Origin of the sequence: Cryobacterium cryoconiti (assembly GCF_004403065.1) — a bacterium.
Classification (GTDB): domain Bacteria; phylum Actinomycetota; class Actinomycetes; order Actinomycetales; family Microbacteriaceae; genus Cryobacterium; species Cryobacterium cryoconiti.
Window position 1 is genome coordinate 113366 of record NZ_SOHA01000001.1, and the last position, 57333, is coordinate 170698.

49 protein-coding genes (2 of these 49 only partly in view) are annotated in these 57333 nt (G+C 68.1%); 28 read left to right on the plus strand and 21 right to left on the minus strand.

The features are described from left to right. Positions 1 to 48, minus strand: partial view of an FAD-binding monooxygenase gene (locus E3T49_RS00530; RefSeq protein ID WP_134422435.1) — the beginning only. Its footprint begins 1839 nt before the window's first position; the window shows 48 of its 1887 coding nt (coding positions 1-48); its start codon is at positions 46 to 48; its stop codon lies beyond the left edge, outside the window. 127 nt (positions 49 to 175) lie between these two features. Beyond that, positions 176 to 1027, minus strand: a complete 852-nt coding sequence (locus E3T49_RS00535) for a Cof-type HAD-IIB family hydrolase (protein ID WP_277613071.1) — start codon at positions 1025 to 1027, stop codon at positions 176 to 178. A gap of 210 nt (positions 1028 to 1237) precedes the next feature. Between E3T49_RS00535 and E3T49_RS00540 the strand changes: the two genes are divergently transcribed. After that, positions 1238 to 4240 carry an aminotransferase gene (locus E3T49_RS00540; protein WP_241972564.1) on the plus strand — a complete coding sequence of 1001 codons (3003 nt, stop codon included), beginning with the start codon at positions 1238 to 1240 and terminating at the stop codon, positions 4238 to 4240. A gap of 31 nt (positions 4241 to 4271) precedes the next feature. Here E3T49_RS00540 and E3T49_RS00545 read toward each other — a convergent pair whose 3' ends face one another. Next, a complete protein-coding gene (locus tag E3T49_RS00545; protein ID WP_134422441.1) occupies positions 4272 to 6659 on the minus strand; it encodes an ATP-binding cassette domain-containing protein in 2388 nt (795 codons plus the stop codon). Between the two features lie 220 nt (positions 6660 to 6879). Between E3T49_RS00545 and E3T49_RS00550 the strand changes: the two genes are divergently transcribed. The 5 genes from E3T49_RS00550 to E3T49_RS00570 all read left to right on the plus strand — a co-directional run bounded on the left by E3T49_RS00550 (position 6880) and on the right by E3T49_RS00570 (position 10704). After that, positions 6880 to 8253 carry an NAD-dependent succinate-semialdehyde dehydrogenase gene (locus tag E3T49_RS00550; RefSeq protein ID WP_134422443.1) on the plus strand — a complete coding sequence of 458 codons (1374 nt, stop codon included), beginning with the start codon at positions 6880 to 6882 and terminating at the stop codon, positions 8251 to 8253. Positions 8254 to 8374: 121 nt separating this feature from the next. Further along, positions 8375 to 9400, plus strand: coding sequence for an aldo/keto reductase (locus tag E3T49_RS00555; protein WP_134422445.1), 1026 nt, complete (start codon positions 8375 to 8377; stop codon positions 9398 to 9400). Positions 9401 to 9523: 123 nt separating this feature from the next. Beyond that, on the plus strand, positions 9524 to 9928 hold the full coding sequence (locus tag E3T49_RS00560; protein WP_134422447.1) for an ArsR/SmtB family transcription factor: 405 nt from the start codon (positions 9524 to 9526) through the stop codon (positions 9926 to 9928). Continuing rightward, positions 9925 to 10422 (plus strand): SRPBCC family protein, encoded by a 498-nt coding sequence (locus E3T49_RS00565; protein WP_134422449.1) that lies wholly within the window; start codon positions 9925 to 9927, stop codon positions 10420 to 10422. The genes E3T49_RS00560 and E3T49_RS00565 overlap by 4 nt, the downstream gene beginning before the upstream one ends. 108 nt (positions 10423 to 10530) lie before the next feature. Then, positions 10531 to 10704 (plus strand): CsbD family protein, encoded by a 174-nt coding sequence (locus E3T49_RS00570; protein ID WP_134422451.1) that lies wholly within the window; start codon positions 10531 to 10533, stop codon positions 10702 to 10704. Between the two features lie 93 nt (positions 10705 to 10797). Here E3T49_RS00570 and E3T49_RS00575 read toward each other — a convergent pair whose 3' ends face one another. After that, positions 10798 to 11175 carry a winged helix-turn-helix transcriptional regulator gene (locus tag E3T49_RS00575; protein ID WP_134422453.1) on the minus strand — a complete coding sequence of 126 codons (378 nt, stop codon included), beginning with the start codon at positions 11173 to 11175 and terminating at the stop codon, positions 10798 to 10800. 96 nt (positions 11176 to 11271) lie between these two features. Here E3T49_RS00575 and E3T49_RS00580 point away from each other — a divergent pair, with 96 nt between their 5' ends. After that, on the plus strand, positions 11272 to 12126 hold the full coding sequence (locus E3T49_RS00580) for an NAD(P)H-binding protein (RefSeq protein ID WP_134422455.1): 855 nt from the start codon (positions 11272 to 11274) through the stop codon (positions 12124 to 12126). Between the two features lie 28 nt (positions 12127 to 12154). Here E3T49_RS00580 and E3T49_RS00585 read toward each other — a convergent pair whose 3' ends face one another. After that, a complete protein-coding gene (locus tag E3T49_RS00585; protein ID WP_134422457.1) occupies positions 12155 to 13675 on the minus strand; it encodes a SulP family inorganic anion transporter in 1521 nt (506 codons plus the stop codon). Between the two features lie 219 nt (positions 13676 to 13894). Between E3T49_RS00585 and E3T49_RS00590 the strand changes: the two genes are divergently transcribed. Then, positions 13895 to 14257, plus strand: coding sequence for a MerR family transcriptional regulator (locus tag E3T49_RS00590; RefSeq protein ID WP_134422569.1), 363 nt, complete (start codon positions 13895 to 13897; stop codon positions 14255 to 14257). A 33-nt stretch (positions 14258 to 14290) separates the two neighbouring features. Here the strand turns inward: E3T49_RS00590 and E3T49_RS00595 are convergent, their stop codons facing one another. Continuing rightward, positions 14291 to 15808: a SulP family inorganic anion transporter gene (locus E3T49_RS00595; protein WP_134422459.1), complete on the minus strand. Its 1518-nt coding sequence runs from the start codon at positions 15806 to 15808 to the stop codon at positions 14291 to 14293. Between the two features lie 246 nt (positions 15809 to 16054). Here E3T49_RS00595 and E3T49_RS00600 point away from each other — a divergent pair, with 246 nt between their 5' ends. The 3 genes from E3T49_RS00600 (at position 16055) to E3T49_RS00610 (ending at position 18008) form a co-directional block, all read left to right on the plus strand. Next, complete coding sequence (locus E3T49_RS00600) at positions 16055 to 17068, plus strand: hypothetical protein (RefSeq protein ID WP_134422461.1); 1014 nt, start codon at positions 16055 to 16057, stop codon at positions 17066 to 17068. Between the two features lie 33 nt (positions 17069 to 17101). Next, entirely contained in the window at positions 17102 to 17593 is a 492-nt protein-coding gene (locus tag E3T49_RS00605; protein WP_134422463.1) for an LpqN/LpqT family lipoprotein, read from the plus strand. Positions 17594 to 17660: 67 nt separating this feature from the next. Continuing rightward, positions 17661 to 18008, plus strand: coding sequence for a hypothetical protein (locus E3T49_RS00610; RefSeq protein ID WP_134422465.1), 348 nt, complete (start codon positions 17661 to 17663; stop codon positions 18006 to 18008). 234 nt (positions 18009 to 18242) lie between these two features. On the opposite strand, the gene E3T49_RS00615 is transcribed toward E3T49_RS00610, so the two are convergent. Further along, on the minus strand, positions 18243 to 19859 hold the full coding sequence (locus E3T49_RS00615; protein ID WP_134422467.1) for an isocitrate lyase: 1617 nt from the start codon (positions 19857 to 19859) through the stop codon (positions 18243 to 18245). 325 nt (positions 19860 to 20184) lie between these two features. Here E3T49_RS00615 and E3T49_RS00620 point away from each other — a divergent pair, with 325 nt between their 5' ends. Both E3T49_RS00620 and E3T49_RS00625 read left to right on the plus strand, forming a co-directional pair. After that, a complete protein-coding gene (locus E3T49_RS00620) occupies positions 20185 to 20901 on the plus strand; it encodes a TVP38/TMEM64 family protein (protein WP_134422469.1) in 717 nt (238 codons plus the stop codon). A gap of 118 nt (positions 20902 to 21019) precedes the next feature. Continuing rightward, positions 21020 to 21397, plus strand: coding sequence for a rhodanese-like domain-containing protein (locus tag E3T49_RS00625; protein WP_134422471.1), 378 nt, complete (start codon positions 21020 to 21022; stop codon positions 21395 to 21397). Between the two features lie 80 nt (positions 21398 to 21477). Here E3T49_RS00625 and E3T49_RS00630 read toward each other — a convergent pair whose 3' ends face one another. Next, positions 21478 to 22233 (minus strand): DUF2202 domain-containing protein, encoded by a 756-nt coding sequence (locus E3T49_RS00630; RefSeq protein WP_198414194.1) that lies wholly within the window; start codon positions 22231 to 22233, stop codon positions 21478 to 21480. Positions 22234 to 22384: 151 nt separating this feature from the next. On the opposite strand from E3T49_RS00630, the gene E3T49_RS00635 reads away from it, so the two are divergent. Further along, a complete protein-coding gene (locus tag E3T49_RS00635; RefSeq protein WP_134422473.1) occupies positions 22385 to 23074 on the plus strand; it encodes a response regulator transcription factor in 690 nt (229 codons plus the stop codon). After that, a complete protein-coding gene (locus E3T49_RS00640; protein ID WP_134422475.1) occupies positions 23071 to 24504 on the plus strand; it encodes a sensor histidine kinase in 1434 nt (477 codons plus the stop codon). The genes E3T49_RS00635 and E3T49_RS00640 overlap by 4 nt, the downstream gene beginning before the upstream one ends. A 20-nt stretch (positions 24505 to 24524) precedes the next feature. On the opposite strand, the gene trxA is transcribed toward E3T49_RS00640, so the two are convergent. Then, positions 24525 to 24893 carry a thioredoxin gene (gene trxA / locus E3T49_RS00645; protein WP_134422477.1) on the minus strand — a complete coding sequence of 123 codons (369 nt, stop codon included), beginning with the start codon at positions 24891 to 24893 and terminating at the stop codon, positions 24525 to 24527. Between the two features lie 146 nt (positions 24894 to 25039). Here trxA and E3T49_RS00650 point away from each other — a divergent pair, with 146 nt between their 5' ends. Genes E3T49_RS00650 through E3T49_RS00665 form a run of 4 tightly spaced genes read left to right on the plus strand, consistent with a single transcriptional unit; the run spans position 25040 to position 28548 of the window. Further along, positions 25040 to 26401, plus strand: coding sequence for an MBL fold metallo-hydrolase (locus tag E3T49_RS00650; RefSeq protein WP_134422479.1), 1362 nt, complete (start codon positions 25040 to 25042; stop codon positions 26399 to 26401). Positions 26402 to 26405: 4 nt separating this feature from the next. Then, positions 26406 to 27470: a HoxN/HupN/NixA family nickel/cobalt transporter gene (locus E3T49_RS00655; protein WP_134422481.1), complete on the plus strand. Its 1065-nt coding sequence runs from the start codon at positions 26406 to 26408 to the stop codon at positions 27468 to 27470. After that, complete coding sequence (locus E3T49_RS00660; RefSeq protein WP_134422483.1) at positions 27470 to 27778, plus strand: rhodanese-like domain-containing protein; 309 nt, start codon at positions 27470 to 27472, stop codon at positions 27776 to 27778. The genes E3T49_RS00655 and E3T49_RS00660 overlap by 1 nt, the downstream gene beginning before the upstream one ends. Next, positions 27775 to 28548: a sulfite exporter TauE/SafE family protein gene (locus E3T49_RS00665; protein ID WP_134422485.1), complete on the plus strand. Its 774-nt coding sequence runs from the start codon at positions 27775 to 27777 to the stop codon at positions 28546 to 28548. The genes E3T49_RS00660 and E3T49_RS00665 overlap by 4 nt, the downstream gene beginning before the upstream one ends. Positions 28549 to 28557: 9 nt before the next feature. On the opposite strand, the gene E3T49_RS00670 is transcribed toward E3T49_RS00665, so the two are convergent. Then, a complete protein-coding gene (locus E3T49_RS00670) occupies positions 28558 to 28854 on the minus strand; it encodes a metal-sensitive transcriptional regulator (RefSeq protein WP_134422487.1) in 297 nt (98 codons plus the stop codon). A gap of 60 nt (positions 28855 to 28914) precedes the next feature. On the opposite strand from E3T49_RS00670, the gene E3T49_RS00675 reads away from it, so the two are divergent. Then, the gene (locus E3T49_RS00675) at positions 28915 to 29469 is read left to right on the plus strand and encodes a hypothetical protein (protein ID WP_134422489.1); all 555 of its coding nucleotides are present in this window, start codon (positions 28915 to 28917) and stop codon (positions 29467 to 29469) included. Here E3T49_RS00675 and E3T49_RS00680 read toward each other — a convergent pair. The 3 genes from E3T49_RS00680 to E3T49_RS00690 all read right to left on the minus strand — a co-directional run bounded on the left by E3T49_RS00680 (position 29412) and on the right by E3T49_RS00690 (position 33769). Then, the gene (locus E3T49_RS00680) at positions 29412 to 31412 is read right to left on the minus strand and encodes a hypothetical protein (RefSeq protein WP_134422491.1); all 2001 of its coding nucleotides are present in this window, start codon (positions 31410 to 31412) and stop codon (positions 29412 to 29414) included. The two genes, E3T49_RS00675 and E3T49_RS00680, sit on opposite strands and share 58 nt — an antisense overlap. A 25-nt stretch (positions 31413 to 31437) precedes the next feature. Then, entirely contained in the window at positions 31438 to 31839 is a 402-nt protein-coding gene (locus E3T49_RS00685) for a VOC family protein (protein ID WP_134422493.1), read from the minus strand. A 121-nt stretch (positions 31840 to 31960) separates the two neighbouring features. Continuing rightward, entirely contained in the window at positions 31961 to 33769 is a 1809-nt protein-coding gene (locus E3T49_RS00690) for a DEAD/DEAH box helicase (protein ID WP_134422495.1), read from the minus strand. A gap of 55 nt (positions 33770 to 33824) precedes the next feature. Between E3T49_RS00690 and E3T49_RS00695 the strand changes: the two genes are divergently transcribed. Both E3T49_RS00695 and E3T49_RS00700 read left to right on the plus strand, forming a co-directional pair. Further along, positions 33825 to 35513, plus strand: a complete 1689-nt coding sequence (locus E3T49_RS00695) for a long-chain-fatty-acid--CoA ligase (protein ID WP_134422497.1) — start codon at positions 33825 to 33827, stop codon at positions 35511 to 35513. A 195-nt stretch (positions 35514 to 35708) separates the two neighbouring features. Then, positions 35709 to 36485: a hypothetical protein gene (locus E3T49_RS00700; protein WP_134422499.1), complete on the plus strand. Its 777-nt coding sequence runs from the start codon at positions 35709 to 35711 to the stop codon at positions 36483 to 36485. A 71-nt stretch (positions 36486 to 36556) separates the two neighbouring features. Here the strand turns inward: E3T49_RS00700 and E3T49_RS00705 are convergent, their stop codons facing one another. Next, positions 36557 to 37054, minus strand: coding sequence for a DNA alkylation repair protein (locus tag E3T49_RS00705; RefSeq protein WP_134422501.1), 498 nt, complete (start codon positions 37052 to 37054; stop codon positions 36557 to 36559). Between the two features lie 72 nt (positions 37055 to 37126). Between E3T49_RS00705 and heR the strand changes: the two genes are divergently transcribed. Continuing rightward, positions 37127 to 37912 carry a heliorhodopsin HeR gene (gene heR, locus E3T49_RS00710; RefSeq protein WP_134422503.1) on the plus strand — a complete coding sequence of 262 codons (786 nt, stop codon included), beginning with the start codon at positions 37127 to 37129 and terminating at the stop codon, positions 37910 to 37912. Positions 37913 to 38000: 88 nt separating this feature from the next. On the opposite strand, the gene E3T49_RS00715 is transcribed toward heR, so the two are convergent. Then, entirely contained in the window at positions 38001 to 39302 is a 1302-nt protein-coding gene (locus E3T49_RS00715; protein WP_166785424.1) for an HNH endonuclease signature motif containing protein, read from the minus strand. Positions 39303 to 39957: 655 nt separating this feature from the next. Here E3T49_RS00715 and E3T49_RS00725 point away from each other — a divergent pair. After that, the gene (locus E3T49_RS00725) at positions 39958 to 40803 is read left to right on the plus strand and encodes an NAD-dependent epimerase/dehydratase family protein (protein WP_134422509.1); all 846 of its coding nucleotides are present in this window, start codon (positions 39958 to 39960) and stop codon (positions 40801 to 40803) included. 346 nt (positions 40804 to 41149) lie between these two features. Next, the gene (locus tag E3T49_RS16030) at positions 41150 to 42688 is read left to right on the plus strand and encodes a variant leucine-rich repeat-containing protein (RefSeq protein WP_166785425.1); all 1539 of its coding nucleotides are present in this window, start codon (positions 41150 to 41152) and stop codon (positions 42686 to 42688) included. A 145-nt stretch (positions 42689 to 42833) separates the two neighbouring features. Here E3T49_RS16030 and E3T49_RS00730 read toward each other — a convergent pair whose 3' ends face one another. Then, on the minus strand, positions 42834 to 44408 hold the full coding sequence (locus tag E3T49_RS00730; protein WP_166785426.1) for a cellulose binding domain-containing protein: 1575 nt from the start codon (positions 44406 to 44408) through the stop codon (positions 42834 to 42836). 155 nt (positions 44409 to 44563) lie between these two features. On the opposite strand from E3T49_RS00730, the gene E3T49_RS00735 reads away from it, so the two are divergent. After that, a complete protein-coding gene (locus E3T49_RS00735; protein ID WP_134422512.1) occupies positions 44564 to 44914 on the plus strand; it encodes an MmcQ/YjbR family DNA-binding protein in 351 nt (116 codons plus the stop codon). On the opposite strand, the gene E3T49_RS00740 is transcribed toward E3T49_RS00735, so the two are convergent. After that, entirely contained in the window at positions 44911 to 45543 is a 633-nt protein-coding gene (locus tag E3T49_RS00740) for a histidine phosphatase family protein (RefSeq protein ID WP_134422514.1), read from the minus strand. The genes E3T49_RS00735 and E3T49_RS00740 overlap by 4 nt on opposite strands. A gap of 38 nt (positions 45544 to 45581) precedes the next feature. Then, complete coding sequence (locus E3T49_RS00745; protein ID WP_134422516.1) at positions 45582 to 48149, minus strand: cation-translocating P-type ATPase; 2568 nt, start codon at positions 48147 to 48149, stop codon at positions 45582 to 45584. A gap of 111 nt (positions 48150 to 48260) precedes the next feature. Between E3T49_RS00745 and E3T49_RS00750 the strand changes: the two genes are divergently transcribed. Further along, complete coding sequence (locus tag E3T49_RS00750) at positions 48261 to 48587, plus strand: antibiotic biosynthesis monooxygenase family protein (RefSeq protein ID WP_134422518.1); 327 nt, start codon at positions 48261 to 48263, stop codon at positions 48585 to 48587. Between the two features lie 78 nt (positions 48588 to 48665). Here the strand turns inward: E3T49_RS00750 and pflB are convergent, their stop codons facing one another. Further along, positions 48666 to 50930: a formate C-acetyltransferase gene (pflB, locus tag E3T49_RS00755; RefSeq protein WP_134422520.1), complete on the minus strand. Its 2265-nt coding sequence runs from the start codon at positions 50928 to 50930 to the stop codon at positions 48666 to 48668. Between the two features lie 162 nt (positions 50931 to 51092). Between pflB and metH the strand changes: the two genes are divergently transcribed. Continuing rightward, on the plus strand, positions 51093 to 54731 hold the full coding sequence (metH, locus tag E3T49_RS00760) for a methionine synthase (RefSeq protein ID WP_134422522.1): 3639 nt from the start codon (positions 51093 to 51095) through the stop codon (positions 54729 to 54731). On the opposite strand, the gene E3T49_RS00765 is transcribed toward metH, so the two are convergent. Then, entirely contained in the window at positions 54619 to 55509 is an 891-nt protein-coding gene (locus E3T49_RS00765) for an ECF transporter S component (protein WP_134422524.1), read from the minus strand. The genes metH and E3T49_RS00765 overlap by 113 nt on opposite strands. Then, positions 55506 to 57333, minus strand: the 3' portion of a protein-coding gene (locus tag E3T49_RS00770; protein ID WP_134422526.1) for an ATP-binding cassette domain-containing protein. It continues 188 nt past the right edge of the window; the window shows 1828 of its 2016 coding nt (coding positions 189-2016); the start codon falls outside the window, past its right edge — the gene reads right to left on this strand; the stop codon is at positions 55506 to 55508. The genes E3T49_RS00765 and E3T49_RS00770 overlap by 4 nt, the downstream gene beginning before the upstream one ends.

Genomic DNA, 57333 nt, shown 5'->3' on the forward strand with positions numbered 1-57333 from the left:
ATGGATGCGGGGATCGGTGGACACGTATCCGTGGTGGTGGAACTGCACGGCTTCCTCACTTCTTTGTGGGCTGCGTTGGCGCGAGCGTGTTCGATAATCGAACACGAAGTTCTATTATCGCTTGTTGGATCATATATCATCCTGGCGTCCAGGACCAGATCCTCCGGAGGGGGACTTACCGGGCGTGCACCGGCTCACCCTGCAGGTGCGGGAGGGCGGCAAGGATGCTGCTGACCACGCCAGCCTCCGAGGAGGGCGGTGCGATGTTCACGGCACGCGCCAGGATGCTCGGGTGGCCGTTGGCCATGGCGTAGGAATGCCCCGAGGCGTCGAGCATCTCGGCGTCGTTGAGGTAGTCGCCGAACGCCATCGTCTGGGCCCGGCTGATTCCAAGCTGGTGCTGGAGCCGCTCCAGCGCGCGGCCCTTGTTGGCTCCGTGCCGCATGACATCGACCCAGTTCTCGCCCGAGACCACGATCTCCGAGGGAAGGTCGAGTTCGCGCAGCGCCGGCCCGCTTCGGGTCTCAGCGAAGGAGGGGTCATAGATCGCCAGTTTCAAGATCACGTCGTCGAGCGCGGCGGCCTGAACATCCGCGACGACCTCGACCGCCGCGTAGTACTGGCGCACCTGGCTCACGAAGTGCGCATCGCTGCGCTCGATGTAGGCGCTCCGTGCGCCGCAGACGACGAGCCCCAGGTCGGCACCCGTGGCGGCGGTGGCGCGCACCCAATCCACGATCGGGGCGATGATCGCGGACTCGACGGGTTCGACGTCGATGCTGATGCCGTTCTGCACCACGTTGGTGCCGTTCTCCGCGATGTAGATCAGCCCCTCGTGCTCGCCGAAGATGTTGTGCAGGGTCTGGTACTGGCGTCCGCTGGCCGGCACGAACAGGATCCCGGCCCGATGGAGGTCTTCCAGGAGAGGCCAGAACGCGTCGGGCACGAGGCCGTCATCGCCGAGAAGGGTGCCATCCATATCCGACACGATGAGACGGATGTCGGAGGGCTCTACGGGGTGGTTCACTGCGCCGGCTTTCGGTCGTTGTTGGTTCCCGGGAATAACGAGTGTTCGCTCGCGCACTCGGGCTGTGACGACGACGCTGTCTCTCTTGATGATGTCATCCCTGCCCGCCGGTCTCTGAGTTGCGCACGAAGTGAGCGTTGGGCACACAGAACGGGCGGCCCTGATGGCAAACTGGCAGGATTCACTGCATCATCTGCGAGGAGCGTCGACGTGCCTGGTTTTGATTTCTTCAGCGGAGAAGGACTCGTGCGCCCGGATATCACCGCGGCAGACGCCGAATCGATGGCGGACTCCCTCTTCGGCGTCACGGGCACGGCCCGCGAACTTGGCAGCCAACAGGACCGCAACTTCCTGATCAGCACCGCCGGCAGCGACCAGCGCTACGTGCTCAAGGTCGACAACCCTGCCTTCTCCGCCACCGAGCTGGCCGCGCAGGACGCCGTGATGGTGTTCCTGTCCGGGCGCGGCATGCGGGTGCCGCAGCCGGTGCCGGGGCGAAACGGCAGCAGCCGCCAGCACTGGTCGGCAACGGATGCCGCGATCCTCCCCGTGCGCCTGCTCACCTTCCTCGAGGGTCCGTCGCTCGAGGCGCAGGGCTACCTGGCCCCGTCGGTGGTCAGTGCTCTCGGTCGGCTCTCAGGCACCACGGCGCTGCACCTGCATGACTTCGCGGCGGAGGGCCTCGACCGCACCCTGCAGTGGGACCTGCGCAACGCCAAGGCGGTGATCGACCTGCTGCTGCCCTGGGTGCCGGCGGAAGAGACCCGGGCACAGCTCCGCTTCATTGCCGCCAGCGCCGCCGCGCGCCTCGCGACCGTGGTCCCCACACTGCGGCTGCAGACGATCCACGGGGACGTGACCGACGACAACGTGATCTGCCGGGTGCTGCCGAACGGGCACCACATGCCCGAGGGTGTGATCGACTTCGGCGACCTCGGCACCGGATGGCTGGTGGCGGAGCTGGCGGTCACCGCGGCATCCGTTCTGCACCACGTTCACGGCAATCCGCTGGCGGCACTCGAGGCGATCGTCGCCTTCGATGCGGTCGTTCCCCTGACCGATGACGAGATTGTGGCGCTCTGGCCGCTGATCGTGCTGCGCGGAGCGGTGCTGGTGGCCAGCGGCGAGCAGCAGGTGCAGATCGACGCGGACAACGACTACGCCCGGCACCGGATGGACGCCGAGTGGCGGGTCTTCGCCGCGGCGAGTGCGATCGGCTGGGAGGAAGCGGAAGCGGCCATCCGGCAGGCGCTGGGCCGGCCGGCGGTGGCCGGAGCCGACCCGCGCCCAGCCGACCCGCGCACAGCCGACCCGGGCCCAGCTGACCCGCGCACAGCTGCGCCCGCACCCTTCGTCCCGATGATCCCGGCGCTCGCCGGCGGCGACGTCGAGCTGCTCGACTTCTCCGTGACCAGCACGGCACTCGCCGACGGTCTGTGGCAGCACCCGGACGTCGAGCGGCGACTGACGCGCGCCGCCCTCGCCCGTCACAGCGTCGTCGTCGCTCCCTACGGCCAGTTCCGCCTGACCCGCACCGCGCCGCTCTCCCGAAGAGAACCGGACACCTTCGCCCTGTTCACCGAGGTCTTCCTGGCTGCCGGATCGGCGATCGTCGCGCCCACCCACGCCGTGGTCGCCGAGGTCGACGAGCTCAGCCTGGTGCTGACCCTGGCCGCCGGAGAACTGCGCATCGGCGGGATAACGTCGAACCTCTCGCCGGGGATGTCGGTCGCCGCAGGGGATCATCTGGGGTCCGCGAGGCAGGACGACGACATCCACGCCGCACGGGTGACCGTGCAGGAGGTGGCCCGGCCGGGGCTGCTGCCCCCGCAGTTCACCCGGGGTTCCCGCGCCGCCGCGTGGGCGAGCGTGGCACCGGACCCGGCGCGGTTGCTCGGGCTGGTGCCGCAGGCATCCGTCGCCGATCCGGCCAACGAACTGGCGCGTCGCGGCGCCGTGATGGCCGCGGCGCAGGAGAAGTACTACGACCGGCCGCCGCAGATCGAACGCGGTTGGCAGGAGCTGCTGATCGACACCCGGGGACGCTCCTACGTGGACATGGTCAACAACGTCGCCGTGATCGGGCACAGCCACCCTCGGTTCACCCGGGCCGTGAGCGAGCAGTTGGCGCTGCTCAACACGAACTCCCGCTTTCTCTACTCGGCGTTGGCCGACCTCTGCGAACGCATCGTGGCGAAATCGCCGGACCCGTCCCTCGACACCGTTCTGCTGGTCAACAGCGGCAGCGAGGCGGTCGACCTGGCCCTGCGCCTGGCCCGGATCCACACCGGGAGGCGCAACGTCGTCGCCCTCCGCGAGGGATACCACGGCTGGACGATGGCCTCCGACGCGGTGTCGACCTCCGCCTTCGACAACCCCCACGCGGCCGCCTCCCGGCCCGACTGGGTGCACATCACGGATGTCCCCAACGCCTATCGCGGCACGCACCGGGGCGCCGGGGCCGCGGCGGAATACGCGGCCGACCTGGCCCGGCTGCTGGCCGACCCGACCGGCCCGGGGGAGAGCCTGGCCGCGTTCATCTCGGAGCCCGTGCTCGGCAACGCCGGCGGCGTCGTGCCGCCGCCCGGCTACCTCGCGCTGGTCTACGACCAGGTCCGGGCCCGCGGCGGGCTGTGCATCGCCGACGAGGTGCAGGTGGGCTACGGGCGTCTGGGCAGCCACTTCTGGGGGGTGGCGCAGCAGGGCGTCGTGCCCGACGTGATCACGGTGGCCAAGGCCATGGGCAACGGCTACCCGCTCGGAGCGGTGCTCACCCGCCGCGACATCGCCGAATCCCTGGCCCGGGAGGGCAACTTCTTCTCCTCGGCCGGCGGCAGCCCGGTCAGCTGCGTGGCGGGGCTGGCCGTGCTCGACGTCATCCGGGACGAGTTCCTGCAGCAGAACGCGGAGGCCGTCGGCCGGCACCTGGCAGGCCGGCTCGCCGAACTCGCGCAGCGGCATCCGCTGATCGGAATGGTGCACGGCGTGGGTCTGTACATGGGGGTCGAACTCGTGCGCGACCGGCACACCCGGGAGCCGGCGACCAGCGAGACCGCCGCGATCTGCGAACGGATGCTGGAACTCGGCGTCATCGTGCAGCCCACCTCGGAGCGCCAGAACGTGCTGAAGATCAAGCCGCCGCTCTGCCTGAGCCGGGAGAGCGCCGACTTCTTCGTCGACGCCCTCGACGAGGTGCTGCGGGACGGCTGGTAGCGAGCACAAGACCCGCCGGACACCCTGCCGGTCACCGCCCGACGTAGGTCGCGAGATACTGCCCGGTCAGGGTGGAGCGGGCGGCGACGAGATCGGCGGGTGTGCCCTCGAACACGATCCGGCCGCCGTCGTGGCCGGCTCCGGGGCCGAGGTCGATGATCCAGTCGGCGTGGGCCATGACCGCCTGGTGGTGTTCCACGACGATCACCGACTTGCCGGAATCGACCAGCCGGTCGAGCAGGCCGAGCAGCTGCTCCACGTCGGCGAGGTGGAGCCCGGTGGTCGGCTCGTCCAGAACGTAGACGCCGCCCTTCTCAGACAGATGGGTGGCCAGCTTGAGGCGCTGGCGCTCGCCGCCGGACAGCGTGGTGAGCGGCTGGCCGAGGCTGAGATAGCCCAGCCCCACGTCGACGAGCCCGCCCAGGATGGTGTGCGCGGCGGGCGTCCGCGCCTCGCCGGCGCCGAAGAAGTCCCGGGCCTCGCTGACCGACAGGGCGAGCACCTCACTGATGTCGCGGCCGCCGAGATGGTAGTCCAGCACGGATGCCTCGAACCGCTTGCCCTCGCAGACCTCGCAGGGAGTGGCGACGCCCGCCATCATCGCGAGGTCGGTGAAAACAACGCCGGCGCCGTTGCAGTTGGGGCAGGCACCCTCGGAATTGGAGCTGAACAGGGCCGGCTTCACCCCGTTTGCCTTCGCGAACGCCTTGCGGATCGGGTCGAGCATGCCCGTGTAGGTGGCCGGATTGCTGCGCCGGGAGCCACGGATGCCGCCCTGGTCGATCGACACCACGCCCGCCCCGGCGGGGATCGAACCGTGCACGAGCGAGCTCTTGCCGGAGCCCGCGACGCCCGTCAGCACGACCAGCACGCCGAGCGGCACGTCCACATCCACGTTCCGCAGGTTGTTCTTCGTCGCGCCGCGAATCTCCATTGTGCCGGTGCGGGTGCGCACAGCGGGCTTGAGCGCGGCCCGGTAGTCGAAGTGGCGCCCGGTGAGGGTGCCGCTCGTGCGCAAGCCCTCCACGGTGCCCTCGAAACAGACCGTGCCGCCCGCCGAGCCGGCGCCGGGGCCGAGGTCGACGACGTGGTCGGCGATCACGATCGACTCCGGTTTGTGCTCCACGACGAGCACCGTGTTGCCCTTGTCCCGCAGCTGCAGCAGCAGCGTGTTCATGCGTTCGATGTCATGGGGATGCAGGCCGATCGTGGGCTCGTCGAAGACGTAGGTGACGTCGGTGAGCGACGAGCCCAGGTGCCGGATCATCTTCGTCCGCTGGGCCTCGCCGCCCGAGAGCGTGCCGGCCGGCCGGTCGAGAGACAGGTAACCCAGCCCGATCTCCACGAACGAGTCCAGGATCTGCCGTAGCGCCTGCGTCAGCGGACCCACCGATGGTTCGTCGAGGCCATGAACCCAGGCGGCCAGGTCGCTGATCTGCTGCGAGCAGGCGTCGGCGATGCTGATCCCCGCGATCTTCGACGAGCGAGCCGCCTCGCTCAGGCGGGTGCCGCCGCACTCGGGACAGGGAGCGAACGCGACCGCGCGCTGCACGAAGGCGCGGATATGCGGCTGCAGTGCGTCGACATCCTTGGACAGGAACGACTTCTGCATCTGCGGGATCAGGCCCAGATAGGTCAGGTTGATCCCGTCGATCTTGATCTTGGTCGGTTCCTTGTAGAGCAGGTCGTCCAGTTCTCTGGCCGTGTACCGGCCGATCGGCTTGTCCGGGTCGAACCAGCCGCAGCCGCGGAAGATGCGGCCGTACCAACCGTCCATGGTGTAGCCGGGGATGGTGAGCGCACCCTCGTTGAGTGACTTGGACTCGTCGTACAGCGCGGAACGGTCCACGTCGTTGACCGTGCCCATGCCCTCGCAGCGCGGGCACATGCCGCCGGTGATGCTGAAGCTGCGCCGCTCCTTCACCGTCTTCCCGGCGCGCTCGAGCGTGACCGCTCCGGCCCCGCTGATCGAGGCGACATTGAAGGAGAACGCCTGGGGCGAGCCGATATGCGGCTGTCCGAGCCGGCTGAACAGGATGCGCAGCATCGCGTTGGCATCCGTGGCGGTGCCCACGGTCGAGCGCGCATTGGCGCCCATCCGTTCCTGGTCCACGATGATCGCCGTCGTGAGGCCGTCAAGCACGTCGACGTCGGGTCGCGCCAGCGTGGGCATGAAGCCCTGCACGAAGGCGCTGTAGGTCTCGTTGATCATGCGCTGCGATTCCGCGGCGATGGTGCCGAACACCAGCGAACTCTTGCCGGAGCCGGAGACGCCCGTGAACACCGTCAACCGGCGCTTCGGAAGATCGACGCTCACGTCCTGGAGGTTGTTCACCCGTGCGCCCTGCACGCGGATCAGATCGTGGCTGTCGGCCAGGCGCGACTCGCGCGGGGCATCCGTTCTCGTGGGGGTGCTCATCGTGTCTCCCTCGGTTCAGCGTGCCACCGGTGCGCACACCGACGGGCAGTTCGATCTAACCAGCTTCGCGCCGACGGGCCACAAGCAACAGGTTCTTTTTGCGTGCCGCTGTCAGGCTTTTCCCTCGCGACTGCGTCAGACTGTACCGCAGGCATGCGTCCTGCGCGGCAGGGCCCGTTCCTTTTTTCGATCGGCGTTTTTCGACACCTACGGAGAGAACATGAACAAGTACGCAGTCACGAATCCCGCGACCGGGCTCAGCGAAACCAGCTTCCCCCTGGCAACGGATGCCGAGGTCACCGACGCCATCGGGGCTGCGGATCGGGCCCACAAGGAGCTGGCCCGAGGAACGTCGGTTGCCGAGCGGGCCGCGCTCATGCAGCGGGTCGCGGATCTGCACTCCGAGCGCCGTGAAGAGCTGGCCGCCCTGATCGTGCGGGAGATGGGCAAACCCCTCGAGCAGGCCCTCGGCGAGGTGGACTTCTCGGCGGACATCTACGCGTACTACGCCAGCCACGGCGAGGCGTTCCTCGCCGACGAACCGATCGAGCTGCTCGCCGGTGAGGGTTCCGCGTTCATCCGCAGCGCGTCCCTGGGCGTGCTCCTGGGGATCATGCCGTGGAACTTCCCGTACTACCAGGTTGCCCGCTTCGCCGGCCCGAACATGGTGCTCGGCAACACGATCGTGCTCAAGCACGCCTCGCAGTGCCCCGAGTCCGCCGCCGCCATCGAGCAGATCTTCGCGGATGCCGGCTTCCCCGACGGTGCCTACCGCAACCTGTACGCGTCCAGCGCCCAGATCGCCGACATCATCATCCCCGACCCGCGCGTCTGCGGCGTGTCGCTGACCGGTTCGGAGGGCGCCGGTGCGGCGGTCGCCGAGGTCGCCGGTCGCAACCTCAAGAAGGTCGTGCTCGAGCTGGGCGGATCCGACCCGTTCATCGTGCTCAGCACCGACAACCTCGAGGAAGCCGTCGACGCCGCCGTCGCGGCTCGCATCGACAACTCCGGCCAGTCCTGCAACGCGGCCAAGCGTTTCATCGTGATCGACGGCCTGTTCGACTCCTTCGTGGAACTCTTCACGGCGAAGATCGCCGGCAACGTTCCGGCAGACCCGACGTCACCGGAGACGACCCTGGGACCGCTCTCGTCGGTCGGCGCCGCCGAGAACCTCGAGGAGCAGCTGCAGCGCGCCGAGACGCAGGGGGCGACGGTCACCCTGCGTGGGCGCCGCGACGGTGCCTTCTTCTCGCCGACCGTGCTCACCGGGGTGTCCCCGCAGAGCGACGCCTACCGGGAGGAGTTCTTCGGACCGGTGGCTGCCATCTATCGCGTGCAGAACGAGGCCGAGGCCGTCGAGGTGGCCAACGACATCCCCTACGGTCTGGGTTCCTACCTCTTCACCACGGATCCGGAGCAGGCCCTGCGGGTCGCGGACCAGATCGAGGCCGGGATGGTCTTCATCAACGGCTCGCTCCTGGACGGCGCCGAGCTGCCCTTCGGCGGCGTGAAGCGGTCCGGTTTCGGCCGCGAGCTGGGACGCTTCGGCATCGCGGAGTTCGCCAACAAGAAGCTCATCCGCATCCTCAAGTGACACCGGGTGGCGCGCCGACCGTCCAGAACGGCGGCGCGCCACCCGCCTGCAGCACACTGGGGCATCCGTCGCGGCCAGCGTGGTCTCGGGTGCCCCGCCTCGAACCAGAACAGGAATCACCATGCGGTATCGCACACTCGGCAACAGCGGCGCGGTCGTATCGACCTACGCCCTCGGCACCATGACGTTCGGCGCGGAGGCCGATCAGGAGACGGCCCACACCCTCCTGGACTCCTATGTGGAGGCCGGAGGAACTTTCGTCGACACCGCGGATGTCTACAGTTCCGGCGTCTCGGAGGAGATGATCGGGTCCTGGCTGGCGTCACACCCGACCGAGCGAGAGCAGATCGTTCTCGCGACCAAAGGCCGGTTCCCCATGGGCAGCGGCCCCAACGATCGGGGAACCAGCCGCCGGCACCTGAGCCGGGCGCTGGACGATTCGCTGCGCCGGCTGGGCACGGATCACGTCGACCTGTACCAACTGCACGCCTGGGACCCGGTGACGCCGCTGGAGGAAACCCTGCGCTTCCTCGACGACGCCGTTCGAAGCGGCAAGATCGGCTACTACGGGTTCTCGAACTTTCTGGGCTGGCAGCTGACGAAGGCCGTGCATGTGGCGCGGGCGCTGGGTTTCACGCCGCCGGTCACCCTGCAGCCGCAGTACAGTCTGCTCGTGCGTGAGATCGAATCGGAGATCGTTCCAGCGGCGCTCGACGCCGGTCTGGGGCTCCTGCCGTGGTCACCGCTCGGCGGGGGGTGGTTGTCGGGCAAATACCGGCGCGACACGGACCCCACCGGGGCCACGCGTCTCGGCGAGGACCCCGCGCGCGGCATGGAAGCCTGGGCTCCCCGCAACAGTCAGGAGCGCACCTGGCGCATCATCGACGCCGTTGCCGGGATTGCCGCGGAGGTCGGCGCCACGAGTGCGCAGGTGTCCCTCGCCTGGCTCGAGGCGCAGCCGGCGGTGACCTCGGTGATCCTCGGGGCACGCAGTGTCGAGCAGCTCACGGAGAACCTGGCAGCGGCACAGGTCCAGCTCAGCGCTGAGCACCTCGAACAGCTCAACGCGGTGAGCGCTCCCGTGGTCTCCGACTACCCCTACGGTGAGGCGGCGCGCGGCCAACGATCCCGCACGGTCGGTTTCTAGGGCGACCTGCTCTCGACCACCGGGGTAGGCCCGGTGGTCGAGCTCGTCGAGACCCTCTAGTGGTGCTTCTTAGCGAGAAAAATGCTTGCATCGGACCTGGAGCCGGGAGTAAAGTGCAACCAAATGGTTGTATTTGATCTGCAGGATGACGAGGTCGACCGCATCTTCCAGGCGCTCGCCGACGTGACGCGCCGAGACATCGTGGTGCGCGTCACGCAGCGGGAACAGTCGGTCTCGGCGCTTGCCGCGAGCTATGCGATGAGCTTCGCCGCGGTGCAGAAACACGTGGCGGTGCTCGAGCGGGCACGCCTCGTCGTCAAGGAGAGGCGGGGGAGGGAGCAGATCGTGCACCCGAACCCCGGCACCGTGCGCGAGGCGGCTCGCCTGCTCGAGCATTTCGAGGAACTGTGGCGCTTTCGCGCCCAGAGCATCAGCGACATCCTGTCGGAAGACCGAGAAGAAGACCGAGAAGAAGACCGAGAAGAAGACCGAGAAGACCGAGAAGACCGAGAAGGAGAGAGATCATGACCGTGATCAGTTCGAACAAGGACATCGAGGCGCTGACCCTCACATTCGTGGCCGAGTTTGACGCGAGTGCCCAGCGGGTGTGGCAGCTCTGGGAGGACCCGCGCCAGCTGGAGCGTTGGTGGGGTCCACCGACCTGGCCGGCGACCTTCGAACGGCACGACTTCGTGCCCGGCGGGCGGTCGAACTATGTGATGACCGGGCCTGAGGGCGAGAAGGGACCCGGCTGGTGGGTGACCACGCTGATCCAGCCGCCCTACCGGTTGGAGTTCGAGGACGGCTTCGCCGACGAGAACGGCGACCCGGTGGTCGAGATGGGGTCGGTGCGCGCCGTCGTCACCCTGGAGGAGACCGAGGGCCGCACCCGGATGACCACGGTGTCGACGTTTGCGAATCTGGAACAGATGCAGCAGATGTCCGCGATGGGGATGGAAGAGGGCATGCGTGAGGCCATGGGGCAGATCGATCTGCTGCTCGCCGAGGACGACAGCGCCTGACGGGTGCGCGGCCGCGACCTCGCGTGCGGGTGTGACGAATTCGGCCTGGGTTACGTCTTAGAGGTGTAGGCCACCGCCTACACGACACCGACGCGAATCGAGAGTCCAATGAGTGCATCCGACAAGATCCAGAACGCCGCTGAAGACCTCAAGGGCAAGGCCACCGAGGCGGTAGGCAAGGCGACCAACGACGACTCCAAGGTCGCCGAGGGCCAGGCCGAGCAGCGGTCCGCCAGCGCGAAGAAGGCCGGCGAGAACGTCAAGGACGTCTTCAAGCGCTAGTTCGTCAACTCGACGTCACATCAACGGATGGCGCGGCGCCCCCAGAGGGCTGCCGCGCCATCCGTTTGCGTTCGGCCCCGTTCTCAGCCTGGGTCAGCGGCCGGTCGACGTGATCTCGTCGGCGTTGTCGGCGATCCAGTCCATCAGGGGGAGGAGCCGCAGGGCGAGCTCGTGGCCCAGCTCCGTCAGCTCGTAGTCGACGCGAGGCGGAATGGATGCCTGTGCCTCCCGGTGCACGAAGCCGTCGGCCTCGAGGGTGCGCAGCGTTGACGCCAGCATCTTCTCGCTGATCCCCTCGATGGCGCGCCGCAGCTCTCCCCAGCGCAGCGACTCCTGCTGGAGTGCGAGCAGGATGAGCACGCCCCATTTGCTGGTGACATGGTCGAGGACGGTGCGGGTGGCGCACTTTTTCGGGAACACGCCGTCGGTGACGCCGGGTCGGGCCCGGGAAACCTCAAAACTAACCTTCATGTAGGTAGCTTACAAATAAGTGGGTACCTGCACGGGGGAAGTATCGGCCCGGCTGCGTCGTTGACACGGACAAGCAACCGGAAGGACACCACCCTCATGTCATACATCGTCACCGCCACCACAGGTCACCTGGGCCGCCTGATCGTCGATTCCCTGCTCGCGCGCGGCACGGCACCCACCAGTATCGTGGCCACCGCCCGCAACGCCCAGAAGCTGTCGGCACTCGCCGAGCTCGGCGTGAAGACTGCCGTACTCGACTACACGCAGCCGGAGACGGTGGCTGCGGTCGTGCAGTCCGGCGATGTGCTCGTGCTCGTGTCCGGCAGCGAACTGGGGCATCGCTTCCAGCAGCACTCGGCAGTGATCACGGCTGCCCAGGCCGCGGGCGTGAGCCGGATCGTCTACACCAGCGCCCCTCGGGCCACGACCTCCGACCTGCTGCTGGCGCCCGAGCACAAGGCCACTGAGGAGTTCCTGATCGCGTCGGGCGTGCCCTTCACCATCCTGCGCAACGGCTGGTACACCGAGAACTACGCCGGCGAGATCGACAAGGCTCGCCAGTCCGGCGAGATCGTCGCGAGCGTCGGCCACGGCACGGTGTCCAGCGCGAGCCGCGCCGACTACGCGGATGCCGCGGCGGCAGCCCTCCTGGACGACTCACTGACCGGGCAGACCCTCGAGCTCTCCGGCGACCACGCCTGGGACTTCGACGAGCTCGCGGCGACCATCGGCACGCTCATCGGCAGGGACGTCACCTTCCGCAACCTCACGCCGGACGCGCATACGGAGATGCTGACGGGATTCGGACTCGATGCGGGCCTGGTGGGTTTCGTCGTGGGGCTCGACGGCAACATCCGTGACGGTCTGCTCGGTGAGGCCAATGGCGACCTCGCACGCCTCATCGGCAGGCCGACGACCCCGCTGGCCGTGGGTCTCGCCGCCGGCCTGTAGGGCACCGGGAGTCGGGGAGACCCGGTCGCTAGTGGCCGCCGCCCAGGTTTCCGGCCAGGCGGCTGTGCATCGTCGAACTGGCTTCGTTCATGCCCTCGATCACCACACGCTTGCCGTGGCGTTCGTACTTGCTGGTGATGGCGTCGAGTGCGGCGACGGTCGAGGCATCCCAGATGTGGGAGTTCGCAACGTCGATCACGATGCGGTCCGGGTCGTCCGCGTATTCGAACTGGGTCGTGAGGTCGTTGCTGGAGGCGAAGAACAGAGCCCCGGTGACCGTGTAATAGGCGGTGGGAACGGGTTCGCCCTCGGGCAGGGTACGCTCCACATTCACGAAGTGGGCGACGCGGCGGGCGAACGCGACCATGGCCACGAGCACCCCCACCATGACGCCGATGGCCAGGTTGTGGGTGAGCACGATCACGATCACGGTCGAGAGCATGACGCTGGTCTCGCTCTTGGGCATGCGCTTGAGGGTGCTCCAGCGGATGCTGTGCCAGTCGAAGGTGAGGTAGGAAACGATGATCATGACCGACACCAGGGCGGCCATCGGAACGACGGCGAGTACGTCGCCGAGCCCGAGGACCAGGATCAGCAGGAAGACACCGGCAAGGAAGGTGGAGATGCGGGTGCGGGCACCGGAGGCCTTCACGTTGATCATGGTCTGACCGATCATGGCGCAGCCGCCCATGCCGCCGAAGAGGCCGGAGAGCATGTTGGAGACGCCCTGGCCCCAGGCTTCGCGCGTCTTGTGCGAGTGGGTGTCGGTGACCTCGTCGACGATTTTGGCGGCCATCAGCGATTCGAGGATGCCGACCATCGCCATACCGAGCGCGAACGGGGCGATGATCGTGAAGGTCTCCCAGGTCAACGGAACGTTCGGGATGAACAGTTCGGGCAGGCTCTCGGGAAGGTCGCCCTGATCGCCGATGGTCGGCACGTTGATCGCGATGACGACGGTGGCGATGGTCAGCACGACGATCGCCACCAGCGGCGCGGGAATGACCTTCGTGATGCGTGGCATCACGATCATGATGAGGATGCCGACCGCGACCAGCGGGTAGACCATGAACGGCACATTCAGCAGCTGCGGCAATTGAGCCGTGAAGATCAGGATCGCCAGGGCGTTCACGAAGCCGACCATGACGCTGCGGGGGATGAATCGCATGATCTTGGCCACACCGATCACGGCCAGGATGATTTGGAAGACGCCGGCGAGGATGACGGTGGCGATGAAGTAGTCCATGCCGTAGTCACGCGCCACTGGGGCGATGACGAGTGCGATGGCGCCGGTGGCGGCGGTGATCATCGCGGGCCGACCGCCGAGGAACGAGATGGACACGGCCATGACGAAGGATGAGAACAGGCCGACGCGCGGGTCGACGCCGGCGATGATCGAGAACGCGATGGCTTCGGGGATGAGTGCCATGGCGACCACGAGGCCGGCGAGCACCTCCCGGGTGAGGATACGCGGTGTGCGCAGAGCGGTCATCACCGTCGGCTCGGCCTGATAGCGATTGGGCGCGGGTGTTTTCTGCAGAATAGCCATGGGGCCTCCAGCGAGGGGGTCTCAATGAGAAACCGGGATGGGAAAGGAAGAGGGGGAGGGGCGCCGCGATGCGCACGCCGACACTGCCACAGACGACAATGGGGGTGGGCTGACATTGTGATATCAGCCGCCACCCGCAACACTACTCTAACGTTAGGGTTGGGTGTTAGTCGATGAACAGAAGGATCGGGGATAACCGTGGATGCAGCGACGGGGACGATGCACATAGGCGAGCTGGCCGAGAAGACCGGATTGTCGTTGCGCACCATTCGTCACTACGACGAGATCGGCCTGCTCACGGCGTCCGGCCGCACCGAGGGCGGGTTCCGTCTGTATACACAGGACCACCTGTCGCGGCTGATCCTGATTCGCCGGATGAAGCCGCTCGGTTTCTCACTCGAGGAAATGATCGACCTGCTGACGATCATCGACACCCTCGAGGGTGGGGAGTCCGGATCGGACAACCCGGAGGTGCGGAACGAGCTGGGTGGGTTCATCAGCCAGGCCGTCGAACGGCGGGAAAAGCTGCAGGAGCAGCTGAACATGGCCGACGAATTCCTGGACCTGCTGCGCCGCCAGTAGGGGCAACAGGCGTGCGACGCGGGTGCCCGGCGGCTACTCGCCGCCGAGGTTGCCGGCCAGGCGGGTGTGCATGGTGGCACTGGCGTCGTTGAGCCCGACGAGCACCACACGCTTGCCGTGACGCTCGTACTTGCTGGTGATCGCGTCGAGTGCGGCGACGGTCGAGGCATCCCAGATGTGGGAGCGGGTCATGTCGATCACAATGCGGTCGGGGTCGTCCGCATACTCGAACTGGGTGGTGAGGTCGTTGCTGGACGCGAAGAACAGCTCGCCGGTGACCGTGTAGTACGCCGTCGGCGTGCTCTCGTCCGCGGGCAGGGTGCGCTCCACGCTCACGAAGTGGGCGACCCGGCGGGCGAAGGCGACCATGGCCACGAGCACGCCCACGATCACGCCGATCGCGAGGTTGTGGGTGAGCACGACGACCACGACGGTGGAGACCATGACGGTCGTCTCGCTCAGGGGCATCCGTTTCAGGGTGGAGAAGCGGATGCTGTGCCAGTCGAAGGTCAGCACCGACACGATGATCATGACGGCGACCAGGGCGGCCATCGGGATGATCGCGACCAGGTCGCCGAGGCCGACCACGAGGACCAGCAGGAACACGCCGGCGAGGAACGTGGAGATGCGCGTGCGGGCGCCGGAGGCCTTCACGTTGATCATGGTCTGGCCGATCATGGCGCAGCCGCCCATGCCGCCGAAGATGCCCGACAGCATGTTGGCGACGCCCTGGCCCCAGGCCTCGCGGCTCTTGCGGGAGTGGGTGTCGGTGATTTCGTCGACCAGTTTCGCGGTCATCAGGGACTCGAGCAGGCCCACGAGCGCCATTGCCACGGCGTACGGGGCGATGATCGTGAAGGTGTCCCAGGTGAGCGGAACGTTGGGGATGAACAGTTCGGGCAGGCTCTTCGGCAGTTCGCCCTGATCGCCGACGGTGGGCACGTTGATCGCCGTGACGACGACCGCCACGGTGAGCAGCACGATCGCGACGAGCGGCGCGGGCACGACCTTCGTGAGGCGGGGCATCACCACCATGATCAGCAGTCCCACGGCGACCAGCAGGTAGACCATGAACGGCACTCCGAGTAGGTGGGGGAGCTGGGCCATGAAGATCAGGATCGCGAGGGAGTTGACGAAGCCGACCATGACGCTGCGGGGGATGAACCGCATCACCTTGGCCACGCCGAGTACCCCGAGCACCACCTGGAAGACTCCGGCCAGGATGACCGTGGCGATGAAGTAGTCCATGCCGTACTCGCGGGCGACGGGGGCGATCACGAGTGCCACAGCGCCGGTCGCGGCGGTGATCATGGCCGGGCGTCCGCCGAGGAACGCGATCGACACCGCCATGACGAACGAGGAGAACAGTCCGACGCGGGGATCGACGCCGGCGATGATCGAGAACGAGATCGCCTCCGGAATGAGCGCCATCGCCACGACGAGGCCGGCGAGAACCTCCCGGGTGAGCAGCCGCGGCGACCGCAGCGCGGTCATCACGGACGGTTCCGCCTGGTAGCGGCGGGGCGGGGCAGAGTTCGTGAGGATAGCCATGAGGCCTTCCGGGATGCGGCGCTCGAGGCGGAGTCGGTGGAAACGCAGACTGGGGAGGTGGAGACGGTGTGAGCGCTGCTGTGCGCTGGGCGGCATCCTGCCGCAAGATACCAACAATACGCGGCGCCGGCCTCGCCGATTCGACCGGCGGTGGGGAGTTCTCCCCATCGACCGCACGCGCCCGGTGCCGGTAGTCTTCAGGGGTTGCGAACAACTGGGGGGCACGCGTTGGCTGATCATCTTGGAATGAACCCGGGGGAAGTGCAGAGCAGGGTCTCCGTGCTCCGCTCCCAACTGGCTTCTCTCGACGAAGCGGTGGTGACCCTCCGGCGTGCCAGGGACCTGTCCATGAATCCCCTTGCCCACGGCATCCTGCCCGGCCAGATGGTTCTCGCGCCGTGGTCCTTCGCGGGTGTGGCGCTGGCCCTGGTCGCGGTGGAGAGGGCCCGGACGCACGCGGATGAGCTCATCCGATCCCTGTCCGGCGAGGTCACCCAACAGATCGACGCGAGTGGATCGGGCGGTGCGGCAGGTTCGGCCGTCGGCCCGACTGTCTCCCGACGCGGCGGTGGCGGCTCGTTTCCGGCGGCAACGCCCACCCTGGAGGGTAACGCTTCGGGTTTCGTCGGCGGCAAGGCTGACAGTCACGGGGAGCTCAGGGTGGACTGGGACGGTGCGGCCTTGGACGCCGGTGCCGAGGCCAGCTATGGTGCCGAAGGCGAAGCATCCGTGGAGGCTTCCGCGTTCGGCCTGGTGGGCACAGCGAATGCGGAGGGGTTCGTCGGTGGCAAGGCCAACGCGGACGTGACGTACAGTCTCGATGCGGACGGGTACAAGAGCGCCGCTGACGCCAAGGCCATGGTTGGTGCCGAGGGATCGGCCGCCGTCGAGGTGGACATGGGCGACTACACCCACAAAACCGAAGTCTCCGGATATGCCAAGGCTGAGGCGAGCGCCGAGGCGGAGACGTACATCGGCCCCAATGGCGTCAGTATGAAGGCCGGCGTCACTCTGCTGGCCGGAGTGGGAGCGAGCGTCGGCCAGTCGCTCACCTCGGACTACGGAACCATGAGCGTCGAAGTGGGCGCCGTGGCCGGTGTCGGGTTTGATGTCGCCGAGGAACTCAGCCTCACCTACGACAAGCTCGGCGCGAGCGTGGACCTCGGCGCTGCGCTGGGTGAGGGTGCGTCGCTTCAGGTGGATCTGTTCATCCACCCGCGGGCGATGGTCGATGACGTGCTCGAGACGTTCGGTTTCTAATGCTCGACAACCAGGATCACAGGTGAGAAGAGAATGACTACATTTCAGTTTCCCAGCACGGAATTTCCCGCTTTGCCGACGATTGCGCTGGAGAGCCCGGACCAGTGGGAGCCGATGGACGTCGGTACGGCACTGCTCGCGATCGGTCGCACCGTGCCGGCCGGGCTCTTCCGGCCGAACGTCTGCGTCACCATGGAACGCTTCGCCGGCGTTCTCGACATCGCGGGACCGGCGGATGCCGTGATCGCCAAGTTCGCGAGTCTGGACGAGTTCGCGGAGGTCGGTCGGGAACTCCTGACCGTTTCCGGGTTCGACGCGTTTCGGATGGAGGGTGGCTTTCACTCGACTGAGGCGGGAACGATCTTCCAGGCCGTATACCTGGTCTGCGTCGTGCAGGGTGGGTTCACGGATGTCGTGCAGGCGGTTGCGTCCTGCACGGCCTCCGAAACGGACACGATGGTTCCGGAGATCCGGTCGATCCTGACGAGCATCCAGGTGTCCCGCGGCGAAGTGATTTCGCACTAGTGTTGCGTTCACTTGCAGATCGGCCGTTCGGCACGACAAATCACAGCACACTCACTCGGGGGACACAATGACCATGCAGACGGATTCGGGAAACGCGGCCGGATATCCCGGCCAGACCCCCACTCCTGCCACGACCGGCAACGGAATGGCCATCGCTGGACTCGTTCTCGCGTTCCTGCCGCTCTTGAACGTCGCCGGCCTCGTCCTGTCGATCATCGGGCGCAGGGCGGCCCGTCGGGAAAATCGGTCCGCAGTGATCGGCACCCTCGGAATCGTCATCAGCTGCGTGTCGATTGTCTTCAACCTGATCATGGTCGTGATTGCGATTGTGCTCTTGAGCTACACCGTGGCTCAGTGCGGCGACCTGGGTCCCGGCACCCACCTCGTCGACGGCGTCACCTACACCTGCGGCTAGCGGGAGCCGGCGAAACCGGGCGCGTCACCGCAGCAGCATCGCGGCCAGCCGGTCGGACTGCTGCATCGACAGGGCGAGCACCACGTTGCCGAGGATCTTGAGATCGGCGACCGTGCCCTGAGCTTGCTGGGATTTCGCGGGGGACGCAGCACCTCCGGTTCAGCGGGCATCCGTCGTCGTGGCACAGAAAAAGCCCCGGCCAGGTGACCGGGGCTTCTTCTGGTGACGGCTCGGTTACGAGTGGCTGAGAGCCGGTTCCTCGAACTGGTTCATCGTGTTGTTCGTGCCGCCGGCCTTCAGTGCGGCCTCGCCGGCGAAGTACTCCTTGTGGTTGTCGCCGATGTCGGAGCCGGACATGTTCTGGTGCTTGACCGTTGCGATCCCCTCACGGATCTCGCGACGCTGCACGCCCTTGACGTAGGCGAGCATGCCCTGGTCGGCGAAGTAGCCCTTGGCCAGGTCGTCGGTGGACAGCGCGGCCGTGTGGTAGGTCGGCAGAGTGATGAGGTGGTGGAAGATGCCGGCCTCGGCCGAGCCGTCGCGCTGGAAGGTGCGGATGCTCTCGTCGGCGATCTGAGCGAGCTCGGTCTCGTCGTAGCTGACGCTCATGAGCTTGGCGCGGTCGTAGGCCGACACGTCCTTGCCCTCGGCGAGCATGTTGTCGTAAGCCTGCTGACGGAAGTTGAGGGTCCAGTTGAACGACGGGCTGTTGTTGTAGACCAGCTTCGCGTTCGGGATGACCTTGCGCACCTCGTTCATCATTCCGGCGATCTGGGCGACGTGCGGCTTCTCGGTCTCGATCCAGAGCAGGTCGGCGCCGTTCTGCAGCGACGTGATGCTGTCGAGCACGCAGCGGGCCTCGCCGGTGCCCTGACGGAACTGGAACAGGTTGCTGGCGAGACGCTTGGGGCGCAGCAGCTTGCCGTCGCGCTTGATGACGACGTCCCCGTTGCCCAGCTCGGCCTCGGTGATCTCGTCGACGTCGAGGAAAGAGTTGTACTGGTCGCCCAGGTCGCCGGGCTGGTACGTCACGGCGAGCTTCTGGGTCAGGCCGGCGCCGAGCGAGTCGGTGCGCGAGACGATGATGCCGTTGTCGATCCCGAGCTCGAGGAACGCGTACCGCACGGCGTTGATCTTCGCGATGAAGTCTTCGTGGGGAACCGTGACCTTGCCGTCCTGGTGACCGCACTGCTTCTCGTCCGAGACCTGGTTCTCGATCTGGATGGCGCAGGCGCCGGCCTCGATCATCTTCTTGGCCAGGAGATACGTGGCCTCGGGATTGCCGAAACCGGCGTCGATGTCCGCGATGATCGGAACGACGTGGGTCTCGTAGTTGTCGATCTGGTCCTGGATTGCGGCGGCCTTGGCGTCGTTCCCGGCGGTGCGGGCGCTGTCGAGGGCGGTGAAGAGCAGGTCCAGCTCGCGGGCGTCGGCCTGGCGGAGGAAGGTGTAGAGCTCCTCGACCAGCGCGGGAACGGCGGTCTTCTCGTGCATGGACTGGTCGGGAAGCGGGCCGAAGTCGCTGCGGAGGGCGGCGACCATCCAGCCGGACAGGTACAGGTAGCGCTTGTTCGTCGTCTTCAGGTGCTTCTTGATCGAGATCATCTTCTGCTGGCCGATGAAGCCGTGCCACACCCCGAGGGACTGCGTGTAGACGGAGGAGTCAGCGTCGTACTCGGCCATGTCTTTGCGCATGATGTCGGCGGTGTACTGCGCGATCTCGAGGCCGGTCTTGAAACGGTTCTGGGCACGCATGCGGGCGACCGACTCCGGGTTGATCGCATCCCAGCTGCTTCCGGCCGCGTTCTTGAGAGCTTCGACGGCCTTGGTGTCATCTTGATAGAGGGTCATGTGCATTCCTTCGACGTTGAATTGTGCAGAGCTGGTGTTGTGCAGGGCTTGACGTGCAGAGCGCTGGACGGCTGTTCCGGCGGCCCGTTTTCGGCTGCTACATGAAGACTGACGCAAGAACAGGGGCTCTTCTCCGGGATTCGGTGCAGAATTTTGGCGATTCTTCTTCTTTTGAGAAGAAATCCCCGTGCGGGCCGAATTGTGACCCGGAAGTAGCCGTCATGGACGGCTGGACAGGCGCAGACACAGCCGCCGCGGTCGAGACAGGGACTGCGCGACTAGGCTTGTCCGCGGAAGAAGTCATCTTTTTCGCCAGGAGGAACAGTTGAGCAGCCAGAGAGACGACCTCGAGGTTGCTCCGGATTCCCTTCCGGCCGCCGGAGCGGCTTCGAGGAGGGCGCACCACAGGGTGCTGACGCGACTCGTGGTGCTCGCGGTCTTCGTCGTCGTCGCGATCATCGTGGCGATCGTGGTGCCGGTGCCCGGCCCCGAGCAGATCCGCGCCATCGCCGACAGTGCCGGAACCGCGGGAGGCGTAGCTTTTCTCCTGGGCTATGCGGTACTCACACTGACGCCGCTGCCGAAGAACGTCCTCGGCATGGCGGCCGGACTGACCTGGGGCTTCGCCGGCGGCTCACTGCTCGTCTACGCAGGCTCCCTGCTTGGCGCGACGCTTGCTTTCGTGATCGGACGCTCGCTCGGACGAGACGCGGTCGAACGTTTCACGGGGGCGCGGGTGGCCCGGGTCGACGAGCTGCTTCGCCGTCACGGACTCGCCACGGTGATCGGGGCCCGGCTCATCCCCGTGCTACCGTTCACCGCCATCAACTACGCCGCGGGCCTGACCGCCGTGCGGCGCGGCGACTACGCGCTCGGCACGGCCATCGGCATCATCCCGGGTACCCTCGCCTACGTCGCCCTCGGGGCCGTCGGGCTGGAACTGGGCTGGCCGTTCTGGATCGCCGTCGGCGTTCTCGGCGGCCTGACCGTGCTCGGATTGTTCCTCGCCCGCCGGGCGCGGCGCACCACCCACTCCCGGTGATCACGCCGAATGTCTCGTGACACGGGGAATCGCCGCACGGTAGACGGTCTCCCGGTGCCGGAGCCGGTTAAGTCGTCTGGGTGGTGCACAAGATACCCTAGGGGGTATATTGGGTAGCATGAAGAACCTCGTCGCAGCCCTCGTCCTGGCCGGTGCCGCCCTGTTCGGCCTCACCGCCTGCTCCGCCCCGGCGGCCCCCGCCGCTCAGTCGGCCATCTCCGCCGACGCCGTCGTGATCGACGTGCGCACCCCGGGGGAGTACGCCGCCGGGCACCTCGAGGGCGCGATGAACATCGACGTGCAGTCCTCCAGCTTCGACAGCCAGGTGTCGACACTGCCGACCGACGGCGACTACGTCGTGTACTGCCGGTCAGGCAACCGTTCGGCGGCCGCCGCGGCGCGTCTGGCCGATCTCGGGTTCACCTCGGTGACGGATGCCGGCGCCCTGTCCTCCGCCGCCGTCACCACGGGCCTCCCGGTCGTCACCACCCCGTAGTCCCCGCGGCATCCGCATCCGCATCCGTATACGGCGAAAGGCACCCACGTTCGTGGGTGCCTTTCGCCGTATGACGGCGCTTAGCCGCCGAAGGCGACGAGGTGCTTCTCCGAAGCGGCCAGCAGTCGCTCGTAGACTTTGAGCACATCGGGGGCGGTGACGTCCTCGTTCGCCGTCGTCAGATCGGCGATGTCGGTCTCCTCGACCGTGCGTCCGACCTCCATCGCGGCGTCCAGGCTGACCGAACCCTCGGCGAGCAGGGTGTCGTAGAGAGCCTGGGTGTCGTCGGTCACAAACTCGCCGGCCGCCAGTCCGACGGTCGGGTCGGTGAGCTCGTACCGTTCGAGCAGGATGCGCACGGCGTCCAGGTGCTTGGTTTCCGACTTGGCGATGCGGGTGAAGACCGTCGCGTCGTACTGCTCGTCGAATGCGACGTACAGGTCGTGCGCGAGCTTCTCTTCCTCGGCCATCGCCGCCAGCTCTGTCTTCTGGTCGTCCGTCAGGGTGCCGCTGGCCACGTCCGTGAGACCGGTGCCGCCGCCGGTTCCATCGCCGGCACCCATCTTCTGGCCGCCCATTTTCTGGCCTTTCATCTGCTGGCCGCCTGCCTGCTGGCCGTCCATCTTCTGGTCGCCCGTCTTCTGGCCCATTTTCTGGCCCATGCTGCCCTGGCCCTGGCCCTCGCCCTGGGCGTACGGCTGGCTGGTGTGCATGGGCTGACCGGCCTCCGGGGCGTCGGACGGACGGGCAACTGCGGCGAGTGTCGGCGTGGCGATGAGGGCAGCGACAACGGCCGCAGTGGTGATCGCCGAGGTGACGACGGTTCTCTTGTTCATGGTGTGCTCCTTGAGCTGGTGATTCGGCTTGTGGATCGTGCTGATTACAAGCTGCCGCCCCGGAGTGAAGGCGCTCTGCGGAGCGTGTGGAGATTGCGTGGAGAACGGGAGCGGCGGCATCCGTGCCCGGTCCGCGTCGTTAAGGTGAAGTATGGCCAACGTGCTGGTAGTCGAGGACGAGCGTGACATTCGTGATGTGCTGCGCCGCTATCTGGAGCGGGCCGGCTTCTCCGTGCTCACCACCGGGTCGGGTGCCGAGGCGCTGCGCCTGCTGGCCTCGGCCGATCTCGTGATCCTCGACCTCGGTCTGCCCGATATCGACGGCACGGATGTGCTCCGTGAGATCCACGCGCTGGGGAACCTCCCGGTCATCGTGCTCACCGCGCGCAGCTCGACCGATGATCGCATCCACGGACTCGAACTGGGTGCCGATGACTACGTGACCAAGCCCTTCAGCCCCGCCGAGGTCGTGCTGCGCGTGCAGGCGGTGCTGCACCGCTACAGCGGGGTGCCGGTCGAGCCCGGACCGGTGACCTACGGCCATCAGCGCCTGCGGATCGACGAGAGTGAGCACAAGGCCTGGCTCGACGGCGTTCTGCTCGACTTGACGCCCACCGAGTGGGGGCTCCTGGCCGCGGTGACGGCCGCACCCGGCCGGGTCTACTCACGGTATGAACTGGTCAACCGGGTGCGGGGTTACGAGTACGCCGGCTACGAGCGCACGATCGATTCCCACATCAAGAACCTTCGGCGCAAGCTCGGCCCCGACGGCGCCGACGTGGTGGAGACCGTGCTCGGCGTGGGCTACCGGCTCGGGCTGCGGCAGGACGATCCCCGATGAGCGCCGGCGATCAGAGTCCCGGCAATCAGAGTCCCGTCGGTCAGGTCCCGGGCGGTCACCGTCCCGGTTTGGGACTCGGGTCCCTTGGACGTCGTCTCCTGCTGGCGTTCGTGCTGGTGGCGGTCTCGTCGGTGCTCGTGCTCTCCGGGGCTGCCCTGGTCGGGGTGGATCGGGGCGTGCAGGTCGCGCAGCAGGACGACCGGGAACAGATCGCGGCTCGAGCGGCGGCAGCGGCCGCCGACGCGTACCGTCAGACCGGCGGATGGGAGAAGGTCGATCTGAGTCAGACCCTCTCCATCGCCGGCGTGGCATCCGCCCGCGTGGCCGTGCTGGATGCCGATGGTGAGACGCTCGCGTCCAGCGGCGCCGGCAACGGCAACGGCAACCCCGAGGGGCAGGGCGGGGGCCAGGGCCCCGGTCAGGGGGCCGGCCAGAGCGAGAATGTCGTCACCACGCCGATCCTCGTCGACGGCGCCGAGGTCGGTTCGATCCGAATCAACTTCGGGGGCACGGCCGGCACCCGGGTGATCGACGTGGCCTGGGCCTGGATCGCGGTGGCCGCCGCCGTCGCCCTGATCGTGGCGCTCGCCGCGAGCTGGCTGGTGACGCGGCTCCTGGTGCGCCCGATCCGCCAGATGACCGATGCCGCCCAGTCGTTCACGGCCGGGGACCGGCAGTCGCGTGTCTCCGGCCGGGCGCCGGGGGAGCTGGGCGAACTGTCGGTCGCGCTCAACGACATGGCGGACGCCGTGGTTCGTTCCGAGCGGGATCGCCGCAACATGACGGCCGACGTGGCCCACGAACTGCGCACGCCGCTGGCCGCGCTCCAGGCCGGACTCGAGGAACTGCGCGACGGGCTGGTCCAGCCCACGCCCGAAGGCCTCGCCGGACTGCACGACCAGTCCCTGCGGCTGGGACGGGTGGTGGCCGACCTGGCCGAACTGACCGCGGTCGAGACGGCCGGGCTGTCGCTGCGCCTCGCATCCGTCGACCTGACGCAGGTCGTGCGGGAGGAGTCGACGGTGCGCGAATCGGAGCTGCGGGCGGCGGACGTGAACCTCACCGTCGATGTGGGGCGGCCGGTTCACGTGCGGGCCGATGCCGACCGCCTGCACCAGGCCGTCGGCAACCTGCTGGCCAACGCGGCCCGGTATTGCCGACCGGGAGACACGGTGAATCTGAGCGTCACCGCGGAAGGCGATCAGGCCGTGCTCAGGGTCGCCGACACCGGTCCCGGCATCCCCGCCGACGAGCTGCCGTACATCTTCGATCGGCTGTGGCGGGGTCGCGCCGCGGAGCAGGTTGCCGGGTCGGGGATCGGGCTGGCCCTGGTGCGCGAAATCGTGGGCAGTCACGGTGGAATGATCGAGGCGGCATCCGTTCTCGGGGCGGGCACCGTGATCACGATCCGACTGCCGGTCGACGCCTAGGGCGACGCCTCGGGCGACCTCTACGCGGTGGTCTCGCGGGCGGCGATGCTGGCGTGCACCTCGTCCATGTCGAGGCTGCGCACGGCGGTGATGACCTCTTCCAGGGAGGTGGCGTTCAGGGCGCCGGGCTGGGAGAACACGAGCACCTTGTCGCGGAAGGCCATCAGTGTGGGGATCGAACGGATGCCGGCGGCGGCGGCCAGGCTCTGCTCTGCCTCGGTGTCGACCTTGGCGAACACGATGTCGGGGTGCTTCTCGGACGCCGCGGTGAAGGTGGGCGCGAACATGCGGCAGGGGCCGCACCAGGCAGCCCAGAAGTCCACCAGCACGATGGAGTTGTCGGTGATGGTCTGGTCGAAGGTTTTCTCGGTGGTGTCAATGGTTGCCATGAGACCAGAATATACCCCATGGGGTATTTTGGTCAAGCGGCGACGGGGGCGGGTGATCGGTCGGCAGGTTGCACTCAGATACCCCTGGGGGTATCGTGTCCAACGTGCAATCCGATCCGCACGCATGACTTGGAGGACTTCGAACCATGGACGTTATCGTTATCGAAACCCCGCAGCTGGGAGACCGCAGCTATCTGGTGCATGACGGCGCCGTCGCGCTCGTCATCGACCCGCAGCGCGACACCGACCGCGTGGAGAACACGGCACGCGCGGCCGGGGTCACCATCACTCACGTCGCCGAGACCCACCTGCACAATGACTATGTGACCGGCGGTTTCGAACTCGCCCGGGTGCACGGCGCGAAATACCTGGTCAACGCCGCCGACCCTGTCACCTTCGAACGGGAGCCCGTCACCGACGGCCAGGTCATCCAGGTCGGCAACCTGAGCGTCACCGTGGTGGCCACGCCGGGTCACACCCACACGCACGTGTCCTACATCGTCAGCGATGGCACCGACGAGGCGGTCTTCTCCGGCGGCAGCCTGCTGTTCGGCTCGGTCGGACGCACCGACCTGGTGGCCGCGAGCGACACCGTCGGCCTCACCCACGACCAGTACGCCTCGGTGCGTCGACTCGTGCACGAGGCCGAGCACGACGCTGCCCTCTTCCCGACCCACGGGTTCGGGTCCTTCTGCTCCAGCGGCCCGGCAACCGGCGCCGGCGCATCCACCATCGGCGAGCAGATCACGGCGAACCATGCCCTGACCGACGCCGACGAGGAGCACTTCGTGCGCGACCTGATCGCCAATCTCACCGCGTACCCCTCGTACTACGCGCACATGGCCCCCGCGAACACGCAGGGTCCCGGCCCCGCAAACCTGCAGGTGCCGGAATCCCTCGACGCCGTCGAGCTCACCCGCCGCCTGGCCGAGGGGGAGTGGGTCGTGGACCTGCGCAACCGGGTCGCCTTCTCGAGCAACCACCTGCAGGGTGCCGTGAGCTTCGAATACGGCAACGGCTCGAACTTCACCACCTACCTGGGCTGGGTTCTGCCCTGGAATGAGCAGCTCACGCTCGTGGGCGACCGGGCCGATGTCGAGGACGCCATTCGCGACCTGTCGCGCATCGGCATCGACTCCCCGGATGCCGCCATCGGCACTGAGCCGCACGCCCTGGCGCCGGACGCCCCGGTCGCGTCCTACCCGCGCGTGGGCTGGGACGGACTGCTGATGGGCCGGGCCGAGGCCGACGTTCTGCTGGACACGCGCCGCATCGACGAATTCGCCGCGTCCCACCTGCTCGGTGCGGTGAACGTGCCGTTGCACGAACTGCTCTCCCGGATGGGTGAGATCCCGGCCGGGAAGATCTGGGTGCACTGCGGTTCCGGCTACCGGGCCGGCGTCGCCGCCAGCCTGCTGCAGCGCGCCGGGCGCGACGTGGTGCACGTCGACGGGAACTTCGACCAGGCCGCGGCCGCAGGCCTCACCCTGGCCGAACTGACCGTCTAACCCCATGACGGGGAAGCGAACGGCCGTCCACCCGGCCGAGAAGCGCAGTCTTCTCGGCATGGGTGCCGCCGTGGTGACCCTGCATGCGGTCGGCTGGGGCACCCTGTTCCTGCTGGTGCTGCCGCAGCTCTCCGGTGCTGGCGGCAACACCGCGGTCATGCTCGGCCTGGCCGTCAGCGCTTACCTGCTGGGGGTGCGGCACGCCTTCGACGCCGACCACATCGTCGCGATCGACAACACCACCCGTCGCCTGGTCGCGGCCGGCCGTCGCCCGGTGTCGGTCGGGTTCTGGTTCGCCCTCGGGCATTCGTCCGTCGTCGTGGTGTCCGTGGTGCTGCTGGTGCTCGGCATCAATGCCTTCGCCGGCAGCCTTGCGGATGACGGCTCCGCCCTTCGGCAGATCACGGGCGTGTGGGGTGCCGCCGTCTCCGGCGTCTTCCTGATCCTGATGGGCGCGCTCAATCTGTCCTCTCTGCGGGGGCTGCGGCAGGTGGTGAAAGACGTGCGGTCCGGACGCTTCGTGCAGAGTGAGCTCGACGGGCACCTGGACAATCGCGGCGTGATCAACCGGCTGCTCCGGCCGCTGTCCCGTTTCGTGGACCGGCCGTGGAAAATGCTGCCGATCGGTCTGCTCTTCGGTCTCGGTCTCGATACCGCTGCCTCGATCAGCCTCTTCGTCTTCGCCGGGGTGCTCACCCCGGGGCTGCCCTGGTATGCGGCCCTGGTTCTCCCCGTCGTCTTCACCGCCGGCATGACCCTGTTCGACAGCGCGGACGGGATCCTGATGAACCACGTCTACCAGTGGGCCGCCACCGACCCGCTGCGGAAGGTCTATTACAACCTGATCGTCACCGGCGTATCCGTTTTCGTCGCGTTCTTCGTCGGTGGGATGGGCCTGATGTCCATGCTCACCGACCTCGGAATCGGCGGTGGCGCGCTCGACTCACTCGCCGCCGTCGACCTCACCTACCTGGGAGTGGTCCTGTTCGGCGTATTCGCGCTCGGCGGGCTTCTCCTGGTTCTCTGGGGGCGCTTCCGCCCCAACCTGTCCCTGGAAAGGAACCCATAATGGAACTCACCCCGCAGCAGGTCTTCGGCCGCCTGGCCGAGGCTCAGATCGTTGATGTTCGGGAGACCCCGGAGCTTCGGGAAGGCATGATCGCCGGGGCCCGGCACATTCCGCTCAGCACGATTCCGGACAACACCGCCGCTCTGGACCGGAACCGGCCCGTGATCCTGGTCTGTCACAGCGGGCGTCGCAGCGCCAGCGCAGCCGACTACCTGGCTGCCGCGGGATTCGACGCGCACACGATGACGGGCGGCATGCTCGAGTGGACCGCCGATCGGCTGCCCACTGTCCTGCCCCAGCACCCGTGATCGTCGCAGCCCTCGTTCTGGGCCTCGTCGTCGGGGCGCTGCTCGGCCTGGTCGGCGGCGGCGGGGCGATCATCGCTGTGCCGGCCCTCGTCTACGGGGTCGGGATGCCGTTGGACGAGGCGATCCCGACCTCCCTGATCGTGGTCGGAGCAGCCTCCGCCGTCGCCGTGCTGCCGCGGCTTCGTCGGGGCGTCAACTGGCGCCTGGCCCTGATCGTCGGCTCCGCCGGTGTGGCCACGGCCTACCTGGGCACGATGGTCAATCGGCTGCTCGACCCCGGCGTTCTGCTGCTGGTTTTTTCCGTGATCATGGTGATCGCCGGCATCCGGATGTTCCTGCCGATCCGGGCCGGAGGGGGACCCTGTGCGCTGCCCGGTGGTGGCGTCAAGTGGCGCAGCTGCCTGCCCCGGGCCCTCGCCACGGGCGCGGTGGTCGGTTTCCTGACCGGTCTGCTCGGCGTCGGCGGTGGTTTCCTCATCGTGCCCGCGCTCACCCTGGTGCTCGGGCTGCCGATGAGTGTGACCGTGGGAACCTCGCTGGTCATCATCGTGATCAACTCGATCGCCGGGTTCACCGCACACCTGGGCGCGGTGGAGATCGACTGGGCCGTGACCGCCGCGTTCGCCGCGACGGCCATGGCGGCTTCGCTGATCGCCGGCCGGATCGCCCGCGGCCTGTCGGACACGGTGCTGAAACGCGGATTCGCGGTTCTCGTGCTGATCGTCGCGGTCTACGTGGCCGTGCAAGCCGTGATCGCGTTGTCCGCGTAGGACCGCCGTCTAGGACAGCGCCAGGAACAGCTTCTCGAGTTCCTCCACCCGGAGGGACTTCTTGCCTCCGGTGTTGTCCGGGTCGGTGCCCGGCTGGTCGGCGAGGCACTCCTTCATGGCGGAGGAGATGATCGTGAAGCCGGCCCGGTCGATGGCGCTGGAGACGGCGGCGAGCTGGGTGACGACCGCGCGGCAATCGGCACCGGATTCGACGGCGGAGATGACCGCGGCGAGTTGCCCCTGGGCACGCTTCAACCGGTTCACGGTCTTGCGCAGATCGTCCTGCTTCGTCGGTTCTGGCTTCATGTGTATAAAATACCCCATGGGGTATAAACTCTCAATCGCAATCAAGGAATCAGTCAGACCATGAGAATTTCAGGAATGCTCACCGAGCTGCGCACCTGGCCGGGCCGCCGACGGATGATCGCCGCCGGCGTCGCCGTGACGGTGTTCGCCGGGCTCACGGTCGCCTCGGGCTCCGCGGCCGTGGTCGCGGCATCGCCGGTGTTCCCCGGTGCGTGGTGGGCCTACCTGGTCACGGCCGTCGGGGCCGGTCTGATCGGACTGGTCGTCGCCAGCTATTTCGACGCCCCGATCGGCGGGGAGGCCACCCGGTGTGACGTGCGCTGGCCCGTGCTCGGCCTGATCGCGCTCTTCCTCACCACCGAACTGCGTGAATCCGTGCCACTCATCTCTTCGGGCGTGCGCCCGGTGGTCGCCGTCGCCGCGCTGGCACTCCTCCTTTGGGCGCTGCTCGAGCGGCTGGGGAGTGAGCACCGTGCCGTCGCCGGCCGCAGCGCGGACAGCGAGGACGGCGAGGTCTGCACGACCTGCAAGCCGCTGTTCCCGGCACCGCGGAGGAGTCAGGGAACCAGCGAATCCACCCAGCCGGCCACGCGCAGGAACTCGAATCCCTCATAGTGGAACCGGCGGTCCAAGGCGCGGAAGACCTTGGCGCTGAGCAGATCGCGCTCCTGCTCGCTCAGCCTGCCGAGTTCCTCCGCGCTGAGAATCCCCTCCGCGATGATCTCAGACACGAGCTCCACCTTGTACTGGGTGAGCAGCACCTCGGCCCACGGCAGAAGCGACAGGATCTCCGTGCGATTAGCCAGTTCTGAGACGCCCAGCATCGCCAGCGTCTGCAGCCGCCCTGCCCCCAGGTAGTCGCCGAGCTCAGCCCGGCTTCCGACGAAGGTCGCCAGATGGAGCGGGCTGGTGATCCCCACCCCGGCGAACCGGGTGCGGTAGGTCTGCAGCGGCTCCAGGTCCCAGAAATCGGTGCGGGGCTGACCCGCCAGCTTCTGAAAACGGGAATCGGCGTGCAACTGGGTGAGCATCGGGTCCTTCCAGACGAAGGACCGCGCCCGCGGAGCGATCATCGCGTACTCGAGATGCCCCAGGGCGAGCTCGCGCAATTCCGCCTTCCGGGTCGGGTTCGTCTGTTCCTGACTCTGGGCGTAGAACATGCACCCCAGGTCGTAGCGCACCCACGGCGAGGCGGAAATGCCGGCCTCCTTGATGCGTCCGCCGATCTCCAGCAGGTCCTGCGTGCCGCCCAGCGCCACATAGCCGGTGGCGGCCACGAGACGCATCTTCTGCTTGAGCAGGGAGACCTCGCCCTGCTCCGCGTCCCGTTCGCCTGCGCCGGCATCGATCAGGCGCACGAGTTCGAGGGCGCTCTCCCGCGCCCGGTTCGCATCAGGGCTGGTGCTGATGTCGGCGGGATGGTCGGCGACGGAGACGAGGTTCTCGACCGTGATCACGTAGTTCAGGAGCACACGCTGGTAGTGCAGGGTGAAGTCCGCATTCTGCGTGGGGGAGTGCTCCGATTCGAGGTGCGCCGCCTCGGCGCTGAGCCAGTCCGCATAGCGCCGGAGTTCGTCGAACTCGGTGCCGTAGCGGTGCAGGCGGTACTGCAGCATGAGACTGGCCGGATGATTGCCGGGGTCCAGATCCACCGCGTGGCTCAGAACGGCGATGGCGCGGGCGTCGCTGTCGTCGTCGCGCAATTCGGTGGAGGCCACGAAGTGGAGGCCCAGGGAACGCCACGATCCCGTGCCGGCCAGACCCTGGACATCCGTGTACTGCGTGGACAGGACCATGAGTGCGAACGCCGCAACGAACTTGTCGAGGTCCACGTCGTCTCCACCGTCCAACCGGGACAGTCCCAGGTCCAAGCGGTTGATGGTCGCCGCATCGATCTGCCGGCCGTGCCGGGACATGCTCACGGCGAGATTGTCCGAACTCGTCGTGTCGACCGACAGGCGCCAGGGCGTAGTTCCGATCACGAAGGTCGCGATGGCCTGCAGTGCGGCCAGCACCCTGTTGGGAACGACGCCCGACAGTGCGGCATCGGACAGGAACTCGACGTCGCTCCCGATGGTGAAATACAGTCCCTTGGGTCTGCTCCCGGCCAGCGTCGTCAACAGGACCATGACATTCCTGGTGTGCGTCTCGGCCGGTTGACCCGCAGCATCGCGCACCTCAACGGCAACCCTCCGGTCGGTGGCCAGGCCTCGGGAGAAGGCGACCACACCCGCGCCGATCATGATTGCACCAGGATAGGCCAGCACCCACACCACTCCGGGGCCTCCCGCGAACAACACGAACAGCGCCGAACCGCCGAGGATCAGTGCCAGTCCCCAGCCTTTCAGCCGATCGATCGTCTGCTGCCTGGTCTGGCCGCTCCACATCAGCGGCACGAACGCGAGGAGGCGGGCCAGGATCAGTGCCGCCAGCGCCAGGCCGAGGATGGCCAGGCCGGTGGACTGCAGCGGCGCCAGCCAGTTCGAGTAGAAGCCGTCCCAGCTCTCCGACCAGCGTTCGGCCCATGTGGCCTCCGCATTCTCAACTGCAGAGTGCATGACTATCTCCCGCCCTGAGCCCCCGCTACACGGATGCCGCAACAACGGCGAGCACGTTGCCGGCCGGGTCGGTGAACCAGGCGATTTCCGCCCGGTTCTCGTCGCCGCGCATGATGCCCTTCGCGTCGTTGGGCGGCATGTCGGCCAGGTCGTCGTCGCCGTAGATCTTCGTGGTCACGCCGCGGACGTTGAGCTCGTCAACCGTCTTCTCCACGTCGTCGGTCACGAAGTTGAGCACGGTGAAGGTCGCCGGAACGTGATCGGGCTTGGCGTAAATGAACACCTGCGCGCTGTTGCCGAGTCGCACCTCGAGGTTGCCCATCATGCCGTCCCGCACATCGAGGCCCAGGGTGTCGCCGTAGAAGCGCTTCGCCGTGTCGATGTCGTCCACGGAGAAAGAGCTGAAGGCGTCAGAACTGGTGAACATGGCAGTCTCCTTCGTCGGGAACCATTCGGTTCGCCTACGACGATTGCACGCTGCACCGGAGTCGCATAGCCCTACGGCGCACCGGGGAGCGGATGCCTCCCCGGTGCGCCGTAGGCGTTTACTAGTAGCTGCGCGGCTGGCGCGGCGGGCGCTCGGTGCGGCCCTCGCGGCGCACGGGTCCGCCGCCGTCGGCGCGGATCTCGATCAGCTTGCCGCTGATGCGGGTGTTCTCGAGACGTCCGAGAACGTCGCCGGGCATATCGGCCGGCAGCTCGACGAGCGAGTACTCCGGGTTGATCTGGATGTGACCGAAGTCCTCACGGCTCAGGCCGCCCTCGTTGGCGAGAGCGCCGACGATCTGGCGCGGCTCCACCTTGTGGCGCTTGCCGACCTCAATGCGGTACGAGGCCATGGCCCGGTTGTTGTCGCGAGGGCGTCGTTCCACCCGCTCCACGCGTTCGCCACGTTCGCCGCGGTCGTCACGGCGGTCGCCACGACCGGCGTCGGCGCGAGCGCGCTCGGCACGGTCGCCGCGGTCGGCGCGCTCGGGGCGCTGCGCGCGGGCATCCGCCTGGGTGAGCAGCAGGGGAGTCTCACCCTGGGCGACGACCGCGAGGGCCGCCGCGACATCCGCTTCGGGCACGTCGTGGTGTGAGACGTAGTGGCCGATGATGTCGCGGAAGGCGCTGATCCGTTCGGACTGGCCGAGGGCCTCGGTGATGGCGTCGTCGAAGCGTGCCAGGCGGGTGACGTTGACGTCTTCGAAGCTCGGCAGCTGCATCTGCGTCAGCGGCTGGCGGGTCGCCCGCTCGATCGCATTGAGCAGGTGGCGTTCACGGGGCGTGACGAAGCTGATCGCTGCACCGCTGCGACCGGCGCGGCCGGTGCGGCCGATGCGGTGCACATAGGACTCGGTGTCGATCGGGATGTCGTAGTTGACGACGTGGCTGATGCGGTCGACGTCCAGGCCGCGGGCGGCGACATCCGTTGCGACCAGGATGTCCAGCTTGCCGGACTTGAGCTGGTTGACGGTGCGCTCACGCTGCACCTGGGCCACGTCGCCGTTGATGGCCGCCGCGGAGTAGCCGCGTGCGCGCAGCTTCTCGGCGAGAAGTTCGGTCTCATTCTTGGTGCGTGTGAAGACGATCATGCCCTCGAAGTTCTCGACCTCGAGGATGCGGGTGAGGGCGTCCACCTTCTGCGGGTACGACACCATCAGGTAGCGCTGGGTGGTGTTCGCCGAGGTCGTGGTCTTGTTCTTGATCGTGATTTCTTCGGGGTCGTTCAGGTACTTCTTCGAAATCCGTCGGATCTGGGCCGGCATGGTCGCCGAGAACAGGGCGACCTGCTTGTCGTCCGGGGTGTCGGCGAGGATCGTCTCAACGTCTTCGGCGAAGCCCATTTTGAGCATCTCGTCAGCTTCGTCGAGCACCAGATACTTCAGCTGCGACAGGTCGAGGGTGCCCTTTTCGAGGTGGTCCATGATGCGGCCGGGCGTACCGACGACGATGTGCACCCCGCGGCGCAGCGCGGAGAGCTGAACGCCGTAACCCTGTCCGCCGTAGACGGGGAGCACGTGCACGTTACGCATGTGGGCGCCGTACTTCTCGAAGGCCTCACAGACCTGGAGCGCGAGTTCACGGGTGGGGGAGAGTACGAGTGCCTGCGGAGTCTTCTGCGCCATGTCGAGGCGCGCGAGGATCGGAAGTGCGAACGCGGCAGTCTTGCCGGTTCCGGTCTGGGCGAGGCCGACGACGTCGCGCCCGGCGAGAAGCGGGGGGATGGTGGCGGCCTGGATGGCGGAGGGAGTTTCGTACCCCACGTCCTTGAGCGCCTTGAGCATCGCGTCATTGAGCCCGAGGTCGGCGAAGGTTGTCGTCTCGCGGGCAGTATCTGCCTCGCTCTGCGTGGTGGTGTCAGGGGTGTGCATACTACAACGGTAATCCATCGGAGAGCGCCCCCCGTTCGTGCGCGAAGATAAGAGCATGTCGACTACTGAGCAGCAGCCCTGGGTGAAGAACTATCAACCGGGTGTCCCGGCCGAAATCGACCTGCCCACGGAGTCCCTCGTTGCGATGCTCGAGCGCTCGGTGGCCGAGGCCGGCGACCACCCGGCGCTGGAATTCTTCGGGCGCCGCACGACCTACACCGAGCTCGGCGACCAGGTCGACCGGGCTGCGGAAGGTCTGCGCCAACTCGGCGTTCGGGCGGGGGACCGGGTGGCACTGATCCTGCCGAACTGCCCCCAGCACGTTGTCGCCTTCTACGCGGTGCTGCGCCTGGGCGGTGTCGTGGTGGAACACAATCCGCTCTACACCTCCCGCGAGCTCCGCCACCAGTTCGAAGACCACCAGGCCCGTGTCGTGATCGCCTGGGACAAGTCCGTGGCATCCGTGCGCGCCTTTCCGGCCGACGTCGAGATCGACCACATCGTCTCCGTCAACCTGCTGGCGGCGTTCCCGGCCATCAAGCGCCTGGCCCTGCACCTGCCGGTGAAGAAGCTGCGCGAGTCCCGCGAGGCGCTCTCGGGTTCCGCGCCGGGCACCATCCCCTGGAAGGACCTGCTCAGCCACGCCCCGATCGACCCCGAGCACCCGCACCCGTCGGTCGACGACCTGGCGGCCCTGCAGTACACCTCGGGCACCACCGGGCAGCCCAAGGGCGCCATGCTCACCCACTTCAACCTGTATTCCAACGCCCTTCAGGGCGAGGCGTGGATGCACGGGGCCGAGTACCGCAAGGAGATCTTCTACGCGATCCTGCCCATGTTCCATGCCTTCGGCATGACTCTGTACCTGACCTACGGCATCCGTAAGCAGGGCCTGCTTGTTCTCTTCCCCAAATTCGATCCCAACCTGATTCTCGACGCCATGAAGAAGTCGCCCGCGACGGTCTACTGTGCGGTGCCGCCGATCTACGAGCGCACGGCCGTGGTCGCGAAGGAGCGCGGGATTTCGCTGCGCTCCTGCAAATACTGCATCTCGGGCGCCATGAACCTGCCCGACCACGTCGTGGAACTGTGGGAATCGGTCTCAGGCGGGCTCCTGGTGGAGGGCTACGGCATGACGGAGTCCTCGCCGGTGGCGCTCGGCAACCCGTTCCACCCCACCCGCCGTCCCGGAACGGTGGGAGTGCCGTTCCCGTCCACCCTGATGAAGGTCGTCGACCTGGACGACCCCACCACCCTGGTGGCGCCGGGTGAGCCCGGTGAGTTGTTGTTGAAGGGACCGCAGGTCTTCCAGGGCTACTGGAACAATCCGGAGGAGACCGCGAAAACCCTCCTGCCGGGTGGCTGGCTGCGCACCGGTGACATCGTGACCGTCGACGCCGACGGCTTCACCACGATCGTGGACCGGGCCAAGGAACTCGTGATCACCGGCGGCTTCAACGTTTCGCCCTCGGAGGTGGAGGCGGTGCTGCGACTGCACACGGATGTCGTCGATGCGGCCGTCATCGGCAAGACTCTCGAACGGGGCGGGGAGATGGTCGTCGCGGCGGTCGAACTCAAGCCCGGGGCGGCACTCGACGAGGAGGGGTTGCGGGCGCACTGCCGCGATCAGCTCGCCGCGTACAAGATCCCGCGACGGATCGTGAAGGTCGAAGAGATGCCCCGCTCGATGCTGGGCAAGATCCTGCGCAAGCAGGTGCGCGAGCAGGTTCTTCCGCTGCTCTGAGTCGGCGCTGGTCGGCGGCCGGCATACCTCAGCCGACGTGCGATTTTTCGGGGGGCACTCGTACTGGGGGTGCCATTACGTCTGAATGGATCCTTTCCCTGTGGAAACGTCTTAGACATGTCCATTTCACAGCCGCCCGCAGCGCCGGCACAGCAGAATTCAGTCCCGCCCTACATCTCCGACAGCCCTACCCCCGTGAAGACCCGCAACGGTCTCGGCCTCTCGGCTCTGATCGTCGGCCTCGTGGCGCTGGTGTTCGCCTTCATCCCGGCCATCAGCATGGTGGCCGGCTTCATCGGCTTCGTCGGCCTGGTCCTCGGCGTTATCGCCATTTTCCGTAAGGGGAGGTCGCGGGGGGTCGCGATCGCCGGAACCGCGGTTTCGCTTGTTGCGATCATCGCTGCGATCATCATGTCCATTGTTTACGCGGCCGTCTTCATCTCCGCCGTCGATGATGCGATACAGAGCGACGCCAGCGTTTCGGAATCCACCGACGCCGCAGCCGGTGACGCAGCGGAACCCGCTGAGGCGGGCGACGTGGGCACACGTGCCACACCGGCCCCCTTCGGGTCGACGATAACCATTGAAGAGTTCGGTACTCCGACGTGGGAGGTTACTCTCGGTGCTGCCACGTTGAACGCGTTGGATCAGGTCAAAGCGGCGAATGAGTACAACCCCGACCCGCAGGCGGGAAACGCTTACGCGATTGTTCCCGCGACGGTGAAGTACATCGGAACGGAATCCGGTAACCCGAACTTCAGCCTCGATTTCACTTACGTGTCCGCTGATGGTCTTTCTTACGATGACGCATACGTCATCATGGACGGCCAGATGTCGGATGTCGCTGATCTGTACACGGATGCCAGCGCAACCGCGAACCTGATTATCGAGGTGCCCGCGACCGCGCCGGAGGCAGGCCTTTGGGCCGTGTCCTACATCGGCGGCGACCCGGTCTTCGTTGCCCTGCAGTAGTTAGTTCGAGCACTACTTCGAGGGAGGTCCCGGTTCGCCGGGACCTCCCTCTTCGGTCCGGGTTCGCGCAGTCAGAGGTGCGGCTCGGATCGCCCCGTCGCCAGGAGGGCGGCCCGGCGCAACCATCTGTCGGTGTCGCCGGCCCAGCGTTCGAGCACGGTCTCTGCCCGGGCCCGGCCCGGCGCATCCAGACGCTCCAGCAGCGGACCCACCACGTTGACCGCGAGCGGATCGACCAGTTCCCGCAGCCCGGCACTGCGCACGAAACCCTCGATCCGGGTCAGATCGGAGTTGTCCAGCCGGCGCACGTTCGATTGCAGGAGCACGACGGCCGCGAGTCGACGCTCGAAGACCGGCACCGCCCACAGCTCCGAGCACAGTGCGGTCACGTCGTCGTGCGTCAGGCCGGGATGCCGGCGGGCGACGTCCCGGATCGTGCCGCGAACCGCGCCGACGGAGGCACCGTAGAACTGCAGATCGCTGCCCAGGCGGGCCTTGTCCGCCGCCGCCCGGTACGGGTCCCCTTCGGCCTGCAGGGTCGCGTCCACAAAGCTGCCGGCGTCACTCACCCCTTCATTCTCGCCCCTTCAACCACGCGTCTCCACGAGCCGTCGGCGCACCGAGGCCAGTACGCTGAACGCATGACGACGGCGCCCCAGAATTTCGTGACGGATGCCCAATTCACCCGCCTGCGTACCGTGAACCTCGTCGCCGGCCTGGTGCTCAGTGCACAGGCCGTTCTGGTCTCCGTGGTCGTCCTGGCCCGAAAAACCCCGGTGCTGCTGCCTGTCACGGCCGGGTTCCCCACAGGACCGGTCGGTGCCACGGCCGAACCGCAGTCCGTGGCGCTGGCCGACGTCGACCTTGGTCTGGCCGTCGTCATCCTGCTCGCGTTCTCCGCCGTCCTGCGGTTCACGTGGCTCCTGCCCGCGGTCGCCGGCTGGTACCGGAGCGGCCTTGACGCGGCACGCAACCCCCTGCGATGGGTCGAGTATTCGCAGGTTTCCGCGATCACCGTGTTCCTGATCGCCCAGCTGAACGGCGTCACGGAGGTCGGCACGCTGGTGGCGCTCTACGCGATCACGGCGGGCGCAACGCTCTTCCTGGCCCTGCAGGAGCGCGAACCAGCCGGCGGCTCGCTCCGGCCGTTCGTCTTCGGGGCCATGGTCGGCATCGTTCCGTGGGGCATCATCGCGTTCTACCAGATCGGTGCCGGCGTTCTCGGCGACGTTCCGGAACTTTTCGTGCGCACCGTCACCCTCGCGCTGCTCGCTGCGGCCACGCTCATCTGGGCCAACGCCTGGTTGGGCAGGAGAGGCCGTGGCGGGTGGGTGCATCCGCAGCGCCAGGAGATCGTCCAGATCACCCTGGTCACGCTCGGCACCACCCTGATGGCCGGGCACGTGCTGTGGGGTGCGCTGCTCTAGCGTGCGGCCTGTGCCTGTGCCTGTGCCTGTGCCTGTGCGGGTGCGGGTGCGCCTGAGCCCGAGCCCGAGCCCGAGCCCGAGCCCGAGCCTAGAACGGTGCCGGTTCGTCTGACTCGGGCGGCCGCGTCTGCGGCTTCGCGGGTCGCGGTTGTTCCGGTGCACGGATGATCGTGGCCGGCTCACTGACGAACGTGCGCCCCGTCGGCGAGGTCCACTTCAACGCCCCGTCGGGCAGGTGCACGTAACTCCACCGGGTCTCCGATTTCAGTGCATGGTCGGCCGGGCAGAGGTGCGCAAGATTGTCGTGCGCGGTGATCCCTTCGAATTGCCAGTCGAGGGTGTGGTCGAGGTCGGAATGCGCCGCCGCGCGGCGGCAGCCCGGCCACCGGCAGGTTTCGTCCCGCACTCGCAGGTACCGTCTCAGGTGTTTCGGCACCTTGTACCGGGTGCGGCCGACAGACAGCACGACCCCGGTTTCCGGGTGGGTCAGGATTCGGATGAAACTCGGCGCCCGGGCCGCGATCTCCCGGGCGGTATCCGGGTCGATGGGTCCGTATCCCTCCAAATGGCCGGGTTCCTCCGAGTGGCCGAGGAGGGTCAGCACCGGGACGGTGACATGAACGGTGCCGCGGATGCCCTTGCCGACACCCTTCGCGGTGACCCCGTCGAGGATCAGGTCGGCGAAGGTGTCCGCGCGCAGCTGGGTGAGGGTGCGGGGCTCGTCGGGGGCCAGCAAGCTGATCCCCATCACGGTGATGCGGTCGTACGCTGCTTTCACTTTTTCCGCCGAGTCGACCCAGGACAGCGACGCCATCCCGTCGGCCTCCGGTTCGAAGACCACCCGCCGGTCAGCGACGGATTTCTGGTGCCGGGCGGTGATCGTTTCGGGGTGCAGCCGTTCCCGCAGCACGCGCGCCTTGTACTTCAGGTTCGCCACGGTCAGATGGGGTGCGGACTTCAGGAGGGCCTGTTCGAACCCGGGCAGAGCCTCCGCGGGCAGCGACCACGCCTGGTGCATGATCGCCTGCGCGTGCCGGTACGTGATCGACCCGGCCTGCAACGCGGCCCGCGTTGCCGGCAGTTCGTGCATGAGGGCCTGGCTTTCGGCGATCAGGGTCTCCGTGGACCGCACCGGCAGTCGCAGGGTGCAGGCCAGCTCGGTCACGAACTCCCGTTCGGCGATCATTGCGGCGTCCCACCGGGCGAGGGGCACCCCGGCGACCGGCGCAGCCCGCGCTGCCTGGGCTGCGCCGGCCTCGGCGCAGAGTCGCGCCTTATCGACCTGCTCGGCCAGGCGCGCCGCCACCCGTGCGGAGTCCGCCTGCGTCTCCCGGATGACGTCGAAGTGACGCCCGAGGGTTTGCTGCTGCTCGCTGTACGAGGTCTTCATGAGGGACACGTTACGGGCGACCAGTGACATTCAGAGGCCCCGGCCGACACCCCACGGCGCCCTGTGGATAACCCGATCAAACCCGGTTTGTGGAGGACGAGAAGTGGTCACCGTGGGGAGGCGCGGGGCATCCGTCGCGGCGCCGGGCGCGGGCATCCGTTCCGGGCCCGGCTACGGGCATCCGTCGTCACCTAACGGAGGAGATTTTCGCGAAACGCCGGTATTCGTGGCCGCCCGTGCGGCGTGTTGCGAAAATCTCCGCGATTGGCGCGACGACGGATGCCCAGGGGCGGCCTCTAGGCAGTGGCGCACCGGGTCTCGACAAGCTCGACCACCGGGGGGCTCGACCACCGGGTCTCGACCGCCGGGTCTCGACAGGCTCGACCGCCGGGTCTCGACAGGCTCGACCAACGGGTCTCGACAGGCTCGACCGCCGGGTCTCGACAGGCTCGACCACCGGGTCTCGACAGGCTCGACCACCGGGTCTCGACAAGCTCGACCACCGGGTCTCGACCACCGGGTCTCGACAGGCTCGACCACCGGGTCTCGACAGGCTCGACCGCTGGGGGGCTCGACCGCCGGGGCCAGACCGGCGGCGGTGCAGTCGTAGGCTTGTTCTGTAGTTCCACGCACCGCCCACACAGAGGAGTCCCGCATGAAGATCGTTGTCACTGGTGGAAGCGGAAAGCTCGGCCGGACCGTGGTGAAGTACCTGGTCGCCGAGGGTCATGAGGTGCTGAACCTCGACCGGGACGGTGCCCGCAGCCACGATCTGGTCGTCGTGGACCTCACGGACTACGGCCAGGTCGTCGACGCGATCCTCGGTATCGACGACCGTCACTCCGGCTTCGACGCCATCGTGCACCTGGGCGCGATCCCGGCCCCCGGCCTGGTTCCGGACGTGGCCACGTTCCACAACAACATCCTCTCCACCTACAACGTGTTCCAGGCCGCCCGCCGTGCGGGCATCAAGAAGCTGGTCTACGCCTCCAGTGAGACCGTGCTCGGCCTGCCGTTCGACATCGACCCGCCCTACATTCCCGTGGACGAGGAGTACCCGGCCCGCCCCGAAAGCACGTACTCCCTGGTGAAGCACCTCGAGGAGACGATGGCGATCCAGCTCACCCGGTGGGACCCCGAACTCAGCATCACGGCGCTGCGCTTCTCGAACGTCAAAGACCCGGAGGACTACGCGGCCTTCCCCGCTTTCGACGCCGACGCCACCCTGCGCAAATGGAATCTGTGGGGCTACATCGACGGCCGTGACGGCGCCCAGGCCGTGCTGCGGGCACTGGAGAACGCGAAGCCCGGCTTCGAGGCGTTCATCATCGCCGCCGCCGACACCGTGATGAGCCGGCCGAACGCTGAGCTGGCCGCCGAGGTCTTCCCCGGGGTGGAACTGCGGGAGGTCGGCCCGAACGACACGCTGCTCTCGATCGACAAGGCCCGACGGATGCTGGGCTACGCGCCCCTGCACAGCTGGCGCGACCACGTGGCGTAGCCGCCGCGCAGAGCGGGCCTGCGCCCGTTCGGACCCACCGGCGTTTTCGTGGTCCGCACTGGAACGGCCGGGCGTAGATAGAGTGGTCCCCGAGGCGTGTGCTGCGCCTCGGGGGCAGTGCAACGCATGTGTACAATTCGGGTCGGGGGACACGCGGTGAGTCGTCATTCCTCTGCGCCCCGATCCTGTCCGGCTGGTCCTCTGCGTGGCCACTCGGTGCCGGCGTTTCGCCCGCCTGTGGGCCGGCGGAGTGCCGATCGCGCGCCCGCGGCCCCGATCGGCGAACGCTCAGCACGATGACCTGCCTGAAACCGAGAACCACGACTCTACGAAAAGAGCGCACACCGTGAGCGACATCGACAATCCGATCCGCGAGGCGGCCGACCCGCAGACTCCCCAGGCGCGCCTGGCGGAGATTGCGGCGGCCCATCCCGAGCTGCATCCCGTGATCGCCACGAACCCGGCCTGCTATCCAGGCCTGCTGGACTGGATGCGCGCAAGCGGCACGCTCACGGATGCCCCCACGGATGTCTCGGTTCCCGCCGACCAGGTTCCCGCGGACCAGGTTCCCGCCGACCAGGTTCCCGCCGACCAGGTTCCCGTGGCCACCCCCGCGCGGCGCAAGCGGGGCCTGATCATCGGCGGCTCGATCGCCCTCGTGGCGGTCCTCGTCGGCGGCGCCGGCATCTGGGCCTACGGGGCCGTCTTCTCCAAGCTGGGCGGCGCCGCGACGCCGGAGGCCGCCGTGGAGCAGCTGCTCACCGGTGCGGCCGACCTGGACCCCATCGCCGTCTACGGCGCCCTGTCGCCCGCAGAGATCGAATCCCTCAAGGCCCCGCTGGAACGCCTCGGCGACGTGAAGCTCGATGCGGATGCCGATGACGACACCGACTACAAGGCCCTGACCGAAGAGCTGATCGCGGAGATCACCATCTCTGTCACCGACCTGGAATTCAGCGTCGAGGAGATCGCCGACGGCGTGGCCGCGGTCAGCGTCGAGAGCGGCGAGCTGAAGATGGACGGCGACCCCGAGACCATCGCCGGACTCTACGTCGACCTGGTTCGCCCCCAGCTGACGGCCCAGCTGACCGACTACGGCTACTCCAAGTCCGAGATCAAGCAGGAACTGGCCGACGCCAGGGACAGCGCCGAGGATGAGCTCACGGACTTCCTGCCCTACTCCCTCACGGCCGGCGAAATGGCCGACGATCTGGGCCGGGACCCGAGCATCGTGGCCGTTGAGGAAGACGGCGACTGGTTCGTGAGTCCCCTGCTGACCCTCGGCGAAACCCTCTACCAGACCCAGAGCGAGTCCGACTCGTCGGTCACCCGCGGCAGCCTGATCGCCCCGAGCGACGCCGACTCCTTCGCCACGCCGGAAGAGGCCGCCGAGGGCTTCGCCGAGGCCATCGCCGCCTACGTGGGCGACGGTGAGGCCAGCGGGCTCGCCGCAGCCCTGCCCCTCCCCGAACGCCGTCTGATGAGCCTCTACGGAGACCTGTTCGAGTACGACGGCTACGGCTCGCTCACCCTGGCCGAGTTCTCGGTCACCAGCAAGACCGACGGAGACCGGGCCCGGATGATGATCGACGAGGGCATCTTCGAGGGCGACGGCAGCTATCTCCCCGATTCGATCGAGATCGCCGGCGTCTGCGGCACGATCAGCGCCGCCTCCTCGTCCAGCCAGACCGGTTGCCTCGACGAGATCCCCGGCCTCGACGAGCTCGGTGTCGCGGACATGCGCGTCATCGCCGTGCGCGAGGGCGACGGATGGTTCGTCAGCCCGCTCGAGACCCTCTTCGACGCCACCGCGATCGCCGTCGACAACGCTGCCCGCCTGAGCGACGAGGGCAAGCTGACCGACATCTTCGCCTCGGCGGAGTGACCCGGCGCTGACCCGGCGCTCAGCGCAGGAAACAGCTCAGCGCAGGAAACAGCTCAGCGCAGGAAACAGCCCAGCGAACGAAACAACGGATGCACCCGCCCAGCCGGGCAGGTGCATCCGTTGTTTGCGTTCCGGAGTGACCGGGCTACGAGGTCGCGGCCACGAACGCCCGGGAGTACGACCACTTCGGGCTGCTCACCCCGGAGCACATGTAGGCGGGGATGCCTCCGGTGCAGGGCTGGTCCCGGGTCATTTCCCACCAGCCGACGTAGTTCAGCGCGTTCGCCTTGGCGAAGGCGCTGACCTTGTTCGTGTCGGCGAGCGTGAAGATCTCACCGGTGTCGTTCAGCCCGATCATCGGCGTGATGCCGATCATGGACAGGCGCTGGGCGTTGCTCAGGCCGGCGTACGCCGGGAGCGCGCCCAGCTGCTTCGCGGTGGAGTTGGCCGCGCTGATCGCCGCCGTGCCCATGTCCACCGTGCCGTCGCCGTAGTCCATGGCCATGACGTTGACGGCGGAGAGCTTCACCCCGGCCTCGGCGAACTCCTTGAGCGTGCGTTGACCGCTCGCGACCAGGCCGTAGGGCATCACCGGAAGGGTCAGGGACACCTGCAGAGGGCGACCTGCTGCTGCCCGCTGCTTCTGAAGCTCGACGATCGCGACCACGCGACGCTTGTTGGCGGCCGGGTCGCTCACGTCGGACCCTTCGATATCGAAGTCGATCCGGTCGACGTTGTACCGATTGATGACCTTCGTGTACGCGGCGAGGAGAGCGGCCGGGTCGGTGCAGACCCGGGCGAGCTCGTTGTTCGCCATCCCGCCGAACGAGACGACGAACGTGCCGCCGCCGTTCTGGAACGTCGAAATCGATCCCACGAAGTCCTGGGTGCCGCCCACGGTGTAGGCGGTGTACCCGGCCCAGGTCGGGCTGCAATTGCTGGTGCGGTCCGCGACGATGAACGCCCCCGTGACGGCCTTGACTCCGGTGGCCGTGGCGAAGGCGGAGAGGTCAGCGCTCGGCCACAGGCCCATGTCCACATAGGGGGCGACGAGCAGGCTGCCCGCCGGTGTCGGCGTGGGAGTCGTGGTGGGAGTGGGTGTCGGTGTTGATGTCGGCGTGGGTGTGGGTGTCGGCGTCGGTGTTGACGTCGGAGTGGGTGTCGGCGTCGGTGTGACCGTCGGCGAGGGTGACGGAGACGGCACCGGGGTGGTCGTCGGTGTCGGCACCGGCACCGGTGTCGGTGTCGGCGTCGGAACAGTCGACCCGGCCCCGTTCACGGAACACGGGATCGACGCGGCACCGGCCGGCAGGCCGATCACGGCGCAGGCGGTGGGGTACAGCGGAGCGGTGCCCACCTTGTACGACGTGAGGCCGAACGATGTGGCGGCGCCGGGGGCGAGCTTCGATGCCCAGGTCGGCGCCTTCACGGCGAATCCGCTGCTCGACGCCTGCAGCGTCCCGTTCCACAGCGTGTTCACCTTGTTTCCGTAGGTGAAGGAGATCTGCCACGGCTGGAGGGCGGTCGTCGACGCGTTCTTCACCCCCACCTCCGATTGGAACCCGGTCGTCCACACGTTCGTGTTCTTCCAGTTCACCTCGACCCCGGACACGGCCGCCGCCGCGGGAAGCGCGGTGGCCCCCAGACCGAGTATGAGCAGAGCGGATGTGCTGATCGCGATCGCCAGCGGTCGCAGCCGCCGGGAGGTGGAAACTGTCACTCGGTGTCCTCGTATCCTTGTCGTGAATGCGGTGGAGTGGCCGGGGCCGTCACACATCAGCGGGAGCTGAACTCCAGTCACGACTATCGTCCGGAGAAGACCTCACGTTAGGCAGCGACCTGGGTTTTCGGCTCCGTCGACGTAGTGTCGTAACCATGACCCCCGATGACCTCGTCGACTTCTGTCTGAGCCTTCCGCAGGCGATCGAAACGTTCCCCTTCGGTGAGGAGACGAGCGTGTTCAAGACCAGCGGCAACGGCAAGATCTTCGCCCTCAGCGCCCTCGCCGCAGAGCCCCTCGCGGTCTCGCTCAAATGCGACCCCGAGGAGGGCAGGGCCCTGCGCGAGGAGCTCCCGGAGCAGATCACTCCGGGCTACCACCTCAACAAGAAGCACTGGATCACGATCGTGCCGGGCGGGCCGGTCGACGACGACCTGGTGAGGCAGCTGCTGCGGGACAGCCATGCCCTGGTGCGCCCCAAGGTGCCACGGGCCCCCGAGTCCTAACCGGCCAGAAGCTGCGGCCCGCCCGGTGAGCCCACGCTGAGTCCCGCCCACGACACGAGGGTCCAGCCCCCGGCGGGGGAGCCGGACAGTTCGACGACTCCCGTGTTCTCGAGGTCGGTCGTGCCCGCGAACATGGGGGACACATTGTTGGCGCGGGCGGCGGTCCACACCCGGATCGCAGCACCGTGGCTGAACACCGCCGCCGTGTCGGCGCCGGCGGCCGCAGACGCGATATCGGCGTCGAACCGGGTGAAGAAGCTGTTGCCGTCCAGGCCGCCGGGCATCCGGGTGTCGAGGTCCCCGGTCACCCAGGCCAGCACGGTCTCGAAATAGCTATGAATGGATGCCCGGTCGCTCCGGCCTTCGAGGTCGCCCGCTTCGATCTCGTGCAGCCCGGTGCCCACCTGCACGTCGAGCCGCCGGTCCGCCGCCAGAGGCCGGGCGGTCAGCTGGGTGCGCACGAGCGTCGACGCGAAGATGGCGTCGATGGGCTCGGTGCGCAACGCCTCCGGGATGACCGAGGCCTGCCGTGATCCGAGCGCGGTCAGACCGGGGCCCGGGTGCGCGGTGTCGAGCTGGCCGAGAACGTTGGCGGGCGTCTGCCCGTGGCGGATCAGAAAGAGTCGCATGGTTCACTCAGCATAGGCATCGGGGCTGGGTGGGAGACTCAGCGCGACCGGCGCATCCGCCATTTGAAGGCCGCGTCGGCCAGAATCAGCAGCACGGCCGCGAGAAGCGGGAAGATCCAGGCCAGCGCGGGCGGCCACGCGCCGCCGAGCAGGCCGCTCACGAAGGGGACGCCCAGGAAGACGGCCAGCAACGCCAGCTGCGCGGCAACGGATACGACGAGCGCCCGATTGCCCATCAGCGGCAGCCGCCAGGCCGGCACGGACTGGCTGCGGCACGCGAAGGCGTTCGCCATCTGGGCCACGGTGATGGTCGCGAAGGCGGTGCCGGACGCACCGGCCAGCAGGTCGGGGGCAACCGGTTCACCCCAGCCCCAGCCGCCCGCGAGCAGGACCGCGGCGAACCCGGCCAGCGTGACCACCGCCTCGACCGGACCGAGAACGCCGAAGGCCCGCCAGAGCAGCAGTCGGTCGATCAGCGCGCGCGTTTTCGCCCGACCCTGCATCACCCGCTTGCTCGGCGGCTCCACGCCGAGCGCCAGGGCAGGCAGCATGTCCGTGCCGATGTCCAGCGCCAGCACCTGCAGCACCCCGATCGCCAGCGGGAACTGGCCGCCGGTCAGCGCCCAGGCCGCGAACGGCGCCAGCTCGGCCACATTGTCGGTGAGGTGATAGGTGAGAAACCGGCGCGCGTTCGCGAAGGTCGCCCGGCCCAGGCGCACCGCCGTCACAATGGTGCCGAAATGGTCGTCGAGCAGCACCAGGTCGGCGGCCTCCCGCGCCACATCGCTGCCGCTCAGGCCCATCGCGATCCCGACATCCGCCTCCCGCAGGGCCGGAGCATCGTTGACGCCGTCGCCGGTCATCGCCACCACATGCCCGCGCGCCCGCAGCACCCGGGTGATTCGTAGCTTGTCGGCGGGCGTCACCCGGGCGACGACGGCGCCGGCCGGGTGGTCCAGCAGCTCACCGAGCTCGTCGTCGGAGGCCGGGAGACCGGCCCCCAGCACCACGCCTCCCGGGCGCAGCAGGCCGACCTCGCGGGCGATGGCCTCGGCCGTGTTCGGGTGGTCGCCGGTGACCATGACCACCCGGATGTCCGCGTCGAAGCAATCCTGCAGCGCCTGGTGCACGTCGGGGCGGGGTGGGTCCTCCAGCCCGAGCAGTCCGAGCAGCTCCAGCCCCGTTTCGACCAGCCCCGTTTCGACCAGCCCCGTTCGAGTGCTCGCGTCACCTGGCCCCTCCGCCCAGTCCCGGCCGGCGACCGCCAGCACGCGACGGCCGAGGGCCGTCATCCGTTTCAGTTCCTCGTGCGCCTCGTCGGACACCGCCAGGCAGCGCTGGAAAACGCTCTCGGGGGCGCCGAGGGCCGTGACGCGGCCGTCCTCGATGGCCGAGCTCATCATCCGTTCGGCCGTGTAGGGCAGGCGGGTGGCGACCTCGCCCGGGTCGTCGGTCCAGCCGCTGCGCGTGGCGAGGCAGGCGATGGCGGCGTCCAGGGGTGCACCCTCGGCCTGCCACCGCCCGTCGTGCAGCACGGCCCGGCCGGTGACGCAGCGCACGGCGGATGCCGCCACCCGGGGAACGAGTCGCTGCGCCGCGGCCGATCCCTCGAACACCGCCGCGGGCTCGTAGCCGGAACCCTGCACCCTCACCGTTCCGCCGGGCGTCCACACCTCGACCACGGACATCCGGTTCTGGGTCAGAGTCCCGGTCTTGTCGGTGCAGATGAAGGTGGTCGCACCCAGCGTCTCCACGGCGTCCAGGCGGCGCACCAGCGCATGCTGCTTCGCCATCGACTGGGCGCCGCGCGCCAGCGACAGCGTCACGGTCGGCAGGAGCCCTTCGGGCACCAGAGCCACGGCCACTCCGACCGCGAACAGGAACGCGTCCACGGGGCGCAGCCCGATCAGCACCCCGGCCACACCCAGCCCGATGCCCGTCGACACCGCGATCACGGCCACCGTCCTGACCACCTTGCGCAGTTCCCGGGTCAGCGGGCTGGGCGGTCGCTTCGCCGAGCGGGCCAGCTCGGCGATCGCGGCCAGAGTCGTCGCGGAACCGGTCTCGACCACCCGGGCCTGCGCCTCACCCTGCACCACGAACGTGCCAGCGCGTAGCCGGTCTCCCTCACCGCGTCGCACCGGCTCGCTCTCCCCGGTCAGCATCGACTCGTCCGCGGCCAGCGCCTCCGCGTCGAGCACCTCCATGTCGGCGGCGATCCGGTCACCGGAGCGCAGCAGCACCAGGTCCCCGCGCACAAGGTCGCGGGCGTCGACCGTGCGTACGCTGCCGCCCCGCCAGACGCGGGTGTCACTCGGCAGCAGGGTGCGGAGCCGTTCGGAGGAACGGTCGGCCCGGTAGTCCTGGGCGAACGCGAAGACCGCGTTGAACACGATCACGACGACGATGGCAATGGCCAGGGCCGGTGTCCCGGCCAGCAGGGCCAGCCCGCTCGCCGCCCAGAGCAGCACCGCGAGCAGATGCGTGAACTGGCGGGCGAGGGCCCGCAGGGGCGAGGCTCTCGCCAGCCGGGGGAGAGAATTCGGTCCGTCCTGGGCGAGTCGGGCCGCGGCTTCCTCGGAGGTCAACCCTCCCAGCTGCGCCATATGCGATCACCTCGACACGGAAACTACACCTGCCGGGCAGTGGACCGGGCTCGCAGCCGGCAGTGACAGCATGGAACAGAAGTCAACGCATCCAGGAGAGGGACAAACCCCATGACGATCATCAAAATCAACGCCATCACCGTGCCCGGCGACAACGGCGACGAGCTGGCCCGCCGCTTCGCCGCCCGCGCCGGCGCGGTCGACGACCGGCCGGGCTTCGAGGGCTTCGAGCTGCTCAAGCCCACCGACGACCGCAGCACCTGGCTGGTCGTCACCCGCTGGGCCGACGAGGAGTCCTTCCAGGCCTGGCTGACCTCGCCGTCCTTCGCCCAGGGCCACCGCGGCGACGCCCCCACGGAGGGCGACGCCCCCGCTCGACCCGTGGGTATCAGCAGCGAGCTGTGGTCCTATGAGATCGCAGGCGGTTCGCAGGCCTGACCGGCACGCCCACGACGCCCCCGGCCACGGCGCGTAGAACGGGATGCGCCGTGATCGGGGGCTTGGCGTTTGTCCGGGTTACCCCTGGTGGAACGTGCGGCTGATCACATCCATCTGCTGCTCGCGGGTGAGTCGTACGAAGTTCACCGCGTAGCCGGACACGCGGATCGTCAGCTGCGGGTAGTTCTCCGGGTGCTCCATGGCGTCCTCGAGGGTGTCCCGATTGAGCACGTTCACGTTGATGTGGTACCCGGTGGCCGACGTGTACGCGTCGATCAGCCCGACCAGACTCGTGATCTGCTCGTCCCGGGTGTGGCCGAGACCACTGGGCACGACCGTGCTGGTCAGCGAGATGCCGTCCTGCGCGTCGCTGAACGGGAGCTTGGAGACGCTGAGCGCGGAGGCGAGGATCCCGTGCGTGTCACGAGCGTTCATCGGGTTGGCGCCGGGGGCGAACGGCTCGCCGGCGCGGCGGCCGTCGGGTGTGTTGCCGGTGGCTTTGCCGTAGACCACGTTGGACGTGATCGTCAGGATCGACTGGGTGGGGATGGCGTCGCGGTAGGTCGGGTGGCTGCGGATCATGTTCATGAACCGCTCGACGATGTCCACCGCGATGGAGTCGACCCGGTCGTCATCGTTGCCGAAGAGGGGGAACTCGCCCTCGACGTCGTAGTCCACGACCAGGCCCCTCTCGTCGCGCACCGGGCGGACCGTGGCGTACTTGATGGCCGACAGGGAGTCGGCGACCACGCTCAGGCCGGCGATGCCGCACGCCATGGTGCGGATGATGTCCTTGTCGTGCAGCGCCATTTCGAGACGCTCGTAGGCGTACTTGTCGTGCATGTAGTGGATGCAGTTCAGCGCGTTGATATAGGTCTCGGCGAGCCATTCGAGCGTCTCCAGATAAGCCGGGAAGACGGTGTCGTAGGAGAGCACCTCGTCGGCGTTCGGCACGGTCTCCGGGGCGACCTGCTTGCCCGACATCTCGTCCCTGCCGCCGTTGATCGAGTACAGCAGTGCCTTGACGGCGTTGACGCGGGCGCCGAAGAACTGCATCTGCTTGCCCACGCGCATCGGCGAGACGCAGCAGGCGATCGCGACGTCGTCACCCATCGCGGCCCGGAGGATCTCGTCCGACTCGAACTGGATCGCCGAGGTATCGATGGAGACCTGGGCGCAGAAACGCTTGAAGCCGTCCGGCAATGACTGGCTCCACAGCACGGTCAGGTTCGGCTCGGGGGCCGCGCCGATGTTGTACAGCGTCTGCAGGAACCGGAACGTGGTCTTGGTGACGAGCGGACGGCCGTCGTTTCCGACCCCGCCCAGCGACTCGGTCACCCAGGTCGGGTCACCGGCGAAGATCTCGTCGTATTCCGGGGTGCGCAGGAAGCGCACGATCCGCAGTTTGATCACGAGGTCGTCGATGAGCTCCTGGGCGGTTTCCTCGGTCAGTACTCCGGCGGCCAGGTCGCGCTCCATGTACGCGTCGAGGAACGCCGCGTTCCGGCCGAACGACATGGCTGCGCCGTTCTGCTCCTTGACCGCACCGAGGTAGGCGAAATACAGCCACTGCACGGCCTCCTTCGCCGTGACGGCCGGCTTCGAAATGTCGAAACCATAGCTTGCAGCCATCTGGACGAGTTCCTTCAGAGCCCGGATCTGCTCGGAGTTCTCCTCGCGGGCGCGGATGACGTCCTCGGTCGAGGGCTCCATGTCGAACTCGGCCCGGTCGTTCTTCTTGGCCGCGATCAGGGCGTCAACGCCGTACAACGGCACCCGGCGGTAGTCGCCGATGATCCGGCCACGGCCGTACGCATCCGGCAGACCCGTGATCAGGTGACTGTTGCGTGCACGGCGCACCGCCGGCGGGTAGACGTCGAAGACGGCGGTGTTGTGCGTCTTGCGGTAGTCCGTGAAGATCTTCTCCAACTCGGGCGAGACGGGGTAGCCGTAGGTTTCGAGCGAGGTGGCGACCATGCGCCAGCCACCGAAGGGCATGATCGCGCGCTTGAGCGGGGCATCCGTCTGCAGGCCGACGATGACCTCGTTGGGCCGGTCGATGTAACCGGGGGCGTGAGCGGTGATGGAGGCCGGCGTGGTCGCATCGACGTCGTAGACGCCCTTGCGGCGTTCCTCGGGGAACATCGCGGACAGCCTGTCCCAGATCCCCGTCGTGCGGTCGGTGGGTCCGGCGAGGAAGCTCGCGTCGCCCAGGTACGGTGTGTAATTGCGCTGGATGAAATCGCGCAGATCGATCGAATCCTGCCAGGGGCCGGAAACGAAATCCGGTCGGACAGGCTGGGGCCCGCCCTCGGTGTTGCTGACGTCCTCTGTAGTGGTCATCTGGAATACTCTCCTTTCTGCCAACCACGCTACTCGCCGGGGAAGCCGGAAGACAGATGGATTTCCGCGATCGTCCGGGGGGAGTGTGCCCGAGGCCCTGAGGCGGAAGAAGCCCGGCGTAACACGGGAAAGGCCCGCCCGCCACGCCTCTAAACTGGCCGGATGACGCAACCCCGTGCCCACGACGCCCTGCTCCCCGACGCCGCCGCACCGGGCTTCGCGAACGCCGAGCGACCGGTCCGGGCCCAGGCCCTGCTCGACGCGCTCGCCGAGCGGGTCGTCATCGCCGACGGCGCCATGGGCACCATGCTGCAGGAGCACAACCCCAGCCTCGACGACTATCAGCAGCTCGAGGGCTGCAACGAGATCCTGAACGTCACCCGGCCCGACATGATCGAGGCCATCCACGACGCCTACCTCGACACCGGTATCGACGCGGTGGAGAGCAACACGTTCGGTGCGAACTGGTCGAACCTCTCCGACTACGACATCGAAGACCGCATCGAAGAGCTCGCCCGCCTGGGGGCGGAGATCGCCCGCCGGAGCGTGGAGGCCTTCGAGGCCCGCGACGGCCGGATGCGCTGGGTACTCGGCTCGATGGGGCCGGGCACGAAACTGCCCAGCCTCGGCCACACCACCTACGCCCACCTCAAGGCGACGTTCGCCGAGCAGGCACGCGGACTCATCCGCGGCGGCGCCGACGCCTTCCTGATCGAGACCTCCCAGGACCTGCTGCAGACCAAGTCCGCGGTGAACGGGTGCAAGCAGGCGATCGCGGAGACGGGCATCCGTCTGCCGATCTTCACCCTGGTCACGGTCGAAACCACCGGCACCATGCTGATGGGCAGCGAGATCGGCGCGGCGCTCACGGCCCTCGAGCCGCTCGGCATCGACGCGATCGGCCTCAACTGCGCGACCGGACCGACCGAGATGAGTGAGCACCTCCGCCATCTCTCCACGTACTCGCACGTGCCCGTCATGTGCATGCCGAATGCCGGCCTGCCGCAGTTGACCGCCACCGGGGCGAGCTACCCGCTCACCCCCGACCAGCTGGCCACGGCGCACGAACAGTTCGTCAAGGAGTTCGGCCTGGGTCTGGTCGGCGGATGCTGCGGCACCACCCCCGCGCACATGCAGGCGGTCGTCGACCGGCTGCGGGGCACGCCCGTGCGCGCCCGCCGCATCGAGGAGGATCCCGGCGTCGCCAGCCTCTACCAGCACGTCAGCTTCGACCAGGACGCTGCGTTCCTGGCGATCGGGGAACGCACCAACGCCAACGGGTCCCGGGCCTTCCGCGACGCCATGCTCGAGGAACGCTGGGACGACTGCGTCGACATCGCCCGCGCCCAGGTGCGCGACGGCGCCCACCTGCTCGACGTCTGCATCGACTACGTCGGGCGGGACGGCGTCGCCGACATCCGCGAGGTGGTGTCCCGGCTCGCCAGCGCCTCCACCCTGCCGCTCGTGGTCGACTCGACCGAGCCCGCGGTGCTGCAGGCCGGCATGGAGCTCATCGGCGGCCGCCCGGTCGTCAACTCCGTCAACTTCGAGGACGGCGAGGGCCCGGGCTCCCGCTTCGGCCGGATCATGCCGCTGGTCACGGAGCACGGCGCGGCCGTGATCGCGCTGACCATCGACGAGGAGGGCCAGGCCCGCACCGCGGAGCACAAGGTGCGCATCGCCACCCGGCTGGTCGAGACCCTGGTGAACGAGTGGGGCATGCGGGTCGAGGACATCATCGTCGACGCCCTCACCTTCCCGATCGCCACCGGTCAGGAGGAGACCCGCCGGGACGGGATCGAGACCATCGAGGCGATCCGCCGGATCAAGGCCCTCTACCCGGGCATCCACACCACCCTCGGTGTCTCGAATGTGTCCTTCGGCCTGAATCCCGCTGCCCGGTCGGTGCTCAACTCGGTGTTCCTGCACGAGGCCACCGAGGCCGGGCTCGACTCCGCCATCGTCAACTCGGCCAAGATCGTGCCGCTGGCGTCGGTGCCGGACGACCGGCGCAAGGTGGCTCTCGACCTGGTCTGGGACAAGCGCGAATACGACGCCGAGGGCAACCTGAGCTACGACCCCCTGGCGGCCCTGCTCGACCTGTTCGCCGGGGTCGACTCGGCCGCGCTGAAAGACGAGCGCGCCGCCGAGCTCGCGGCCCTGCCGGTGGGCGAGCGCCTCGAACGCCGCATCATCGACGGTGAGGCCAAAGGGCTCGAGGGTGACCTCGACCTGGCGCGGGCCGGCGGGCAGAGCGCCCTCGACATCGTCAACGTGCACCTCCTCGCCGGCATGCAGGTGGTGGGCGCGCGCTTCGGCAGCGGCGAGATGCAGCTGCCGTTCGTGCTGCAGTCGGCCGAGGTGATGAAGACCGCGGTCGCGCTGCTCGAACCCCACATGGAGAAGTCCGCGGCGGCCGGCAAGGGCACCATGGTGCTGGCCACGGTGCGCGGCGACGTGCATGACATCGGCAAGAACCTGGTCGACATCATCCTGACCAACAACGGCTACGACGTGATCAACATCGGCATCAAGAAGACGATCACCGAGATCATCCAGGCGGCCGAGGAGCACAATGCCGATGTGATCGGCATGAGCGGGCTGCTCGTCAAGTCCACCGTGGTGATGAAGGAGAACCTGCTCGAACTGAACACCCGCGGACTGGCCGAAAAGTGGCCGGTGATCCTCGGCGGGGCCGCCCTCACCCGGGCCTACGTCGAGGAGGACCTCGCCGAGCTGTTCGAGGGCACCGTGCGCTACGCGCGGGACGCCTTCGAGGGGCTGGCCCTGATGGAGCCGCTGGTCGCCGTCGCACGCGGCGCCGACCCGGCATCCGTGGGTCTGCCGCCGCTCAAGAAACGCATCCACAAGCGCAGCCTGCTCACCGTCACCGAGCCGGAGGCCATGCCGGCCCGCTCCGATGTCGTCGCCGACAACCCCGTGCCCGTTTCGCCGTTCTGGGGCACCCGCATCGTCAAGGGGATCGCGCTGGCCGAGTATTCCGCGTTCCTCGACGAGCGGGCCACCTTCATGGGGCAGTGGGGTCTGAAGCCCAGCCGGGGGGAGGACGGCGCGAGCTACCAGCACCTGGTCGATACCGAGGGTCGCCCCCGGCTGCGCTACTGGCTCGACCGCATCCTGGCCGAGGGCATCCTCGACGCCTCCGTCGCCTACGGCTACTTCCCCGCCTACAGCGAGGGAGACGACCTGGTCGTGCTGCACCATGGCGACGACCCGTCCGGCGTGCTGGGTGTGCCCGGCCTGCTCGCCCCCGACGGCGGGTCGGGCGCAACCGTGGGCAGCGAGCGCCTGCGCTTCTCCTTCCCCCGGCAGCGCCGGGACCGGCACCTGTGCCTGGCCGACTTCGTGCGGCCACGAGACTCCGGCCAGACGGATGTCGTCGCCCTCCAGCTGGTCACGGCCGGCGCGAATGTCGACACCGTCACCGCGAAGCTCTTCGCCGAGAACAAGTACCGCGACTACATGGAGCTCAACGGCCTGACCATGCAGCTGACCGAGGCCCTCGCCGAATACTGGCACTCCCGGGTGCGAGGCGAGCTCGGCCTGGGTGCGGAGGACTCGGCCGAACTGGCCGGCATGTTCAAGCTCGAATACCGCGGTGCCCGCTTCTCCCTGGGCTACCCGGCCTGCCCCGAGATGGAGGACCGCCGCAAGGTGGTCGAACTGCTCAGGCCCGAGCGGATGGGCGTGGTCCTGTCGGAGGAGCTGCAGCTGCACCCGGAACAGTCGACGGATGCGTTCGTGTTCCACCACCCGGAAGCGAAGTACTTCTCGGTGTAGCCGCTCGGGCGGGCCTGCCCGGCCTGCCCAGCTTCGCCCGGCGCAGCGCGGCGAGGGCGGCCGGGCCCACCAGCAGGATCCCGACCGTGGTAGTCACGGCGCGCACGGTGTCCCAGGTGAGGGTCGAGGTCACCAGGGTGTACAGGGCGAAGGATGCGACGTTCTCGCCGAGCGGGGCATCCGCCGCATAGGACACGTCGGTTCCCGTGCCCACGGCGAACGGCCAGAACCAGAGGTTCATCACCAGGCCGAACAGGTAGGACGCGGCCACACCGTAGGCCACCAGCGCCGCGATCTCCAGACGCGGACGACGGATGCGCGGCAGCAGCGCCGCCCCGGCCCCCACCCAGCCGCAGGCGAACATCTGGAACGGCGTCCACGGGCCGAACCCGCCCCACAGCACCGAGGACACCGCGATGGTGAGCAGGCCGAGCAGGAACCCGAAGCGGGCGCCGTAGGCGCGCCCGGCCAGGATCAGCAGGATGAACACGGCCTCGACGCCGCCCACCCCCATGCCCGCGATCCGTACCGCCGCACCCACCGCGGAGAGCACGCCGAGCAGGGCAACGGTCTTGGCCGTGTACATCTCCCGGTCGAGGGTGAGGGCGAGGGCGACGAGCAGGGCCGGAACGAGTGCGAAGGCCACGATCGGGGCCGCGGCCTGGGCGTGCTCCGGCAGGGCCGCGGCGAAGAGCGGCCACGCGAAGCCCGCGGCGGCGAGGAGGCTGCCGCCGCCGAGCACCCAGCCCGTCCAGCCTGTCTCGCGGGGGCGCCTCACGGTCGCACCGGTTCCGGTTCGGCGAGCAGCCCGGCGGCCATGACGACCGTCCGGGTTGCCAGGCACCGGGCGAAGTCCCGGTCGTGGGTGGCGAACAGTACCGCGCTGGTGTCACTGGAGGCGCGGAGCAGCGCGGCGGCCACGAGCACCCGGGCCTCCGGATCGAGTCCGCGTGTGGGTTCGTCCACCAGCAGCAACCGCGGCTCGGCCGCCAGCTGGATGGCCATGACCAGGCAGAGGCGTTCTCCGGCCGACAGGTCCCGCGGGTGCCGCCGCATCAGTCGCGCCGCCTCCGTGACGGAGCCCAGCCCGAGCAGGTTCGCGAACCGGGCCGCGGTGCCGGCACCGGCCGCGGGCCGCTGCCGGCGGTCGGCCCGGCGGCATTCTTCGGCCACCGTGACGGCGAAGAGCAGATCGTCGAAATTCTCCGGAACCAGGGCCACGGCGGTTCGCCGATCCCGCCGGCGCATCGCGGCCACGTCCCGCCCGGCGACTATCACGCTCCCGGGGTTCGACGGCAGAGCGATCGCCCGCAGCAGGCTGCTCTTGCCGGCGCCGTTCCGCCCCTCGAGCGCCACCAGGTCGCCGGCCCAGAGCTCCAGCGAGACGTCGTCGACCGCCCGCTCGCTCCCGTGCAGCACCGTGAGGTGACGGATGCCGGCGAGCCGTTCCGCAGGCCCGGTGGCGGTCGCCCTCGACCGCGTCCTCGATACCTCCGTCGACTGCGCCGTCGCTGCCGACGCCTGCGCGGTCTCTGCTGAGACCAGCGCACTCGGCCGTTCCCCGGGACCGAGCGCGTGCACGCGCGCGCCGCGCACCTCCAGCCAGGCATCCGCCGCGCTCTCCCACTCTCGGGTGTTGTGCTCCGCGACCACGACGCAGACCCGGGCCTCGTGGGCCAGGCGTTCGAGCACCTGCACCACGCGCTCCCGGGCCGGGGTGTCCAGATCGGCCAGCGGCTCGTCCACGAGCAGCAGGATCGGCCGGTTGATCAGGGCGGCGCCGATGGCCACCAGACTGGCCTCGCCGGCCGAGAGCGCGTCGATACCCCGGGCGAGCAGGTGCTCGATCTGCAGCCGCTCGGCCACCTCGCGCACCCGCTGTTCCACGATCACGGCGGCGACTCCGCGCACCGCGAGGGCGAAGCCGATTTCATCCCGCACGGTTTCGGCCACGAACGAGAGCCGCACGTTCTGGCTGACGAGCCCGACGAAGCCGGCCGTCTCGCGCGGGGGAGTGGCGGCGCGGTCGACGCCGCCCACCACGACCCAGCCGTGCTGGGTGCCGTCGTCGAAATGCTGGAAGAGCCCGCTCAGACTGTGCAGCAGGCTGGTCTTACCCGACCCGGTCGAACCGACGATCACGGTCAGCGTGCCCGGGGCGAGATCGAGGGTGAGACCCGTCAGATGCCAGCCGTGCTCGTTCTCGCCGGGGCCCTCGAAGCCGAGGAAGGCATCCGTCATCACCACGGGCTTCTCGCACTCGGCGGGGGCAGTGCGGTTTGCGGCGAACCCCCGTACCTCCATCGACGCGGCCAGGCAGAGGGCCCGTTCCACGGTCTGCTCGAAGACGGGCACCAGCAGGGCCGGAGCCGAGCGTTCGCCGCGCAGGGCTCCGGCCGTGCGCACGCGGCGCACGGATTCGATCAGTGCGGGAAACGTCGCCCAGGCGATCACGAGCGACCGGGACAGGGCGCGCAGCGGGCCCCGGTCGGCGCCGCGGGCGAAGAGGCGCCGCACGTCGATCAGCGCGTTGAGCAGGCCGAACGTGAGAATCACCAGGGCGAAGGGCAGCGCACTCAATGCTGCGTTGCCGAGGCCGCCG

Coding starts and splice junctions, on each gene's coding strand:
- E3T49_RS00660 (WP_134422483.1), top strand. CDS start 27,470: ATGGAACTCACCCCGCAGCAGGTCTTCGGCCGCCTGGCCGAGGCTCAG.
- E3T49_RS00670 (WP_134422487.1), bottom strand. CDS start 28,854: ATGAAGCCAGAACCGACGAAGCAGGACGATCTGCGCAAGACCGTGAAC.
- E3T49_RS00655 (WP_134422481.1), top strand. CDS start 26,406: ATGACGGGGAAGCGAACGGCCGTCCACCCGGCCGAGAAGCGCAGTCTT.
- E3T49_RS00685 (WP_134422493.1), bottom strand. CDS start 31,839: ATGTTCACCAGTTCTGACGCCTTCAGCTCTTTCTCCGTGGACGACATC.
- E3T49_RS00570 (WP_134422451.1), top strand. CDS start 10,531: ATGAGTGCATCCGACAAGATCCAGAACGCCGCTGAAGACCTCAAGGGC.
- E3T49_RS00545 (WP_134422441.1), bottom strand. CDS start 6,659: ATGAGCACCCCCACGAGAACGGATGCCCCGCGCGAGTCGCGCCTGGCC.
- E3T49_RS00735 (WP_134422512.1), top strand. CDS start 44,564: ATGACCCCCGATGACCTCGTCGACTTCTGTCTGAGCCTTCCGCAGGCG.
- E3T49_RS00650 (WP_134422479.1), top strand. CDS start 25,040: ATGGACGTTATCGTTATCGAAACCCCGCAGCTGGGAGACCGCAGCTAT.
- E3T49_RS00630 (WP_198414194.1), bottom strand. CDS start 22,233: ATGAACAAGAGAACCGTCGTCACCTCGGCGATCACCACTGCGGCCGTT.
- E3T49_RS00615 (WP_134422467.1), bottom strand. CDS start 19,859: ATGACCCTCTATCAAGATGACACCAAGGCCGTCGAAGCTCTCAAGAAC.
- E3T49_RS00575 (WP_134422453.1), bottom strand. CDS start 11,175: ATGAAGGTTAGTTTTGAGGTTTCCCGGGCCCGACCCGGCGTCACCGAC.
- pflB (WP_134422520.1), bottom strand. CDS start 50,930: ATGACCACTACAGAGGACGTCAGCAACACCGAGGGCGGGCCCCAGCCT.
- E3T49_RS00560 (WP_134422447.1), top strand. CDS start 9,524: ATGGTTGTATTTGATCTGCAGGATGACGAGGTCGACCGCATCTTCCAG.
- E3T49_RS00715 (WP_166785424.1), bottom strand. CDS start 39,302: ATGAAGACCTCGTACAGCGAGCAGCAGCAAACCCTCGGGCGTCACTTC.
- E3T49_RS00600 (WP_134422461.1), top strand. CDS start 16,055: ATGAACCCGGGGGAAGTGCAGAGCAGGGTCTCCGTGCTCCGCTCCCAA.
- E3T49_RS00635 (WP_134422473.1), top strand. CDS start 22,385: ATGGCCAACGTGCTGGTAGTCGAGGACGAGCGTGACATTCGTGATGTG.
- E3T49_RS00625 (WP_134422471.1), top strand. CDS start 21,020: ATGAAGAACCTCGTCGCAGCCCTCGTCCTGGCCGGTGCCGCCCTGTTC.
- E3T49_RS00675 (WP_134422489.1), top strand. CDS start 28,915: ATGAGAATTTCAGGAATGCTCACCGAGCTGCGCACCTGGCCGGGCCGC.
- E3T49_RS00585 (WP_134422457.1), bottom strand. CDS start 13,675: ATGGCTATTCTGCAGAAAACACCCGCGCCCAATCGCTATCAGGCCGAG.
- E3T49_RS00640 (WP_134422475.1), top strand. CDS start 23,071: ATGAGCGCCGGCGATCAGAGTCCCGGCAATCAGAGTCCCGTCGGTCAG.
- E3T49_RS00690 (WP_134422495.1), bottom strand. CDS start 33,769: ATGCACACCCCTGACACCACCACGCAGAGCGAGGCAGATACTGCCCGC.
- E3T49_RS00550 (WP_134422443.1), top strand. CDS start 6,880: ATGAACAAGTACGCAGTCACGAATCCCGCGACCGGGCTCAGCGAAACC.
- E3T49_RS00750 (WP_134422518.1), top strand. CDS start 48,261: ATGACGATCATCAAAATCAACGCCATCACCGTGCCCGGCGACAACGGC.
- E3T49_RS00580 (WP_134422455.1), top strand. CDS start 11,272: ATGTCATACATCGTCACCGCCACCACAGGTCACCTGGGCCGCCTGATC.
- E3T49_RS00590 (WP_134422569.1), top strand. CDS start 13,895: ATGCACATAGGCGAGCTGGCCGAGAAGACCGGATTGTCGTTGCGCACC.
- E3T49_RS00565 (WP_134422449.1), top strand. CDS start 9,925: ATGACCGTGATCAGTTCGAACAAGGACATCGAGGCGCTGACCCTCACA.
- E3T49_RS00740 (WP_134422514.1), bottom strand. CDS start 45,543: ATGCGACTCTTTCTGATCCGCCACGGGCAGACGCCCGCCAACGTTCTC.
- E3T49_RS00605 (WP_134422463.1), top strand. CDS start 17,102: ATGACTACATTTCAGTTTCCCAGCACGGAATTTCCCGCTTTGCCGACG.
- E3T49_RS00595 (WP_134422459.1), bottom strand. CDS start 15,808: ATGGCTATCCTCACGAACTCTGCCCCGCCCCGCCGCTACCAGGCGGAA.
- E3T49_RS00555 (WP_134422445.1), top strand. CDS start 8,375: ATGCGGTATCGCACACTCGGCAACAGCGGCGCGGTCGTATCGACCTAC.
- E3T49_RS00610 (WP_134422465.1), top strand. CDS start 17,661: ATGACCATGCAGACGGATTCGGGAAACGCGGCCGGATATCCCGGCCAG.
- E3T49_RS00745 (WP_134422516.1), bottom strand. CDS start 48,149: ATGGCGCAGCTGGGAGGGTTGACCTCCGAGGAAGCCGCGGCCCGACTC.
- E3T49_RS00725 (WP_134422509.1), top strand. CDS start 39,958: ATGAAGATCGTTGTCACTGGTGGAAGCGGAAAGCTCGGCCGGACCGTG.
- trxA (WP_134422477.1), bottom strand. CDS start 24,893: ATGGCAACCATTGACACCACCGAGAAAACCTTCGACCAGACCATCACC.
- E3T49_RS00695 (WP_134422497.1), top strand. CDS start 33,825: ATGTCGACTACTGAGCAGCAGCCCTGGGTGAAGAACTATCAACCGGGT.
- metH (WP_134422522.1), top strand. CDS start 51,093: ATGACGCAACCCCGTGCCCACGACGCCCTGCTCCCCGACGCCGCCGCA.
- E3T49_RS00680 (WP_134422491.1), bottom strand. CDS start 31,412: ATGCACTCTGCAGTTGAGAATGCGGAGGCCACATGGGCCGAACGCTGG.
- heR (WP_134422503.1), top strand. CDS start 37,127: ATGACGACGGCGCCCCAGAATTTCGTGACGGATGCCCAATTCACCCGC.